Raw genomic sequence first — 57,671 nt, forward strand, 5'->3', positions numbered from 1 at the left:
CGCATTTACCGCGTTGCAGCAGATATTAAAACCAGCTCCGAAACGCTCCGCTACGCAATCAGCCCATGGGCGATGGCATCCAACATGCAAAATGAATTTCCCGAAGTAGAAAGTTTTGTGCGGGTACAAAAAGAGGAGACGCTGTTCCGGAAGGGCGATCTTAAATTCATTGAAGAAAACACCGTACTCGCCGACTCGACGCTGTTCAGTATTTTTGATTTAAAATTATTGAAAGGCAATCCCAAGACGGCCCTGACAGCGCCCCTGAGCCTGGTTTTGACCGAAACCGCGGCCAGGAAATACTTCGGTGCCGCCGATCCCGTCGGTCAGACGCTGCTGCTGGGCGACCATAGCGAGCCAGCCCAGATTACCGGCGTCATGCAGGACCCGCCGGCTAATTCGCAGATCAAAGGAGACATTTTCGTCTCTATGAGCACCTACACCGCACATCAGGACAAAAACATCGAACGGGAATGGGGCAGCTTCGGCGCTATCGCATTCGTGCTCGTCAAACCCGGTACCGATCCCGCTGCCTTGGAAAGGAAGTTCCCTGCATTTGTTCAAAACCATGCCGGGAGGATGATGGCCGAGCAACAAATGCAAATCAGCCTGAGCCTCGAACCGTTAAGGGACATTTACCTGCATTCAACTCGCCCGGCGGAAGAATCGGGCAGTGCCGATAACCTTTACATTTTCAGTGCCGTCGCGCTGTTCATTATGGTCATCGCCGGCATCAACTTCGTAAATCTGACTACCGCACGTTCGGTGGAGCGGGCACGGGAGGTGGGTATGCGCAAGGCGGTGGGTGCTGCCAAAGGTGCGTTGGCCCGGCAATTCATCACGGAATCGGTACTGATATGTATGATCGCTTTTGTATTGTCCATGGCTATTACGGCTGCCTTGTTGCCATTTTTCAACATACTCGCCGGCAAACAGGTCAGTAAGGGGATCGTCCATGAAATACCTTTTGCGGCAATCGGATTAGTCCTCGCGGGGTTGATCGGAACATTGGCAGGCGTTTACCCCGCCTTTGTCCTCTCTTCCTTTGAACCGGTGAAAGTACTGAAGGGTCGTTTCACAACGAGTTCGAAAGGAGTTATGCTCCGAAAAGGACTGGTGACCGTACAGTTTGCCATTTCCATCGTCATGATCATCGCTACGATTGTCGTGTACACACAGCTCGATTTCATGCGCAGCCACGACCTGGGCTTTAACAAAGACCAGACGTTGGTTATCCAGGCCGGCACCGGCCGTAACCGCGATGCCTTTAAGGAGTCCATTCTGGATTTCGCGGGGGTGCGATCGGCGGCGGCTTCGGCGGCCGTGCCCGGCAGCTGGACTCCGCAGGCATATTCAAAAGTGGAAAACAGCGCTGGTGAAATGCAGGCCGGCAATCTCGATGTTTACCGCGTGGATTTCGACTTTGTCCGGCAATATGGATTACAGGTTGTAGCCGGGCGCGCATTCTCCAAAGCATATGCGACCGACAGTACCCAATCGCTAATGATCAATGAGGCAACAGCGAAAGTACTGGGCTACCGTTCCGCCGGAGAGGCCGTTGGTAAAAAGTTCGAGCAATGGGGCCGGAAAGGGGTGATTATCGGAGTTGTCCGGGATTTTCATTTCAAATCATTGCAGGAAAACATCAAACCGCTGACCTTCCGCATTACCGACTTTTGGAATGGCAACCTGCTCTCCGTCAAAATAGACGGCCGCAATGTGAAACAAACTCTTTCAGCGATCGAAAATCAGTGGAAAAAGGCGAATCCCGACAAGCCATTCACCTATTATTTCCTGGACGAGTTCTACGACCGCCAGTACCGCGCCGACGAGCGTTTCGAAGCGCTCTTCCTGAATTTTGCCGGATTGGCGATCTTTATATCCTGTCTGGGGTTGTTGGGACTTGCCTCTTACTCCACCGTTCAGCGAACAAAAGAGATTGGTGTCAGGAAAGTCATGGGGGCTTCGGCAGCCAGCATTGTCGGACTGTTGTCCAGGGACTTCCTTCAACTGGTAGGCATTGCATTCGTAATCGCGGCACCGCTAGCGTGGTTCGCGATGCACCGCTGGCTGGAAGGTTTTGCCTACAAAACCGATATCCGTGCGTGGATTTTTGTTGCGGCGGCATTGCTTTCCACGTTTGTCGCCCTGGCTACCATTAGTTTCCAGAGCATTCGCGCCGCGTTGATGAACCCGATAAAAAGTTTGCGCAGTGAATAAAATCCCCAATAGCGAACCGCCCAAATGGGCCACCCGGCTGCTGCATTGGTTTTGCGCCGACCACCTGGTTAACGACCTCGAAGGTGATTTACTCGAACTCTTCGCGTACCGCGCACGCACGCACGGAATTCGCGAGGCGCGCAGACGGTACGTGCGCGACGTATTTAGCCTGATACGCCCTTTTGCATGGAGAAAAGAAGCCGAAAAATACCCCAAAAACGCATTCACCCAGTCAGCCATGATCCGTAACTATTTCAAAATCGCATTCCGCAACCTGGCCAAGCATAAGACGTTCTCGCTAATTAACCTCATGGGATTGTCGGCAGGTATGACCGCCTGTTTTCTGATTGCATTATACGTGCATTTCGAGCTGACCTATGATGCATTCAACAAAAAGTCCGACCGTATTTACCGGCTTTCAACCGACATTTCATACAGTGGCGGCATGCTGCATTACAGCATCAGCGCCTGGCCATTCGGGCCCAATTTGCAAAACGATTTCCCCGATATAGAAGCATTTACCCGCATCAGTAAGGAGAATTACCTTTTCCGTAGGGGCGATTTGAAATTCAATGAACCACAAACCATCCTGGCTGATTCTTCGCTTTTTCAGGTGCTTGATTTAAAACTCCTGCAAGGCAATCCCAAAACCGCATTGCAGGCGCCATTCAGCGTGGTACTCACCGAAAGTACTGCTAAAAAATACTTCGGCGACCGCGACCCGATGGGGCAGACGCTGCTCGTCGGCGACGCCGGGGATGCCGCACAAGTGACAGGTATTATGCAGGAGCCGCCCATGAACTCGCAGATCAGGGGCGACATTTTCATTTCCATGACCACCCATACCCGACACTATAACACCGCCGTAAACGAAGAATGGGGCAATTTCGGCACCACTACTTACCTGTTGTTGAAACCCGGCACTGATCCGGCGGTACTTACCAGCAAGTTTCCGGCATTTATCGAAAGGCATACCGGCGCTTTCCTCCGCCAGGAAAAAGTATCGTTCACTTTCGTCCTCGAACCGCTTCTTGACATTTACCTGCATTCCGACCGTGAGGCGGAGCAGTCGGGCAGCCTGGCCAATATCTACACATTCACCATTATCGCCGTTTTCATCCTGCTCATTGCCTGCATTAATTTCGTGAACCTCACCACCGCCCGCTCGCTCGAACGCGCCCGCGAGGTAGGTGTGCGCAAGGCGATCGGCGCGGCAAAAAGTGCGTTGGCGCGCCAGTTTATCTCAGAATCCCTGTTGATGTCATCGCTCAGTTTCGTTTTTGCCGTCATACTTTCGGCCGCATTAATCCCGCTTTTCAACCGACTTTCGGGCAAAACGATCAGCTACGGCATTGCGGAAGAATTGCCGTTTATAGCCATCTTGTTCGGTGCCTCCCTGCTGATAGGGCTGGCATCGGGCATTTACCCAGCGTTGGTACTATCGTCGTTCGAGCCGGTGAAAGTATTGAAAGGCAGGTTTGCAACGAGTAGTAGCGGCAATTTTCTGCGAAAAGGGCTGGTTACCGTGCAGTTTGCTATTTCCATTGCATTAATTATCGGCACAATGATCGTCTACACACAGCTCGATTTTATGCGCAGCCATGAGCTGGGCTTTTCTAAAGACCAAACGTTGATAATCCCGTCGGGTACGGGCAGTGGCCGCGAGGCATTAAAGACTGCATTGCAGCATGTGAACGGTGTGGAGTCCGTGGCGGCATCTTCATCGGTGCCGGGTGGCGAAAACTCGGATGCTCATTCGAAGATCGAGAACAGCCGGGGCGAAATGCAGGCGGCTACACTGGACGTATACCGGGTCGATTTTGATTTTATTCCTCAATATGGATTGAAACTGGTGGCCGGCAGGCCGTTTTCGAAGGAATTTACTACCGACAGCACCAAAGCCCTGGTGATCAACGAGGCAGCCGCGAAGCTGCTGGGGTACAATGCGCCGGCACAGGCGATAGGCAAAAAATTCAGTCAATGGGACCGCGAGGGAACCATTATCGGCGTGGTGAAGGACTTCAATTTCAAATCTTTACGCGAAAAAGTAAAACCCCTCACCTTTCGCCTGCTTGATCCGTGGAATGGCGACTGGCTATCCATCAAGCTGAATGGCAATCACATACATCAGACCCTGGAAGCCATTGAAACACAATGGAAAATTCAGCATCCCGACCGCCCATTCAGCTACTTTTTCCTCGACGAGTTCTACGACCGCCAATACCGCGCCGACGTTCGTTTTCAGGAACTTTTCATCAATTTCGCCGTGCTGGCCATCGTCATTTCCTGCCTTGGCCTGCTTGGTTTGGCATCCTTTTCTACTGTGCAGCGCACGAAGGAGATTGGTGTGCGTAAAGTAATGGGTGCTTCGGCGGTGAGTATCGTCGGGTTGTTGTCGAGAGATTTCATGCAGCTGGTGGGTATCGCATTTGTGGTTGCTGCACCCGTAGCCTGGTTCGCTATGCACCGCTGGCTGGAAGGTTTTGCATACAAAACCGAGATCAGCCTCTGGATTTTTATCGCGGCAGCTCTGCTTTCAGCCCTTGTCGCCCTGGCTACCATTAGTTTCCAGAGTATTCGCGCCGCATTGACGAACCCGGTGAAGTCCCTCAGGAGTGAGTAGGCTGATGTTACATCGGTCATGCGTGGTCAGAAATGGTTAAGAGTTGTTATGAGTTGTCAAGAGTGGTCATGAGTAGTCAGAAATGGTCATTTATTGTTTTATATTGGATGAAATCCGCATCGTACCTAATATTTGATCCATTTCTGATAATACCTGACAAGACTTGGCCATTTCTGACAATACCTGACTACACTTGACTACCTTTGACCACTCATGACCACACTTGACCATTTCTGACTACACTTGACAACATCTGACCACTCATGACCACACCCAACCCAAACCGTCGCCGTTTCCTCGGCCAGGCCGCATTATCCGCCGGCGCATTCACATTCCTGACGCCCGAAACGCTTTTCGGTGCAGCCCCCAAAGCCTATACCGTCCAGCAGATTATCGACCTGATACTCAAAGAAGGCAACCTGAAACCGATCCCGGATACGGTCGACACCATTAAATCCGGCAATGCCAACCAGACCGTAACAGGTATTGTGACCACGATGTTCGCCACCGCTACGGTCATCGAACAGGCCGCCAAACTGAAAGCCAACTTCATCATCGCCCACGAACCGACTTTCTACAACCACCGCGACGATCCGGAATGGGTAAAAGGCAATGAAGTTGTCAAAAAGAAGCAAGCCCTGCTCGAAAAGCACAAGATCACGGTATGGCGTTTCCACGACTATTGCCATTCCCTCAAACCGGATGCGATCCGCTACGGTGTCGTCAAAAAAGCTGGCTGGGCGCAGTACTACAAAAACGAAACGCCGGCATTGACTATCCCTGCTACCTCGCTTGGAGAACTCGTAAAGCACCTCAAAACGAAACTAGGCATTCAGAAACTCCGTGTAATCGGCGATCTGGGTCAATCCTGTTCCAAGCTCGCCATTATGCCCGGCGCAGCCGGCGGCCAGCGGCAAGTATCCGTGGCCGTTGCTGAAAAGCCGGACGTGCTCATCGTAGGCGAAACGCCGGAATGGGAAGGTGTCGAATACGCCCGCGACGGGCGGCTGCTAGGATCGACAATGGTGTTGATCGTGCTCGGTCACGCCGTGAGCGAGGAGCCTGGAATGGAATATTTTGTAGAATGGTTGCAACCGAAGATTTCAGGGATTAAAGTGACGCACGTGGCGTCCGGGGATCCGTTTCAGTGGGTTTAGTCTCGAATAATGGTTAGTAATGCAAGAGCCGGTGAGAAATAATCCATCAGCCAATAACTCTGGGCTGACGCCACGGGGGTTGAGAGTCCTTGAAGGAAGGTAGTGCGTAGCCCATTTAATAATTCGGCTCCTAATTTCTAAAAACCAGGAGCCGAAATACTTATATAAATGACTATGCTAAACAATCATCCCATGCGGGTCAATCACAAACTTCTTGGCCGCGCCCTTGTCAAAATCCGCATAACCTCTCGGCGCGTCCTGTAAAGTAATCACCTCCACATTCACTGCTTTGGCTATTTTGATTTTATCGTACAGAATCGCGTTCATCAGGTTGCGATGGTATTTCATCACCGGGCATTGGCCTGTGTAGAATGAGTGGGATTTGGCCCATCCGAGACCAATGCGGATGCTAAGGCTGCCTTCCTTGGCGGCTGAGTCGCGCGCTCCAGGGTCGCCGGTGACGTAGAGGCCCGGAATACCAATAGCGCCCCCCGCCCTGGTGACGGCCATCGCGGTGTTCAGGACCGTAGCCGGGCGCTCCTCGACCGCATGGGCGCCGTGGCCACGGGCTTCAAAGCCGACGCAATCGACGAAGCAATCCACTTCGGGTACACCTACAATTTCCGCAATGGCCTGTTCCAATGGCGTGTCCTTTGTGAGGTCGATTACCTCGCAGCCAAAGCTGGCGGCCTGCGCGAGGCGCTCGGGGATCATATCACCGACGATCACGACCGCAGCTCCGAGCAGGTGGCAAGAGGCCGCGCAGGCGAGCCCAACCGGACCAGCGCCCGCTACATACACGATCGACCCCGGCCCCACACCAGCCGTCACGGCTCCGTGGAAGCCGGTTGGAAAAATATCGGAAAGCAGGGTGAGGTCCTTGATATAGGCCATACCCTGGTCTTTGTCGGGGAATTTGAGCAGGTTGAAATCGGCATAGGGCACCATGACATACTCGGCTTGCCCGCCTACCCAGCCGCCCATGTCCACATACCCGTATGCAGCGCCCGGGCGCGAGGGGTTTACATTGAGGCAAATGCCGGTTTTACCTTCCTTACAGTTGCGGCACCGGCCGCAGGCAATGTTAAAGGGGACTGACACCAGGTCGCCGATTTTAATGAACTCGACGTCGCGGCCCGCTTCGATCACGATGCCGGTGATCTCGTGGCCGAGCACAAGCCCGGCCGGGGCGGTAGTGCGTCCACGGACCATGTGCTGGTCGCTGCCGCAAATGTTGGTGGAAACGATTTTCAGGATTACACCGTGCTCACACTTGCGGTTACCCAGCGCGAGTTTGGGATACTCGATTTCCTGCACTTCGACCTCGCCGGGCCGGATGTAAGCTACTCCATGGTTTTGGCACATAAGCTAAGATTTAAGGGTTAGTACTCAATCTTTGATCATTACAAGATCATCTTACAATTATCAAAGTCAAGCGCTCAAAAGCCTTAATTTACTCCTACGCAAACCATAAAAAGTTACAAATCACCCTCCGATTGTGCCAGAGGGCGATTTCAGGAAATGAATGGAGAATAATATCTCTCAATGCTTCACCGCCAGGATAATTCCCGTTGCCCACACTTGTTTGGTAACCGAAAGATCCCGCCGGCTATCGAGGTATTCGATGAGCTTCAATGCTTTCTGATCGTGCCCTTCGGGCCAGTTGGGCTGCGGGAGCATATCGTCGATAATATAGAATGCGCCGGGATTGAGCATGTTCAGCACTTCGTTCAGCAAAAGGTATTTCCCGTGCCAGGTATCGGCGAAAATGTAGTCGTATCGCTCGTCAAGGTGCGCATTCACCCAGTCTTCGCCGTCGGTATGCACGAGTGTAAGGCGCGGGTCGCCGCCGAGGTGGTTTTCGGCGATTTCGAGGAAGCGGTTGTCGTTATCGATCGACACCAGTGTCGAATGCGCGTCCATGCCATCCAATATCCAGGCGGTGGACAAGCCTGTGCCCGTACCAAGTTCGAGAAACTTGCCGCCAGGTTTGGAAGCAGCCAGGGTTTTGAGTAACGAACAAGTGTAAATGTCGGAAGCCATTGTGAAACCAGAGGCTTTGGTGGCCTCGTCAATAGAAAGGTAGGTCGCCGGTAACGGCTGTCGGATGTCCTGATTCATGAGCGGTTTGGTGGTGGATATTGGGATGGCAAGTTACAAACTTTACCGCTTACTAAATTCCATTGGTAATGACGCATTTATACAATAGTAAAGTAGCGCAAACCCCTACTTTTGTCCACAACTTCTGCCATTGCTTTTCTGCATAATCAACTAAAACTCAACCGCAATGAAAAAGCATTTCCTCTCTTTAATTGCATTTGCACTGATCGCAGGCCTGGTCGCCATCGACGCCTGTACCGACCACGGTGAGCCGGTTCCCGAGCCCACTCAGTTCAGCGTTTCTCCCTTTGTCAACGGGTTACGCGCACCTATCGGAATGGTAATCGACGAGCAGGGACGTTTCTGGGTCACCGAGGGCGGCACCGGCAACAACGACGGCGCATTGGTAATGATCACGCCTCAGGGTGTCAAGACCACCGTTGTGGCAGGCTTTCAATCCATTTTTAACCAGGGTAATGTCGAAGGTATCAGCCATTTGTACTATGAAAACGGCACAATATACCTGCTTCACGGCGTCGAGGGCTTTCTCTACATTATCGACGTGTCTGGCTTTACTTCGGGAAATCCGCCTATTGACAAGAACACGATTCCCAAAGAGAATATCAGGGCCTATGTGTCGACCCTCAATCTTACGTTTGACAACAACTCCAATGCATTCAGCCTGACCAAAGGGCCTGATGGACACCTTTACATTGCCGACGCCGGTGCCAACGCAGTGATCAGGCGCGATAAGGACACCCATACGCTCAGCCTGTTCACCACTTTCCCTCCCGTGGCGCCCAACAGGGATCCCGTTCCTACCGGTATCGTATTCGACGGCACTCAATTTGTGCTCAGCAGCCTTACCGGCTTTCCGTTCTCACCCGGCGCAGCTAATGTTTATCAAGTGAATACCAGCGGTGTGATGGTTCCCTACAAATCGGGCTTTACAACGCTTACGCATCTGGTGTTGACCGTTAACAACAAGCCGCTGCTGCTGCATTATGCCGACTTTACGATGCCTCCGGGCGGTCCGGGCAATCCTCCGGGCTTCAAAGCCAATACCGGTTCGGTACTGAACGAAGATGGCGCCGTGCTGTTCAGCGGGCTCGACAGGCCGACGGATATCAAACGCTGGGGCGACCGTACTTTTTACGTCCTTAGCCTTGGCGATGGCACAATCAAGAAACTGGATTACTGATTTACAATACATTTCATAACGAACAGGCAGGCATTCGCTCGAATGGCTGCCTGTTCGTTTTCAAAATAACGGCCGCTCCTTATCTTCGGCCTCCCTTGGATTCACCACCTTTGCAGGTGGATCGTCGGGCATGGTATCGCCCAGCAATTTACCCCAGGGTTTCAGCTCGTCGATGCGATCGAAAATGATTTTCAATACCGCTACGAACGGGATGGACAAAAACATCCCGCTTACCCCCCAGAGCGTGCCGCCAAGAAGCACTACTAAAATGGAAATCAAGGCATTAACCGACACCTTGGAGGATACCACGCGCGGTACAATGATGTTGTTATCCAGAAACTGGATCACCGTGTAAGCGCCGATGATCAGTAACGGTGTGGTATATCCGTCCTTGGTAATGAACGAGATCAGCACCGGCAATGCGATGGCGATAATGCCGCCGATGTAGGGAATCAGGTTCAGGATCGCGCCGATCACGCCCAGCAGCAACGCATACTGCACGCCCAGGATGAGCAGAGCTATGGAGTTCAGCGTTGCTATAATCGTCGTTTCGATCATCAACCCAACAATGTAACTTTGCACTGCGCCCTTGGTTTCCTGCAAAATTTCGGCTACCTGTTCGGAGTTATTCTCATCAAAAACCTCAAATATAAAATTGAGAATCAATGGCTTGTAAAACAACAGGAGAAAAATATAAAGCGGTATGAGTACAAAAAAGCTGATGATTCCAAAGAGCGTATTCACAGTCTTGCCCACGTATGTGCGGCTGTTGTTAATCGCCTCGTCGAGCATACTCATTTGTTTTTCAGTCGAAATACCGAATGTGGATGACAGCCATTGCTGCAAATTCCCGAGCAGCTTGACCGTCTTTTTTTCCAATTGAGGAATCATATCACCAAACTGGACGATCTGCGACGAGAGAAAAAACATAATCCCGCCTACCACAAGAACGGCGATGAAAATGGTGAGTACAATAGCGAAGATCTTATTGAAATTCCATTTCTGAAAACGGTTGTAAACCGGGTTGAGCAACACGGCGATCAGCCCTGCAAACGCAAATGGGACTATAATTTCCTGCAACTGATTGAGGATGTGAAAAAACAGGTAAAGTCCGATCAGTACCATCGGCGCTTTGATATAAAAGGGATAGCCATCCCGCACCGAAAGCCAATCGGGCAGTTCGGGAACAGGGGCATGTTTACGGCTTTTAAAAAATAATCCCATAGATACGGTTTAAGGATGATCTGCGTGAACTGCGGTCCGGCAATCTCCTACCTATCAATAAGCGTGCCGGAGAGCGGGACTCCGCCCTTCCCATCCCATAACCATCTCATTGACATATTTCAACCATAGGCGCTTTCCGTTCGCGTTCCAGTGGCCATCGCTTTTATGGTACCATTCGGGATGATGACGGAGTTGTGTACTTAGTCGTAACAGCGGGGTTTTCAGATGTGGATTTTGTTCCACCCGGGGGATCTGGCGGTTGTGCGGGTGGCGGCCGGGCTCACATACGGTTACTTTATTGGGAATGAGGCAAAAGTACACTTCTGCAAAACCGGCACGCAGGTAATGCGCACGAATGCGGTTCATGTTGACGACAACACTGTCGATGTCGGCATCGGTCAGCGGTGTGAATGGAGATAGCATGCTTTGCGGATCGGCTTCGATCTCATAGAACAAATGCCGCCTGTCCCGCGAAATGAGCGAACCGGGATGCGTGCGACCGAACCAGGAAAGCATCAGCCCGGCTTTCATTTCCTTACATCTCAATGCGACATTGGAATTGAACAGCAGGAATTCCAATCGCTCATTGATCTGATGGTTTAATGTATTTTTCCAAAAGGCGCTGCCGGTTTCAGGAGCTGCGTCGGCTACCGGCCGACTTTTGCCCCGGATTTGAAACCCACGATGAATATAAAGTTCGGCATAATGCTCGCGCAAGCGCTCCTGGATCGTTCTTTCGATCACCTCGATCACCAGAATGGAATGCACACCCGGATCAAGGGCCACAGTATCGACCCCGGTACCGAGCCAGATGTGGCGATTGCGGCGGCCGGCATAAAAACTGGTGTCCATGGTGGTGAAACTATCGCCGATCGTATACAGATCCACGTTCTTTGAACGAATCCGCGGCTTGTCGCTTTCATCGAGGCCGTCGGTTTCCGCCCAATGCGTTTCCTTGAATTGCTCCAGGTTGGAAATGTTATAGAGATCGCCGAAGCGGTACTGGTCGGGGATGAAGCCGCGGGAGTATAATTTACGTTGCAACCGGTCTGACAGTCCCGTCCAAAGTATGACGCCCGATACCAGCATAATACCTATGCGTAAACAGGGAAAAAGGGTTTTCATACCTCAAAACTGAAAGTAGATGAATTGGTTGCTCCCGAACACACCCCACAGATAACACAGCAATGTGGCTACGCCCAGCGACGGCCAGAAAGACCACCGTGCAGGTACATAATCGGGAAGCAAATGTTCTTTCAAAAACAGAAGCACAATCAGTAGCAAGCAGAATTCCGTTTCACCGCCGCTGATGGGCAGGTCGGGCAAGTTCCATAATGAAGGCGTCGCGAGCCTGTTCAGGATCACGAGCGCGTCGCCCACATTGTGCGCACGGAAGAAAATCCAGGCAAGTGTGACCACCAGGAATGTAAAAACCGTTCGTAACCATGAGGCCTGCAAAGAATAATCCGCATCGGAATTGGCTATTCGCGAGAAAATGAGCAGGCAACCGTGGATCGCACCCCAGATCACGAATTTCCAGTCGGCACCATGCCAGAGCCCACTCAGTAGGAAGACGACCAGCAAATTCAGATATGTTCGAAAGCGCCCGTGGCGGTTTCCACCCATTGGGATATAGACATAATCTCGAAACCAGGTCGACAGGGAGATGTGCCATCGCTGCCAGAACTCCGCTACTGACCGGGCCAAATACGGTGAACGAAAATTGACCATTAACCTGAATCCCATGGTTTTGGCGGCCCCCAGCGCAATATCTGAGTACCCCGAAAAATCGCAATAGATCTGTATACTGTAAAACGCGGCGGCAATAGCCAGGCTGCCGGCATTCTGTGTTTGGGGATTGGCGAATATCGGGTCGGTGACCAATGCGAGCCTATCGGCGATGACTACCTTTTTGAACATTCCCCACGCCATCCACCACAACCCGGTCCGGAGGTTGTCCCAATCGAAATCCATTTGCTGCCTGAACTGCCACAACACATTTTGCGGGCGCTCGATCGGGCCGGCCACCAACTGCGGATAAAACAGCACATATAATGCATAAATCCCGAAGTGACGCTCGGCGCGCTGGTTGCCGCGATACACCTCGATCGTATAGCTCATCGACTGAAATGTATGAAAGGATAAACCGATAGGCAGCGCCATACCGGGGTACAGCCCGGCCATGGTGTCAGCTGCGTAGTCGATGCCCGCAATGGACATCAAGGCGGAAATATTGGTGTTCAGAAAATCAAAGTATTTGAAAAAACAGAGGAACCCGACATTGAACAGGATACTCACAGCAAGCATAGCCCTGCGGAGATTCCCCGACAGCCTTTCTATGCCCATCCCGGCCAGGTAGTCAAAAACGATGATTACTCCCAGCAGCAAGAGGTAGGCCGGAATAAATGAGGCGTAAAAATAGGCGCTGGCCGTTAGGAGTGAAAACCAACGCCAGCGCCCGGGCAATGTGTAATAGGTAGTAGTAACGAATAAAAAGAAAACAATAAAATGAAGAGAATTGAAAAGCATGTGTATAGAGCCCTGAATAATTAACCTGGGCTAAAACAAAGCATGATCAGGGCTCTTCAAAGAAAAAAGATTGCAAAGGGGTTGGGAGAATTATCGAAAGGAAAACGAGGAAGGGCGGCCCGCGTAGGGAGAAAGAGTAATTGCTTTTTTTGCACCTAAAATAAGCTGATCTGCACCCCGCCCCCACTGTGCCCTTGCAACGGAATCGTATCGATCACTTCATACTGCCTGCGCTTCTCATTATACTTCCGGATCGCAAACGAATCACAAAGAAAGCCGGCCTCATACTCCGTAAAGATCGAGTAAGCCAATGCAATCCACTCGCGCGTGAGCCTACGCCCGATAGACATGTGCGGGTTCTTCGACTCATCGGCCCATTTTTGCATGTACTGCTTTTTAAACTTCTTATCAAAAGCCTTCATAATCGCCTGGGTGCGCTCGCGGATGGCGTTGGACGATTCCTCGGTGGGCTTGATGTAGAATGCAGAGAAATTGGCCCGGTCGAAATCGGCGAAACCGGAGAAATTGAGTTGGAAAGGCGTTAAAGGCGTAACTAACCTTGTGTACTCTGCCAGGATCAAGGGGTAATCTGCCTCGGCAGCATCGAAACCATCAAGGGAAATGTGGCCGTCGGCGTTAGCGCTGCCGTAGCTTTTGCCGATGGCATTGCGGTAGTCTAATTTGAAACCGCGGACGTCCTCAGCGATGGGCGACGGGGGCATGATAGCGAGGGAATATGAGCAAATGCGCGACGCGATTAGCCGTGCATCTGGTGAAGAAGCTGCGTCAATCACCTTTCTTTCCTTTTTGAAGTGATACAATATCAATAATATCCTGCGGTCTATTATTAATCCAGATATCCAAATCGCCCGTAAACCGTGGTCTCCCATGAAAAGCCATCGCATAGCCGCCCACAACGAGATACTCGACGGAATGTTTATTCAGTATCTTTATAAAATCTTCAAAATCAGGCGCTAGCTGCATTACTTCATATTTCGTTGACTAAACACTGTCTTATCCATGCGCTGAGACGGCTTCAACATTTGATTGACCAAAAAGGTAACGGCCGCGATCCGCTCCTGCGGTGTTTTACTTAACCAGTAATCCAAATCATCTTTGGCCTGATCGACCGCTTTCATGTCGACCTGCCGCTTTACCATAGCGATTTTTCGGGCCATAACTTCTTTTTGTTTGGACAAATATATCGCTTTCACCTCAAATGGGTTGGTATTAATATTCTCTTGCTCTCAGAATTTATCTCTCCGCGCCGCTTAACCTTTCGTCTCGACGCCACCACCTCATTATAACCTTTTGGACATCTCCCTGTGGTGTAATCATGCGGTATTCAGCGTTTCGTTCTGTATGGTACGCAACCCTGACCTGATACATAATTTGTATAACGGGTTCGAGGACACCGGCATTGACCACCACATCGAATTGATCCGCAAAACAGGGCTGATAATACCTCGAAACAGGTTTTGAAAGTTCGTTGACGCTTCCCGAATCCTGATTGTTGCCCCAACAGAGGTCCTGGAATCGGCCATTCGCTCATTAGGGGTTCGGACGCTGGCGCCGAGGGCGCCAACTACGGCAGCGACCTGGTGGAATACGTGAACAACTTCGACGCTTCGATCCGCTCCTACCCCGCTCGGGCTGGCTGTGAGCGCCGTGAATGGGCAGCGGTTTTACACGAACCGGACGTGGCCTAATGCGGTAGTTTTAAAAATTTCCAATGCGAAGTTTAAGGCTCCCGAGGAGAAGAAGACTTCGAAATCAGGGATTGACGGGGCGCAATAGTTTCTTACGCTGCTAATGCATTTGAATGGAGGCTGCTTAGGTGGTCTCCATTTATTGTTTGAAGTAATAGGGAACGTGAGTGATTACGAATGTGCAGAAAGGCTGCATTAATTATCCATTGGTCCTACGCTGCCTTTCGTTCTTCGAGCTTTTGGAAGAAAAAAACCAGCTCGCGGAATGTGCAGAACAGGTCGCTTGCTCTTGGGTTGTGGCCTAGCTCGCCTTGCGAGATCATGAAGCCGGTATAAATCGTCCAGAGGTCTTCGACCCATTCTGCGGGGGCATTCATGGTTAGAAGGTCATTCACGTGCTCGGCATAAGCGAGCGTGGTCGAATCCGGGGATTCGGGAATTAATTTTGTTTCCATAATACACGTATTTATTGGGATGAAATGTAAAAATGCCCTGTCTTAGGTGTCCCGCGCTCGCGTAAGCGCCTTGGGGCTTTCACCTGATCCACACCATAACAGGGCAATGCTTCTGAGATTTTTCATTTTACACGTATTTGTTGGGAGCGGGAATATTCGGAAGTTTTGTTGAATAAAGCAAATTTGGGGTGAAACCTGTATTTCTTGTGGTTTTAGTTATTTAAACCACATAAACTAGTTCGTAATTTGCGACGTTGGTTGGTTAAGTCCGCAGTACAGTGTTTGAGTTACTTCACCTTAGGTTGAAGATACCCTATCTAATGTGATAGGTGGTACTTATATCATTCGGGTTCCACGTTGGAGCGCCCATTATGAAATAAAGTGAAACGGTTATCATGGTGCTCAGGTTGATCTGGGTGTTCATATGTGTAACAAAGTTCATGTTCCAAAAGACGTGCCCTTCATGGGCGTTATGACACGAACTGGCTGCATTCAGATCATGAATAAAGGATAGCGTCGCTTTTAACCAACCAACACTTTTATTCTAATAAATGAATTATGAAAGATTGGCTACGCCTAAGACCCTATATTCATATTTCACCGAGACTGGGTTGTAAATCAAAAAAGAGAACCAAACACTATGTTGCAACCTATGTCAATGACAGTGAAAATCTTGCAACTCACCGCTTCTCTCCATTACTTCACTATAAAATAGTTGATCACCGTTATAAGCGTGATGACTCTAAAAAGCTAGAAAGCGGTAAAATTGGAAGGACTTATAAAGTCAAAATTAGGCCTATTTATTACGCAAACCATTTGGATGCACAGATTTTCGCCTTTTACGCGGACAAAATAAATAAACGGTTGCAAGAAATTTATGAATCGGACATAAATCTCAGCAACTCAGTGATCGGCTATCGTGCAATTCAGTCCAACGCTCGTCGCAATAAATGCACAATCGATTTCGCGAGAGAGGTTTTCGAGTTTATTTCGAATCACAAGGAACATCATATCTCTGTGGTGTGTCTTGATATAGCGAGTTTCTTTGATAATCTTAATCATTCTGTCCTAAAATCAGCTTGGGGTCGGTTGTTCGAACAGGTTCTACTTTCGAAAGAAGATTACCAGGTTTTTAAAGCGATTACTAGGCCATATTACATAGATTTAGAAGAACTCATCCCGTTATTACCTGATTTTGATAAGCGAAGCTTGAATTTAGTCAACAAGTCAAAAAGGGCGTCTCTATTTGACTCTTTCCAACAATTTAGATCAATAGTATACTCGAACAAATTACTACGAAAATATGGTGGATCAAACAATGGCGAGAAAGGTATTCCTCAGGGAACTCCAATAAGCGCAGTCTTATCCAATTTATATTTTCTGCAATCGGACATCGAAATCCTTAAAATTACCTCTCCCTTGGAAGGTCTATATCGTCGCTATTCTGACGATATTTTACTCATTTGTCCAACAGATCAAGTTGAGAACGTTATAAAAACAGTCAAAGATATTATTGAAAGGCAGTTAAGCTTAAAAATACAGGATAACAAGACTATCATAGCTAGTCTTACCCGTAGTTCACCGACCGACAGTTGGACTATAAACGCTACAAATTCGAAGGGGCAAACCGTAGGACAATCCGTTGGCTATCTTGGTTTTGAGTTTGATGGCAATCGCATTAGAATTAGAAATAGCAGTATCTCGAAATATTATCGGGGTCTCAAACGAGCGATTCGTCGCAGAGCATTCTATGCAAAAGTGCAGCTAGAAAAGAATAAGCTTTCAAACGTCAAAAAGGATGACTGGATATTTAGGGCAGGAATATTTAGAAAAAAGACTCATTTAGGTGCTAAGAGAAAGAAAATTGATGGAAGAGTATTTTGGGGAAATTACATATCGTACGTAAAAAATGCTGGTCACGTGATGGGAGAGACCCATATAAAATCCATTAATAGGCAGGTACGAAATCACTGGAAAATAGTAGCAAATGAGATTGAAAGGCATGAAAAACGATACGGATTGCCAAAAGCTCCGAAGTCGAAAAACAGCTAGTGGATTTGTGAAGTATCGTACTTAAGTTAGTGGATGGTCAAAGCAGGTGACTGTTTTCAACGTATGTATTTGTACCATTGGGCTGTCTTACTTGTACAAATTTGAATATATTTGAACTATGAAACTATTCGAACAATACGCCAAACTACGGCAGAAAACCTATGTTACCTCGCTGATCACCAAATCAGTAGTAGGCAGCATGGCGTTGGAAAACCAACAGGTTCCAGAGGCGCAGGTCAATGCGATCGTGACCGCGCTCTTGCAGGAAGCGGAATTGCGAAGGCGTCCATTCGAATAGTAATCCATGTTTATAGCTTCAATTAACAATTTAGTACCGCTTCCACAACTTTCTCTAAAACTTCACGATACCGATTTGGCACCCCACCCCTACCCGATCCCAACAACGTCCTGGGATGCTTAGTCTGAAAAGTAAGCCTCGGCAAAGACCCGTCGCCCGTGGAAAGCTGATACAAATACCCGTCAGGTAGTATAGTTTCCCGCATTGGATTGAACACTGCATTAATGCGCCCGTCATATTTCGAGCCGGTAAGGAACACGACGATATCGGGCTTTAAAATGGCGATCTCGCTTTTCAGCAATTCGAATCCTTCCTTGTTTCGCTCTTGCAAATCATATGAAGGCGTTGTGCTGTTGCAGTCAAACTTGGAAATGTTTGTCCAAAGGAAACCGTTTGTATTACGGGTCACTAAGGGGTTATCGCAATTGCAATTATAGAATACAGATCGGTTGAAATTCCAGAATGGGCTCCGCAAATAGCGTAAAGGCTTGCCATCACGGTAGTCGGCAGACTTGCCGAGGTTGAACTGCCGGTAGGTTGTCATCAACTCTTCCACCGTCGGCTTCAAATTCATCTGCCCCCAGCTATGCGTCTCCTGGCCAACGAAAAGAATCTTTCGGGCCATCGTCACGTATTCGTCATACACATGCATGAGCAGGGGCGCGGAAACATTGTCTTCCCATTCCCGGGCATAAATGGATTGCGTGTAAGTCTGATAACATTGCGCGAGCTGCGCATTGAGGAATTCGGCTGTCATGATTAAAGGAGGTTACGACGCTAATTAGAAATAATTCGGACGGAAGTAAAACCGTTGAATAAGTTTCGACTCGGACGAGGTCAGCCGTTTTGATAGAGTATATGATAGAGTAAATAAAGGTGCAAATGAGCGAACATACGAGAGTGCAACTAATGGAGCAAATGAGGAGTAACCGCAAAAGCCAGTATATTGGCTTCCATAACTTTGAAGCCTGGATAAAATGACCACCGAAATCACCAACAACTATCCCGCCTAGAAGCCCAACACAACATTCAAATCCTCTACGTCGTCGAGAGCGGGAGCCGGGCTTGGGGGTTTGCTTCGGCGAATAGCGATTGGGATGTGCGGTATATGTATGTGCACCGGCCGGAGTGGTATTTGCAAATCGACGATAAGAAGATGTACTGCGGCCCATCCTCGCATGCGACTGGATACGCACAACGGACACGATGGCACCGACCGAGTTTGCCAAACTACTCGACAGCCAGGTAAAAGACACTGCCGTGCGGCGCGAAATCGACGCCCTGCTCGTCCGCAAATCCGGCGGCGAAGAGCTCAGCGAGGAGCCGCGTATCCCGTTGCTGCACGATTTCCTGACCGAAAGACTCGCGTCTTACAAAGAATATGTAAAACAATTGCCAAGGATGATAATGCCCGACACCAATGCATTGAACGCACTTTTCAGGGGCACCCTGGCGGAGGTTTGGAATGCAAATGTAACCGTTTGATCATCGGTCGACCGTTCGGACATTCTTCTACTACATTTGCTTGCCTTTGCGATCAAATTACCTTCTATTGCAGCATACTTGACGAGCTAATAATTCTACCAGTCAGGACTCAACACTTCTTCTGAGACGTCAACCTCTAAAACAGGTGGTGCCGATCTGCTTTTGCAGCGGCCAGGCGTTACCGCACGCGGATCTCTGAACCTGTTTCAGCCCATTTGTTCGCATGTTTCATTTTAAACAAAACAAGCTATGAAGAAGATGTTATTCTTGCTCGCTCTTATCGGATGCAATCAGCCTGGCAATGGCTGGCCTGATCCCGTTCCAGGCAAACCATTTGAGGTCGCAACGGCCGAAGATTCGGCCAGAACGAATAGCCCTTTTATGCGTATTCACCCGATGGGACAGCACCCGGAAATGATCCATGACATCATCGAGCGGCAGCCGAAACTCAAGATAGAGGAATGGCTGTCTACCCCGACCCAGCTGGCCGATTTGGGGCGCATCCTGAAACCGGGGCAAGAGATGGAAATGGTCGCATTCGGAGGAGGGCTGACGGCCGGTGTAATGAATGGCGGAATTACCCGGGAAAGTCAGCAGACCAATTACACCAACTTGCTGGCCCATCAAATGGGTATCAAGAATTTCGAGATGCCGCTTTTTGACAAGGAAAATTATAATGGCACTGGCTATTACGTATATCGTAATACGGAAAGCGGGTATCCGCAATGGGACCGGGTGGTGAACAATACCATTTCGGCTTTGCCGGGAGATCCGCCGACCATGCCGGAATATCTCGGGAAGATTTCTAATTACGCAATGCCTGATGGGAGAGCAGAATGGCTGATACATGCCGACGCATGTGAGAACTGCGAATTGAATAAGACCATGATCCCATGGTTCAAAAGGTACCTACCCAGATATCCATCCCAGGCATTTCAGAAAATCAGGGAAGATGTGCCTTACAATTTTGTCATTCTAGATGAGTTTTTCGATCGTTGGATGACTGGAATTAGATTGACAGGGCAAATAGGGATGTATGATATAGCTTTTAATGGCTCCATTCAACTTTCGGGAAAAATCACCGACTATGCCCTCAACGGCGTATTAAACAAAGGTCAAAAAGGCGTGATATTTACAGTTCCCCGCTACCAGGATCTACCTTACATGAACTGGTATTCGAGCCAGGAGCTGGCAAACAGAGGATGGGGTATTTATATTAGTTTTAATCGCAATGGCAATGCAGATCAGCTTTTGGATGTCTCACGACCCAGCTCCATAATCCCGTCCGCCAAATTGCATCACCTTTTCGAAAATTTCAGTCGTGGCGGGGAATTTCGGGTCAATTTCCAAGATGTAGAAGTGATAGACGAAGGGGAAACTTTCAGTTCCGATCCCCGCCCATACAACGGCAAAATTAGGGAATACGCGGCGGAAAAAGACCTCGCCGTGGTAGATCTCTTCGACCTCTACCAGCGCATTCACCAGGGAGGATACAGAACAGATGACGGTATTGAAGTGGATGGAACCGCTTACGGTAACTTTTTTTCGTCGGACGGCATCTATCCGACGCCGTTCGGACAGGCTATTATTACCAATGAGGTTATCAAGGCGATTAACAAGCATTATGGTGCTAAGATTCCATTGATAGATATTGCCGAATTCGTCAGAAAGACAGAATTTGAAAAATAACATTCATCAACCAACATAGAAATGAAAACACTTTTCATGTGGATATGCGTATTCACCTGCTTCATCTCCCATATTTGCGATGCGCAAATAGTATCGTTATCTTATCCGGTCAATAACAGTGTAATCCAACGTAACACCCTTAACACCGCAACTGTAACTGTCGCAGGTCAACTTATTTACGGCGACCTTACTGTTACAGTCAGTTACAGGTTCCGTCCCGTAAGCGCGACCGGTGTTCCGGGGGTACCCGGCCCGGCAACCAATCTTAGCCTCGCACCCAACGGCATGTTTTATGCGCTGCCAGTATTAAGTAAGGGCTGGTACTTGTGTGAAATCCTCGTGAACGGCGTTGTCTATACCGCTAACAAATTTGGTGTGGGCGACGTATTTATCATCGCCGGACAATCCAACGCCCAAGGTGTTAAAGATGAGCAATATAAGCTACCTGCCGGCTCGGGTATACCTGAATGGGTCGTAGGAGCGTCCGAAGACAAAACTTGTACTAAAAAACTACCCGAATCGTTCACCAACATGTTTCCGCTGAACACTGCTGATGATGCGAAGCGGCATGGCCCTTTGGGGCCGACAGGAAATAGTATATGGGCTTACGGAGTTCTCGGCAAGCTAATTTCCGACGCTAATGGAGGAATGCCGGTGGCATTCTTCAACGCGGCTACGGGAGGATCAAGTGTAACCGAATGGAAGCAGGGCGCCGATGGCGTCGAAGCAAAACATCCCTACACAGGAGCACAAGTTTGTTTGGGTCACAATGGAGGCTCCGTGATTCCAAAAGACTATTACGGCCAGCCATACACGGCGCTGAAAACCGCTTTGAATTACTACGGATCGCTGTATGGTGTCCGCGCTGTACTCTGGCACCAAGGCGAAGCTGATGCAGACGCAAATGTAGACCCGGTTTACAAAGCAAGCAGTGCCGCCGACTATCAGGCAAAACTGCAAGCGGTGATTGCCAAATCCCGATCTGATTTTGCGGCGCCTAACCTCACGTGGTACATTTGCAAAGCAACTATCAGTAAGTTTGGACCCATTAACGCGACGATTAGAACAGGACAAGGCAATACGCCAACTGGCTCCACGGTTCTTCCAGGCGCAGAAACAGACTATGTGAGTGGAAGTGCGGGAGCTACAACTGTAAGCGATGGTGGCGACGAATATCGTAAAGACAGCACCCATTTTTATGAAGGCACGGGACAAATTAAAGGCCTTACTTGGCTCGCTGGCAAATGGGCTGCGACCATTGGTGCTCTCAGCAATCCCGTTGCCGCCAGTTACGTCCCGCTACTTATGTATTCCAAGAATAACGATTGGCGAACGCTTACCGCTCCTTCCGGAGGCGTTCAGTATCATTGGAATTCCACCCACATCAACAACCAGGGTGTCGCTGGCGGAACGTCCAGCGCGTATACCACCGATCAAAGTTGGTTTGGTATGAAATGTTACATGAAAGATGCAATCGGGAACTGGCACGTTTCTGCTTCGATAAATATTGGATAATACTTAAACCAACGAAAAGGAGCGGATCTTACCGAGGCATCAACCGAACAACCCGGCTTCGAATTGAACGCCTACCCCAACCCATTCACGCAAAGCTTCACCGTAGCATTTGATGTGCCGGACGATAATAGTTATGTCAAACTAGAAATAATTAACCACCAGGGAACTGTTGTAAAGACTGTGGCGGATAATCCGCACGCGAAAGGCAGATGGCAGTATGCTGTGAAAGAGCTGCCTGACAACCCGGATGGACTATTGTTTTGCAGGTTGAAGGTGAATGAAAGCTACACCATCAAAAAGTTGGCGCGTGTGCGCAACTAAACAAAGAGGCCCGTCACGATCGCTCGCGACGGGCCTCTATTTGAGAAGCGCCTTCCTCCCTCCTCCCTTTTCCCTCTCCCTCCTAAAATATTACTTATTCCGCTCTTCAATCCACTTCCGTGCATTCACGAATGCTTCCATCCATGGCGAAACTTCATCTTTGCGGCCTTCCGGATAATGTGCCCAGTGCCACTGGAACAGCGAGCGCTCGATATGCGGCATGGTTACCAAATGACGGCCGGTATTGTCGCACAAAATGGCTGTATTGTAATCCGAGCCGTTCGGGTTGGCAGGATAGGTCTCGTATCCATATTTAGAAACGATATTATACTCACTTTCAGCCAAGGGTAACTGGAAGCGGCCTTCCCCGTGCGATACCCACACGCCCAGCGTGCTACCCGCGAGCGACGAAAGCATTACCGAGTTATTGGGCTGAACGGTCATCGAAGTAAAAATACTCTCGTGCTTATGACTCGCATTGTGCAGCATTTTCGGCTTCTCTTGGTGATCCGGATTGATCAGACCAAGTTCAATAAAGAGCTGGCAACCGTTACAGATTCCGACTGAAAGCGTGTCCTCCCGTTTGAAGAAATTTTCAAGCGCGATTTTGGCTTTCTCATTATACAGGAATGCGCCTGCCCAACCTTTTGCCGATCCAAGAACGTCAGAGTTAGAGAAACCGCCCACGGCACCAATAAACTGGATATCTTCCAAAGTCTCACGGCCCGAAATGAGGTCAGTCATGTGAACATCTTTCACGTCGAAACCAGCCAGGTACATGGCATTGGCAAGCTCGCGTTCGGAATTGCTTCCTTTTTCACGTAGTACTGCCGCTTTCGGACGCGGCTTCGAAGGGTCGATTACAGGCTTTTTGCCGTCGAACTGAGCCGGGAATTTGTAGCGCAGCACGTGGTGCTTATAGTTGTCAAAACGCTCTTTCGCCAGGCCGTTACCGGTTTGTTTCTGATCTAACAGATAAGAAGTTTTGAACCAAACATCGCGTAGATGGTCGATATCGAAGTCCCATTTGCCTATGGCGTCTTTCACTGTCAGTGTAGAAGCCAGGTTCACGGTTCCGATTTTGTGAAATGCAATGCCGTTTTCCGCAAGTGCAGCTTCTGCCGATTCGTCAGCCTGGAATACGATACCGATATTTTCCGAGAACAGTTTCTCGATAATATCCTGATCGCCAAGCACCGACAAGTCAATGGAAGCACCCAGATCGCGGTCGGCGAAGCACATTTCGAGCAGAGTGGTGATCAGACCGCCGCTGCCTATATCGTGACCAGCCTGGATTTTACCGGCTTTGATCAACTGCTGGATTGCATTGAATGTCGCTTTGAATTGCGCCGCGTCCTGAATGTCCGGTGTTTCAGAACCGATCTTGTTCAGTATCTGGGCAAACGACGAGCCACCAAGTTTGAATTTGTCGCCCGAGAGGTTGATATAGTAAATAGAACCGCCCGATTTGCGCAGTACCGGCTCTACAACGGCTGTAATGTCGTCGCAATGCCCGCCTGCCGAGATGATGACAGTACCCGGCGCGATTACATCACCGTCTTTGTATTTCTGTTTCATCGACAGAGAGTCTTTTCCTGTCGGGATATTGATACCGAGGCTGATCGCGAAGTCGGAGCAAGCCTGTACTGCTTTGTACAAACGCGCATCCTCGCCTTCGTTTTTACAAGCCCACATCCAGTTGGCCGAGAGAGAAACCGTCGCCAGCCCGTCTTTCAATGGCGCCCAAACGATATTGGACAGCGCTTCCGCTACCGCATTGCGGCTGCCTGCTGCCGGATCGATCAATGCTGAAAGCGGCGCGTGACCGATCGAAGTTGCGATACCATCCTTACCCTGGAAGTCAAGGGCCATTACGCCGACATTGTTCAAAGGCAATTGCAGCGGTCCCGCAGTCTGCTGCTTCGCCACATGGCCGCCTACGCAACGGTCAACCTTGTTGGTCAACCAGTCTTTCGAGGCAACGGCTTCTAGTTGCAGCATTTGTTCAAGGTACTCGTGCAATTTAGCAGTGTCATACTGAACTGCTTCGTAAGTACGCTCCACGGTTTTGTCGCGCATGTAAGTTTTCGGTGAGCTACCGAACATCTCATCCATCGCCAGGTCCATCGGCTTGGCACCGGTGGTTGACGATTCGAATGTGAAACGGTGATCGCCCGTCACCTCTCCTACCGTGTACATCGGCGCGCGTTCGCGGTCAGCGATGCGCTGGAGGAAATCGATATCGTCCTGGCTGATCACGAGCCCCATTCTTTCCTGGGATTCGTTACCAATGATTTCTTTGGCAGAAAGTGTAGGGTCGCCTACCGGCAGCTTGTCGAGGTCGATCTTACCGCCTGTTTCTTCCACCAGCTCGGACAAGCAGTTCAAATGTCCGCCCGCACCGTGGTCGTGGATGGAAACAATGGTATTGTTGCCGCTTTCTACCATTCCGCGCACGGCATTGGCTACGCGTTTCTGCATTTCAGGATTGGAACGCTGGATTGCATTCAATTCAATACCTGAACCAAACGCGCCGGTATCCGCAGACGAGACAGCTGCGCCGCCCATCCCGATCCGGTAGTTTTCACCACCCATTACCACCACCTTGTCGCCGGTGGCAGGCGTATGTTTTTTGGCCTGATCGGCTTTTCCATAACCAATACCACCGGCCTGCATGATTACTTTGTCGTAACCCAGCTTGCGGCCGTCTTCTTCGTGTTCGAATGTCAACACAGAACCGACGATCAGCGGCTGACCGAATTTGTTGCCAAAATCAGTAGCGCCATTGGATGCCTTGATCAAAATATCCATCGGCGTCTGATACAGCCATTGACGCTCTTCAACGCCTTTTTCCCACGGCCTGTTTTCTTCCAATCGTGAAAGCGCGGTCATGTACACAGCCGTACCCGCGAGCGGGATCGCGCCCTGGCCGCCTGCGAGGCGGTCGCGGATTTCGCCACCTGAGCCTGTTGCAGCACCATTGAATGGCTCCACCGTGGTCGGGAAGTTGTGTGTTTCCGCTTTCAATGAGAGTACGGACTCAAAGTCCTTGATTTCGTAGTACTCGGGCACATCCGGACGTTTCGGTGCAAACTGCTGCACCACAGGACCTTTCAGGAACGCTACGTTGTCTTTATAGGCCGAAACGATCGAGTTCGGGTTCGTTTCGGAAGTCTTGCGAATCAGTTTGAAGAGCGATACCGGCTGTTCCTGACCGTCGATCACGAATACGCCATTGAATATCTTGTGGCGGCAGTGCTCGGAGTTCACTTGCGAGAAACCAAACACCTCGGAGTCAGTCAATTTGCGACCCAGCTTCTCGGCGAGACCGTTGAGGTAATCAACCTCCTCATCGCTCAATGCCAACCCCTCTTGTTTGTTATAGGCATCAATATCGTCGATTTCCTGAATGGGCTCAGGTTTGATATTGATCGTGTAAATATCCTGGTTCAATTCGCTGTATTTCTGCGAAAGCATCGGATCGAAATCCGTGAAATCGGCGCTTACTTTCTTGAATTCCTCGATGCGTACAATGCCTTCCAGGCCCATATTCTGGGTGATTTCGACGGCATTGGTACTCCACGGCGTGATCATAGCAGCGCGCGGCCCGACGAAAAAATCTGTGAGAACGGTCTCCTTGCGGAGTTCTGCGCCGCCGAACAGCCAGCTTAATTTAGAGGAATCGGAGGCAGTGAGCGTTCGCTCGGTTTGTAGTGCAAAGACGGTTTCGTCCCCGCCAGTGAAGAAGTAAATCATGATGTCCAATTAAGGCGCAAAGGTACGATAAAAATCGCCGAAGGCCATAGGAAGAATGAAAATTGGTGTTGCATTATGGTAACAGCAGCGGCAAGGTGTGTCGTTCCCGGTGAGACACAATTTTCAGTCACCAAATGATAGACACGAAGTCACGGTAGCTTTTGAATTTGGGGTCTTTGCTGATTAGCTCGGCACCTTCACTAATGCTGGTGGCAAGGATTAAACGGTCGAAGGGGTCGCGATGATCCGGAAGGTCCGGAAGTAATTGATATGCGGCCAAATGAGAATTTAAAATAGGGACAATTTCAATCTGGGCGTTTTCGACATCTTCCAGAAAGCCTGACAAGGATTTTCGCAACGCGAGTTTGCCAATTTTTAGTTTAATAGCAATCTCAAATAAACTCGCGGAGCTCACCACAACTTTGTTTCTGGGGTTTTCAATGATTTCCCTGGCCTTGAACGACATCTGGGTATGCCCCTCAATGAACCAGAGTAAAGTGTGTGTGTCCAGCAAAAATTTCATCTACATATATTCTTTCAAATCATCTAACGGTTCGTCAAAATCCGGCGCCAGTTCAATTGTTCCTTTTCCTATACCGAATGGACGCTTAACCGGCGCCGCCACAGCAGCGTCAGCTTCTTCGAAAATAACCTTCACTTTCGGTTTTACGGCTACGTCCGGTTTGTGATCTAAAGTCACTTTTCCGTTTTCGTAAATACCTTCGATTATCGTATGCATAACTGGGTCAATTTGCCTAACCAAATATATAAAATTGAACGGATTTACTCAATATGCCAGCAACCTCCCGCAAGCCACCACCGCCACCCATACGATAATCGAAACACCTCCGCAAACCCGTGCCGCATACGGAAGCTCTCCATGTGCACCATGGCGCTTGAACGGCTTGTAGATAACCCGGTGAAATACAAACACATTCAGCGCGGCAACTGCGATCAAACCGACTTTTGTCCAGAAAACCGGATCGACTCCCAGCGCTTGTGCATTGGTCAGGAACAACAAAATTCCCGAGGGAATAATTAAAACCAATCCGCGCTGCGACCAGGGAAGCAAGTGCTTTGAAAGTGCAGTAACAGGCATATTACGCGAAAAACCCAGCAGGCGCAGATCAAAAAGGAACGCTGCGCCTACCAGGAGTACAATACCCAAAATATGAACTATTTCAAGGGCCGGATACAGCCATAGCGATTGGCGAATGCCTACGGCCCACGCCGATTTTTCCAGCCATTCGAGCCATTGATGATACGACGGCACGCCTAACGAAGCTCGTACTTGTCCTTACCCACAAAAATGCGTTCAGCGCGCATTTCGTTTTTTTCGGTTTTATGCGGATAGGCCACAAACCGAATTGTCGTACCCTTTTTAATCATATCCGCATTCAACCCGCGCGACTCCATTCGGGTCACCGGCGCGAGATACACGGTGGTAAGCTCTTTATTATACATGACTTTGGCGAGCACGTGCGGGTTTTCGTAGGTAAGGTCCTCGATTTTGGCTTTAAAATCTGTCGGCTTGGTCTGGTCATAATCGGCCCAACCGTGGTGCAACACAGTGAACGAAGCGCAAATAAGCAGCGCAATTGCAAACGAAACGTTTTTAAAACTAGCCATAACCTATTGAGTTTAGTGTAGTTAAAAGTAACCAAATCATTGCATTTTAAAAAACCGGTCCAAATAGGAAGTCGCTGAACGGACCGCGAAAATGTTTTCCGTTATATTTGCCCATTCACCAATCCAACATTTTGTCTTGAAACACCTGCTTCTTTTCGCGATGCTCCTTGCAGCCACCCACACTTTCGCACAGGACGGCCGGTTGCCGCTCGATTCCAAAAACAACATCAGCTACACCGATTCGGGACTGCCTCAATACAGCAAGGCCCAACTTCATCAAAAAATCAGGGACTGGGTGGAAAGGCGATTCGGCAATGCGGAGAATGCCATTACCAGCGACGACACTCAGGCAGGCATCATACTCATTACCAGCTACATACCAGTAATCCACTCCGATTATCAGTACATACGGTTTGACCTCGGCGTTCAATACAAAGACAGCCAGTACGACGCACGCATTACTACGCTGGATGGAGTATCTGCCGAACACAGCCCGGTCAGATTGACCGCCAAAGAGAACGACAATATCATCGCCAAAGAGCAGATCGTCAAAACGGAAAGCAACCGCAAAAAACGTAAAGAGGCCGAAACAGCGCTTCAAATAGCAAAAGCGGATAATGACGGCATCAACACCTCGCTGTATAACTTATTGGCTGACCTCAAATCCCATATTACCCAGCCAAAATCAGAATAACCCAAGGGCATTATTTCAACCCTTTCCACTTCTTGATCAGCATTTCAGCAATCACCTCATACCCTTTATCGGACGGGTGCAGGCCGTCGTAGGTCATATCGATGGATTGCTCAGGATAGGGATACTCGTCCGTTTCCGGATTGAATGGCACATCGATATAATCAGGGTACTTGAAATCTTTATAGGCGCCGCTTTGCGGGTCTTTCAGGCGCTTGAAACGGACCATGTTGTCCAGATTGATGCCGCTGTTATGATACAGATCCACAACGGGTACCTTTTCCTTCTTCCCTATTTCCACAACCGCATTCGCAAACTGCTCCAAAGTCTGACCATTCTTAGGTTTGTACGATCCGAACGCATTGTTTTTATAGCTGTTAATATACACGAAATCTCCCCGTTGCATGGGCGTGATCAGGATAATCTTTGCCTTCTTATTAAGGTGCTTCAATTTATCGGTAATGACCCTGAACGCACCATAAACCGTTCCGCTCCCCTTCCCCTGCTCGTAATCTGCGATCGTGCCGAGCGGCTTCCCCTGCCACCAATCGTTCGTTCCCAGAAAAACCGTGTAAACGTCTGCCTCGACAAGTCCCAGTGACTCGATTTTGTCCGCAATGTTCACAGATGTCCACCCGTTGTGACCCTGGTTGACATAAGTAACCTGTGGAAATTTCTCTGAAATCAACGTCAAGTAGCCCTTTGTGACGCGATTCCCGGTTTCGTTCTGGTGGTCATTCAGATAAGTAATCGAATCGCCAATAGCCACCCAGGTGATTTTGCGCGGTTTGGAAGCCGCAAAGATGATTGTAAGCGCAAGCAGAAGCAGAAATCTTTTCATCAGTTTCAAGCGATTGGAATTTTCCTGAAAGTTAAGTCAAGCATTCAGACGTTGCAAATTTGCCGACCATCCCTCAAAAAAGCCCTGCTCTATTTCTCAGTCATTGTGGCATAATTCCCGAAAGGCGGTCAAATTTAATTCAGGATAACTAAATTTATTCTACACAAATGCGACACCAATTTCGAATCAGGTTATTTCCAATAAAAAGTATCCGTCAAAGTTCATTTAATTTAATTAGCTATAAATCACTCAATTAAAAAATACTATTCTTGTAGAACTCTATTTATAATTGCGTCACCAACCGACACATGCAAATCACAAGATTCAAATCTGGCCCTAGTAAAACATCGAGTTATCGAATTTGCTTTTAATAATGTGTAGCATTAATATTACAACATCTTGCAAGGTGTGGGACAGCCGAAAACCACTAGAAACGAGTAGGCAACAAAAACACTAACCTCATCAATATCATGGTAGGAATTGGACTTTCTCTTACTCAGCTTCTTTTGTGGCTTGATTCTATTCTTCCTAATGTTTCTGTTATCCTTACCTGGTAATAGACTACGACATTAAAAAGCAACTAGGCCGTACTCCTCAGGAGACGGCCTAGTTGCTTTTGATACGATAACAAAAATACTTCCGCGCTCAGGCAAAAAAGCTTGGACGCTGCAGATATTCCGGATGCCAGCTCGCGTCACGGCGGCGCAATGCACGCGCAATGGTCAGGATAGCCTCTTCGCGTTCACGTTGATGCTTATCTGAACCCCGGGCTGCGAGGTACTCCCCTACGATCTCCCATTCAAACGAATCGGTGCGTGAGTCGTAAATCCCCACAGGAACACGGTTTTCATCCGTCAGCATCAGGCTTTGCACCAACTGTGCTTCTTCTTGTGTCGGGCAGCCAATGTGCTGGTACTGCTCATTTAAAGTATATATGACCGAGTACCGGTTTTCCGAATAACCTTCTTCTTTTAGTGGTGCGCGGTCTGTGAAAAACTGACCCAGGAATGCCCGGAAACCTACCGGCGCATTTTTGCTTTTACTCTTTTTTGCTTGTTTCATGGTATTGAATTTTACTGGATGCCTTCAAGGCAATATTTCAGGAGGCTCTTAGTCATTTATTAATACGACCCTAAATAATGGTAAAGTACTAAACAATATCAATCAGTCACATTACATCATCAGAATAATATTTTATATTACCGATACTAACTATTATTGTCTATCAATAGTTTACAAATTTAAAAATTCCCTCTCTATTTGCGCAAAATTCTTCATATTGGCATTTTAACTTATTGAAATAATCCTATTAAATACCCTTCCCAATTGATCTGTCGCTGCGATTGGCGCAAAAAAAATCGCCGACGGGCTATGCTTTCCCGCCAGCGATCGATCACTGTTTGGTACAGGTTGATGCTGCATACAGTGACGCAGCTTTCCGGCTTATGCCTCCTGCATATATGCTTCTTCGATGAGCCTTTTAATATCCTCTTCGCATTCCTTCACACGAAGGGAAATACTGGTAGCCAGCCAGATCGTGGATCCATGGCTATATCCCATATAGTACAGGATCTTCTCCACACTTACGTTCAGGCTTTCGTCGAATTCGCCGGTAACTTTAATGAATGGCATCATGGTCTGAGGATTTTTGATTTACTTAAATATAATCAATTTACTTTGATTATACCTATTTTTTACCAAATAATTCCTATAAAATTTTCATCTGAACGCAGCGTGGTATAGGGTAATATCGGGACGTTGAGTTGAATGAATCAGGCTTTTTCCAACAGTTCTTTCAAGACCAGCGCCTGATTGCGGTCTTCTGTTTTCGCGGCAAAAAGCAGGGTAACTACTTTATGATCTGCAACGGTCTCGCGCAATGCAGTTAGCGCATCGGAATCTTTCAGTTCTGCCCTGTAACGGGCACTGAACTCGTCCCATTCGTCCATATGCGCGTGAAACCACGTTCGCAGCTCGTTGGACGGCGCTACTTCCTTCATCCAGCGGTCAATACCGGCCGCTTCCTTTGTGAGGCCGCGCGGCCACAGGCGATCTACCAGTATACGGTAGCCATCGGTGTCCGCAGCGGGTTCGTGAATGCGTTTTGTTTTGATTGTCATCGGCTTTCGATTAAAGGTATCACAACCCTCTAAAGTTAGCCATGTCTGCCGGTTCCCGGCCATTGTCGAAGCTCTATTTTTTATCCGGACTTCATTTTCCGCCGGATTTGCAGCATTTCAAGCCATTGGTCAGTTCAGGTTCCTGAATGCGCTGGGCGATTTGCCCGTTTTGGTTTTAAAGATTTTGGTAAAATGGGAAGGATGCTCAAAACCGAGGTCATAGGCTATTTCGCTGATCGACTGTTCGGTCCCCCACAAAAGCGATTTTGCTTTGTCGATCATCCGCAAATGAATATGCTCCTGGGTAGTTTTGCCCGTAAAGCGGTTGAGCAGATCGGACAGATAGTTGGGCGAAAGGTTCAATTCGGAGGCAAAGTACTTAACACTGGGCAGGCCCGTCTCGATCAAGGTGTCCCTGGCAAAATAGTCGTTCAACAGTCGTTCAAAATGCTGCACGAGGTCGTTGCTCACCTTTGCACGGGTGTAAAACTGGCGGTCGTAGAACCGGTCGCAGTAATTGAGAAGCAGCTCAATATTGCCGGTAATGAGCCGCAGCGTGTGCTTGTCGATATTCTGGGAATATTCCCGCTCGATCTTGTCCACGCAGTCGCGGATCAGCTGCTTTTCGTCCTCGGAAATGTGCAATGCTTCATTAACATCGTAGTTAAAAAACGAGTATTGGTGTATCTTTTTTCCAAGTTCGGTGGCATTGAGCAAATCGGGGTGGATAAAAAGCGCCCAACCCTCCTCGACGCCCGTTTCCTCAATGCTGCCCGTTATGACCTGCCAGGGCGCGGTGAACATCAGAGAGCCCTCGCTGAAATCGTAATGCCCTTTCCCATACTTCAGAACACCATGGATGCGCTTGCAGGAGATGGTATAGAATCCAAACCGGAAGGCCGTCAGCGCGCGCGGGCATTGCGCGTAAAACCGGGTGTTATCGATCAGGCTGATCAACGGGTGCCTGGGCCTGGGAGCGCCAACGTAATCGTGCAAGCCGCTGATGGTTTCGATATCAAGATACGGGGTGGTCATAACTGAAAACAGCTGAGTATTTAATGCTAAATATGGCTGGCAATCAGGTTTTTGATCGCAAGGTCGTCCATTTCTTTCCGGGCCTGGAGCAGCTGCACCGCGTCGGCGCCAACCGGGTAACGCAACTGCTGCGAACCGTCGCTGGCCGCTTCGAAAATAGCCTCGGCCACTTCCCATACGCGTTCGGACATCGGCCAGTTATCCACCTGTCCGGCAAAAGCGTCGTAGGCAGGCATATAGTCCAACAAATCGCCCGCACCAAAAGTTGCCAGCGACCGACCTGCAAAATCGGTTTTATAACCGCCCGGCTCCACGATTTTCACCTGAATGCCCAGCGGTTCGAGTTCGTATTGCAGCGACTCAGACAGTCCCTCCACCGCATATTTGGTAGCATGATATAATGTAGAGAACGGAAAAGCGATGCGGCCGCCCATCGAGGCCACATTGATGATCACCCCGCTCCTGTTGCTACGCATATACGGCAACACCGCTTTGATCACCTCGATCACACCAAACACATTCACATCGAATTGCTGCCGTACCACCTCCGCCGGAGCCGCTTCCAGCACGCCCAGCGAGCCAAATCCTGCATTATTCACCAGGGCATCGATGCTGCCGAAGCGCGAAATACCTTCTTCGACTGCCTTTTGTATACTTTCGACGTCTGTCACGTCGAGGCGCACCAGCGCCACACGGTCAAGCGCGCGCAGTTCCGTTTCTTTTTCCGGCGAACGCATCGAAGCGATTACATTCCATCCGTTTTTATGAAATAACCGTACGGCATCCTTTCCAAATCCCGAAGAAGCGCCTGTAATCAAAACTGTCTTTGTCATCATTTTGGTTTGTTTAATTGATGGATGCAAAGTTGGCAGGTACAGGGCCGGCCGGCTTATAGATTTCTATGCAAGTCTTATACTTTTCAGCGGATTTCCCATTTAACTTTCCCTTCGAACGGATCGCTGTTGATCATATACTTGCTACCCTTTTTGGTGAGAACAAGCTCCTTTACCCGCTCCTGCCCGGGCAAAAAAAGCTGCACTCTGGCCGTAGTGCCTCCCCCGTAAGGCACCAACGTAATGCGAGACCAGTCAATATCCCCCGTCGACTGTGCCACCCCGACATGCGGAAGCACAGCTCCCTCTCGCACCATAATCACCACATCCAAATCCCCGGCTACGATTTCGTGCCAGCCGCTTGCGTAAGTCTTACCGGTCTGGTAGTCGGTCCAATTCCCTTGCGGCAGATATACGCTGCGCGTTTTGCCGTTTTCAAAAAGCGGTGCAACGAGTAGGTCCGAGCCCAGCATGTACGCATTATCCACCAGCCACGCTCCGGCGTCATCCGGGAACTCGACGAGCAATGCCCGCACCATCGGCAAGCCTTTCTCCGACGCGAGTTTCGATTGGGTATAAATGTAGGGCATGAGCTTGTACTTCATCTCTACGGCTTTTCTGAAATAGTTTTGAAAATCCTCGCCATATTCCCACGGCTCCTTGGGCGCTTGCCCGTGCGTACGGCTGTGCGATGCGAGCAGTCCCATCGGCAACCAGCGACGATAAAGATCTTCCGGCGTTTTCATGGTAAATCCGCCGATATCGTGGCTCCAGAACGTAAAACCGGAGAGTCCGAGTGACAAACCACCGCGCAGTTGCGCTTCCATGCCTTTGTTGGTCGTTTCAGCGTCGCCTCCCCAATGGATCGGGTAGCGCTGGCTACCTGCCCACGTGCTGCGTGCCCATATGATATTGTCACCGGTCATTTTACGGGTCAATTCGGAAACGATCTTGTTATATCTCAGCGGATAGAGATTATGCTCATAAAAACCGGTTCGTCCCGATGCGTAAATGCCTGATAGCGGCGCTGCCTCTCCAAAATCGACCTTAATGGCCGAAACACCGAGTTTGAGTAACCCGGCTATTTTACCCTCATACCATTGAACTGTATTCGGGTTCGAAAAATCAAGTACTGCGTCCTCATAAGGCAACGTTCCGTTGGCATTTTTTACGGCTAAACCGTTCGCTACGATCTCGGGGTAAAGGTCGTTCTTAGGCACAAAATAAGGTAGCTGCCATAGCGAGGTACGAAACCCCTGTTTTTTCAGGTCAGCGATCATCCCTTCCGGATCCTTGAATCGGCTCGGTGCGAACCGGTAATCGCAACGCCAGTCGATTTCAAACCAGCCGGTATCGAAATGGATCACGTCGGATGGAATGCGGTTTTGGCGAAGTTTGGCGGCTACATTCCGGCCATCCTGCTCGGAGAAATACGTAATGCGGCTCATCCACAGCCCGAACGACCACAAAGGCGGCATCGAAGCTTTGCCGGTAAGGTCGGTGTAGGCATCCAGAATGTCTTTGGGCTGCCCAAGGAATACAAACAAATCGAGGTTTTCGTCCCCGATCTGCATCGCATTCGACTCCCCGTAAGTAGCCCCGAAATCGCAGGTGATGGGCGATGTGGTGTGCATGAACATACCGTAACCGCGTGAGCTCATATAAAATGGGATGGGTTTGTACATGGTCTGTGTTTCGACGCCGTTCGGATCGTGCGTCCAGAGCACCAGTTTCTGCCCGTTTTTGTCCAGACGGGTGAATGACTCACCGCAGCCGAATATCTTCTCGTCAGGCGAAATGGAAAACACCGCTGCCACACTGCGCGAATAGTCGGACGCCCTGCGGACAAACGAAAAAGGCAACGTAGGTGTGTAGGAAGCCTTGCCATCGGCCTGGCTGCGGGTTTGGGTCAAAATCTTGCCATGGGTATCGCGGATAAGGATCTTCCAGGGGTTTTCATAAATCGTCACCGACCCATAGGCACCCGTGTACTGATGCCCGCCGCTAACCTTACTGTACTTCCATGAAGCGTCCTTCGCGGGCTCGCCTGTGAGCATGAGCGATGGGCCCGACGCAGGCCCCTGCGCGCCCGTGTTGGCACGTATCCGTACTGTACGCGGGGAGGTGAATTCGATAAAAAATGGCAGAACAGGATCCTGGGCGTATTCAATAGACGGGAACTCGTTGCTGAATGAGCGCTTGTAGCTCAGCATCGAGTTATTGAAGTTGTGGGCCGAAAACGGTTCATTCCTTTTCCATTTGATCTTCCCCGCACCCGTGGTAGGGTCAAATGCCGCGAGGCTGTCAGCGAAGAAAATGGTATTGGAAAAATCCCGGAAATCGCCGCTGATATCGACCGGCTCGTTGACCAGTTTGCTATGCTGGGCATTGGTATAGAAACTGGTGAGCAGCGATAGCAGAAGGCTGTAAGCTATAAGCTGTAAGCCGTAGGCTATGTGCTTTAAGCTATAAGCCTGAGGCGTTGAGCTGTTAGCAATGTATTGTAAGCGGTAAGGGGACCTGCGAACTGGATTCTTTAAGTGGTACATGGAGTGCTTTTCAAAGATGATACCCGGCATCAGCGGGTGATAAATTTCCTGGCAGCCGACTGCCCGGCAGGGCCGCCAGGAGCCTGATCAGGGAAAAAGTGGCGGCATTGGAAAGATTTGTCCGGCCACCGGCGGGCAACCCGGCAATAGCATTGCGAGCACCCAACCGATGGCGGATAATGCGTTTTTCAGCGCAGTACCTATTTTTTCACGATCCTGAAATTGTCTACGCTGCCGTTAAAGGAGGCAATAGCCACGTCAGGCGTGTTGAACAGCACTTTCAGGTCAGTGATTTTGGAGACGTCGGCAATCGTAGAACCCGAAGCATTCTTGAATTCGGAAAGTTCGATGACCGCCGTTTTCCATCCGTTGGTCTGGTAACCTGCCGAAGCATATTCAGTAGAGTTCCAGGGCTGGAATGCGTACACATACTCGCTGCCGCCGGCGGTAATGGTAATGTCGTATTTACCTGCCTTCCAGGGCTCCGCAATATTATGTTCAAACTTGAATTGTCTGCTTGCAGCGTCACCCGCCGCTAGCTTGAAATCGAAAGTACAAGTCGAAAATACCCAGCCGTCGTTGTAGCCGGCAGCGGGCAATTTGGTTTGCTTGATCCTGGAAAACTTGCCCGAAATGGCCTGCGCATCAGTTGCGGCAATGATCGGCGCACCGCCCCAGCATACTTCCGCATTCCAGGTAGTAGCAGGCACATCAAAATTCACCATATTTCCGGTAACGGCGTCGTTCATTTTGAAACTCGTTTTAGCAGTACCAAACTCCCCTTCGACAGTAATGATGTCCACTGCCGCCGTAGCGGGCATTTTGGCCGTGATCTGCTTCACAGTCGAGCTCACCACCTGCAAGCTGGTACTGCCCAGTTTCACCGATTTGATATTATAGAAGTAATCCCCGTTGATCACCACCGTCCCATTGGCCTTCACAAACTCGGAATACAAGCCCGAAATGACCGGTACCGGCGCGGTCAGCACAAAATCGTAGGTAGCTTCGCCCCCTTTGGTCACGACTTTAATTTTGTTGGGCACCCCGGCGTCCACGGCTTTGGTAGGCGCATTAGCAGGAATGGTAATAATGATATTTGAGTTGCTGCCCAGTGCCGAGTTGAAGCTCGCTTCAAAATCATTGAAATATACTTTCAGCACGCTGCCCAGGTTCTGCCCCTGGATCACGATCAGGCTACCCGGCTCAGCGGCGGTCAGCGAGCTGTCGGCTTTCGTAGGGTCAAGCAGCCGCACATTGCTGATAGCCGGCGCGCCGTCGATATCATCGTCATTACAGCTCTGGAACGATAGCAGCATTCCTACCGACAGCAGCAGTCCCAGCCCTGTTTTGCATATATTTTTGAAATTCATTGTGATCACGGATTTGGATTAGTCAACTAATTTGCTGAAATCAAAAGCAACCGGCTCGTTCTTCAGCGAAGGCGCATTCACGATCTCGCTTTCAGGGAATGGCAGGTACAGCGTGGCGTCGGTCAGCGGATAATACTCGGCCGGCGAGTAAGTCACATTGTATTTTTTGGGATTGATAGAGCCCGCTATGTAGGTCATCGTGTAGCTTTCCTTATGCTGTGCGGCCGTATAGGCTATGGCTTTGGCAGGATTGAAATAGTACCAGCGTACAATCTCGTTCCACGAATTCCCCTCGAACACCGTTTCGATCCTTCTTTCCCGGAAAATATCCTCGAAAGTCACCGAGGTTTTAGCGGGCATACCGGCACGTTTACGCACGGCATTGAAGTATTCCAATGCTTTCGGATCGGAAGTGGTGGCGCTGTTGCCGAGTACGGCGTCGGCGTAGATCAGGTATACTTCCGCAAGGCGCAGCATGTAGGAATTGATATTTGCAGCCATGAAGCCCCCAAGTCCGCCATTGTCCGCCGGCGAACCGATAATGTACTTTTTAATAGCCGACAATGCGCCGGGACGGTTGTATTTCAGCCCGCCGGTCGCCTTTTTAATATTAGGATAAACATCGGTATCGAACATCGCGATCGCCTTTCTGCGCAACGAATCCGCCGGGTTTTCAGTAAAATACTTCACCAGGTCGGCCGATAGCCCCTGTGCTGCTCCCCAGCCGTCGCCTTGGTCGGTAATGCTTGCGTCATAGGCAAAATACGCCTGGAATGAGTTGTTCACACCCCAAGGGCTGCTCACAGGCATCCATTGCAGGGAGAAAAGGCTCTCGGGATTGTTCTTCGACGCATTGTGGTTGGCGCTCTCGAACAGCTCCGCATACGTAGGTGCGAGCGCGAGACCGCTTTTCGTGATCACGCTTTCGGCATAGTATTTGGCGCTATCCAGGTCCGACTGTTTGCGGGTACCGTTCTGGTTCAGGCCAGAGCGCATGAGGTACATGCGTGCGAGCATTCCCTCAGCCGAATATTTGGTGAGCCGGCCCTGCACGGTCGTTACCGGCAGGTTTTCGGCAGCAAAGCGGTAATCATTGATAATAAGTTTCCACACATCCTCGATCCGGTTGCGAACGGGCGGCGTGTTGAGCTGCGCCACATTGTCGTACACAATGGGAACCGCTCCCCAAGAGCTCACCAGGTAATAATAGGCCGTAGCGCGCATGAAACGGCATTCGCCCAGGCCTTGCGCTTTCACGGCCGCTGATGCGGTGCTGCCCTGGGCTTCTTTGATCGCCTTATAGGCGTTGTTGGCCTGCGCGATGATTTTGTAAAACGACTTGTAGCCCGGCAAAAGCGTATTCAAGTCAGTCGACGGAATGGCGTGCTTGATATAAGCCGTGCGGTCGTTGGAATTCAGGTTACCGGCGCGGGCTTCCTGGAATGCCATACTGGCCTTGTCGTTGAAATCGAACCAGACGATATTGTAGAGCGGCCCTGTTCCTGCCAGGATCTCATCATCGGTTTTGTAAAAGTTACCCGAGGTCATCGCGTCCAGCGGCGGATGGTTGAGGAATTCCTCGCCGCATCCCTGCAAGAGCATCATCGCTCCGATTGCCGCTATGAATCTGTATTTGAATTGCATATGAATATCTTTTTTAAATAAATGTTGGAGCTGACGGCTTAGAAATCAGCCAGCAAACCGAATGAATACATGCGTACCGACGGGTAACGGCCCGTATCGATGCCGGCCATCACAGTACCGCCGTAGTTCACCATCCCGATTTCCGGGTCATAACCCTTGTACTTGGTGATCGTGAAAAGGTTCTGCGCCCCTACCGATGCCCGCAAGCCTCGGATGAAGAAGTCTTTCAGCATTGATTTCGGGAAGTTGTAGCTGATCGTAATGTTTTTCAGGCGTACATAGGTGCCGTCTTCGATGAAGTTGGTATTCATGCGGTTGTTGGCGTTGGGGTCACCTGGCGCGATGCGCGGGATCGTATAGCCCGGGTTGGTGAGTGTCACCGTTTCTGCATCGGCTGCATTGTAGCTGCTTGGTTTGGCGTAGTTAGCCACCGATTTCCACTGGTTGCCGAACACGCCGCCGTTGCCGGGTATTTCGGCCCGGTAGCGCGGGTAGTTGAGAATGTCGTTTTTGAAGCTTCCGGTCAAAAATGCATTCAGCTCGAAATTCTTATAGGTCACATTGTTGTTGAAACCGAGGGTAAATTTCGGCCACGGGTTACCAATCACCGTGCGGTCTTCGGCATCGATCACACCATCGCCGTTCAGGTCGCGGAACTTGGTGTCCCCTGCCCAGCTGCCCGTCGCCGGGTTGATCGTCAACTGGCCGTTCGAAGTCTGGATCGCGTGATTTTTAATATCGTTGGCGTCCTGGAAAAGGCCGTCGGCGATGTAGCCGGTGATCATGCTGGCAGGCTGTCCTACCTCCGTTTTGAAACCTACTGAAGTGGCATTCCAGCTTGGTGTGATCGGGTTCAGCAGTGAAGTCACCTTGTTACGGTCGAACGAAAGGTTAACCCCCATTTTCCAGTAAAAACCACCTTTATCGATATTGACAGTATTCAGCGTAAAGCCGATACCGCGGTTTTTCATCGAACCTGCATTCACCGCAGGCCAGCTCAGGTAACCCGGCGAGTAAGCGATGTCACCGCCGTAGGTGAAAGGATAAGAGTTAACCGTAATAAGGCTGGTAATGTTCTTGATGTACGCATCCACGATCAGCTCCACGCGGTTGCCGAACATGTGCAAATCGAGCCCGCCGTTGATCACGTCGTCCTTTTCCCAGGTCAGGAACTGGTTGGCGAAATTGGAGGCCAGGAAGCCGGTTCCCCATCCGGTAGGCACAGTTTGCAAGGTCGAATAGATCGCATTGCCTCCGCTGCCCTGGTTACCCGAGCGTCCTACCTCGAAACGCAGTTTCAAATCGTTGATTTCCTTCACATTTTTCAGAAAAGGCTCCTCCGACACACGCCATGCCACCGATACGGCCGGGAAATTTCCCCAGCGGCGGCCTTCGCGGAAGGAAGAAGAACCGTCCCTCCGGTAAGTTCCCTGCAAGAAATAGCGTTCGTTGAAGCTGCAATTCACCCGGGCAAAATACGACTCACGCGAGCCGCCGCCCTTGCCGCTGCCATTGCTCACGTTGGAGATCACGGATGCGTCACCGCCCGAAAGCTCTTCAATGGTATTGGAAATAAACTTCTTACGCGTACCGGTAAGCGACTCGTACGCGTTCTCCTGCGCCTCGTGACCTGCCATCAGATTAATGCCGTGGCGGCCGAGTTTTAAATCATAGGTTAATCGGCTATGCAAACTCCACCAGGTATTGGTATTCACCGAGCGGGTCGATGTGGCTGCATCCTGCGAGACCACATAACCACCGATGGTATACGACGGGTGGAATGAATAGTATTTCAAAAATTCGGCGCTGCCGTTCGCTTCGGTGTGCCAGGTAAGGTTTTTGGCCAGTTTCACATCCGCAAAAAGGCTTCCCAAAATCGACGTCCGGCGGTTGTAATCGTTGTAGATCTTCGAGATCATGACCGGGTTGGTAAACTGGAACTGCGTGGAAGTTGGCCCGCCCCAGCTGCCATCGGGATTGGTAACCGGCACGCTCGGGTTCTGGTCCAGGGCCAGCTGGATAATGCCCCCGTTGTTGGTGTTCACTTTCTCTTCGGTGATACCCACACTCATATTCGCACCGATTTTCAGCCAGCTGCGCGTCTGGTTTTCAAGGTTCAAACGGCTATTGTAGCGTTTGAAACCCGAACCTTCTACAATCCCTTTCTGGTTGAAATATTCTCCGGACAAATAGTAGGTCGATTTTTCGGTACCACCGCTAAGGCCCAGCGAGTATTTTTGAAGGGTTGTCGGGCGGAAAAGCGCGCTTTGCCAGTCGGTACCATTGCCCAGCACCGACGGATCGGCAAACTGCGGCTCGCTCGCCGTGCTGCCTACCGCCGCAGCTTCGTTTCTGAACTGCGCATATTCCCGCAGATTCATCACATCGATATGCTTAGGTTCCGCCTGAACGGTCACCAGTGAATTGAACGTGATCTTCGCCTCTCCCGCCTTGCCGCGCTTGGTGGTGATCATGACCACCCCGTTGGCACCTACAGCACCGTAAATTGCGGTAGCCGAAGGACCCTGCAACACGTTGATCGTCTCGATATCGTCGGGGTTAATGCTCGAAAGGATGTTCGAAAATCCGGTAGGACGATTGTTGGGGTCGTCCTTCATGTTATCAGGCTTGATCTGCACACCATCAATCACATATAGTGGCTGCGTGGTACCTGTGAGCGAGCTCAGACCGCGGATCAATACCGACGGCGCCGCACCCGGCTGGCCGGAGTTTTGCTGCACCAGTACGTTCGCCGCACGGCCCTGCAAGCCCTGTTCGAGCGAAGTATTGATCGTTTTGCTCAAATCCTTACCCGAAACGGTCACCTGTGAGCTGGAAACGTCTGTCTTTTTCATTTCCCCATATCCTACTACCACGACTTCGTCCAGGGCGGAAATGCTTTCTTTCAGTTTAACGTCGATTTTGGTTTTGTTTCCGATGGCCACCTCCTGCGTCTCATACCCGATGAAGGAGAATACGAGCGTGCCGCCCGATGCCGCTTCAATCGAAAACACCCCATTGGTATTCGTGGTCGTACCGTTGGACGTGCCCTTCACCACGACGCTCACGCCGGGGATCGCATCACCTTGTTCCAGGGCAACGACTGTCCCGGTAATGACTCTTTTAGCCTCCGACTGCGCCAATGCGCCGACGGCCGTACCCATGATCCCGAGTGATAGAAGGAGAGGTCGCAGCAACCCGGCCAGAAAGCGCAAACGCCGCTTTGCCAGCCTTGTTTCGTACAAATTTTGTTGCATGTTGTTTTGTTTTAAAAGTGACTATTGCTTCATCCGATTTAGACATTTCCGATATCCCGGGGTTGCGCACCGGACAATGGGACAAATCGAATGAATAGTTGGACAAATGTGTCTCTTAAAACCATGCAGCAAGGGATCCAAATGTTTACAAATAGGGCATCATTTGTAAACCAGCGCGAAAAATCGGGCTATTTTTTCGCCTTTTATTCCAGTTTGATAATGTGCAAGTGGTATAAACGGATGAGCAGGTAATGAGCAAGCGTTAGCAAACGGATATAAGAGTATCGGAGTGACGCATTGTACTATTCCAGTATTAACAACCCGGAAGATCGCAACAAACGCTACCCCTGAATTGGATTTTCCGACCGTTCCCGAGCCGCCCTACGCCTCCGCGGCTTGCTTTTTACGGTACTCGGTAGGCAGCATCTGATACTCCTCTTTGAAGAGCTTGGTAAAGTATTTTGGATTGTTGAAGCCTACCTGATAGGCGATCTCGGCGACGGTCAGCTGGCTCTTTTCGAGCAAGCCTGCTGCCCTGCGAATACGGATAATGCGGATGAATTCGACCGGTGTTTTACCCGTTAGTGAAAGTATTTTTTTATACAAATAAACCCGGCTCATCGACATTGCCTCGCTGAGCTGCTCGACGGTGTATTCGGCGTTGGCCAGGTTCTGCTCGACTACTTTTACGGCGCTGTTCACAAACTGCTCGTCCATCGACCGCACCGCCACCTCGCTCGGGCGGATCTCGATGTGCTGCTGGAACTGCTTCTGCAACTGCTCCCGCTGCAAGATCAAGTTAGAAATCCTGACCTGCAAAATATCCAGCCTGAACGGCTTGGTCACATACGCGTCGGCACCGGTCTGGTACCCTTGCAGTTGCTGCTCGTCCTCAGCCCGCGCAGTGAGCAATACCACCGGAATGTGTGACACGCGCCGGTCGGTCTTGACGCGGCGGCAAAGCTCGATCCCGTCCATTTCCGGCATCATCACATCGCTCACGATCAGGTCCGGGATATGGTCGAGGGTCATATCCAGGCCGGTCCGGCCATTTGCGGCTTCGAGTATCCGGTATTTTTTCTGAAATACTTCTTTGAGATACTCCCTGAACTCGTCGTTATCCTCCACAAGCAGGATCAGAGGCTTTTCCTTGCCCTCTTTTTCCTCGGCAAGGTCAATATCGATGGTCGCCAAGTCCGCGGAGGCCGGCTCTGCTACGTACGTGGGTACCTCACGCGTAGCGCTCTCGCGCAAGGGCAAAGTGACAGCGAATGTACTGCCCTTGCCCACTTCGCTTTCCAGGTCGATCCTGCCACCGTGCATTTTGACAAACTCGCTGGCAATAGAAAGCCCGATGCCGCTGCCCTGGTTCATGATGTGGCCGGGCATAGGATGCTGGTAAAAACGGTCGAATACCTTCTGCTGCGCTTCCGGCGGAATGCCGATGCCGGAGTCTTCGACGCTTATTTCCAAAGCCTCCCCGCCTTCGTGCTCCACCGTCCGCAGCCGCACGGTCACCTGCCCGTTTTCGGGTGTGAATTTGAATGCATTCGATAGCAGGTTATACATCACTTTGGACAATTTATCCTGGTCAAAATCGGCATAGCGCGATTCTACCGAACTTTCAAACCGGTAGCGGATGTGCTTGTGCTCGGAAAGATCGGAGAACGTCTGGGTGATTTGCCTTACAAACTGCACAATATCGCCGCGCTCGGGCATGAAACGGGTTTCCTCAACTTCCAGCTTCTTAAAATCCAGCATCTGCGTTACCAGGTTGAGCAGCCGCTGAGCATTGCGGTACACGAGCGAGAGCTGCCGGTGTACGGTGTGATCGGAGCGGATGCCGCGCAGCAGGCTTTCGAGCGGCGTGAGCATGAGCGTAAGCGGCGTGCGGAACTCGTGGCTCACATTGGTAAAAAACTTGATCTTCATCAAATCGAGCTCGTGCATTTGCTGGGCATACCGTCGCTCCTGTTCCAGCTTGAAATTCATCCGCTCCCGTTCGATCAAAATCCAGCGGGCAATCATCAATGCACATGCTATCAATAAAAAATACAGCAGGTAAGCCCAGGGGGTCTGCCAGAAAGGCGGCAGAACCCTGATTTCCAATCGCCGTTCGGTCACAGCACCACCTTCTTTTGTTTTAACCTTAAACACGTAACTGCCCGGGTCAAGGTTGGTGTAAGTAACGCGGCGGGTGTTATCGGCCTCAAACCACTGGTCGTTAAACCCCTGTAAAGTGTACAGGTAATGGTTTTTCTCAGAATGCAGGAAGTTCAGGGCTGCGAATTCAATGGTGAATACATTCTGGCTGTGTTCCAGCACAATGCGATCGGTGGTTGAAATGGATTTTTCCAGAATCTGGCTGCCATCCGCGAGCGTTCCGGGACGAATGCTTTTATTAAATATTTGAAAATCCGTAAGCACTACCTTCGCAGCCGTACGCTCGTCCGTCACCTGCGCGGGATCGAAAATCGAGAAACCGTTGGCCCCACCGAAAACCAGGTCTCCTGAATGCAACCGCAGCGCCGCGTTCTCGTTGAAGCCGCGGCCTTGCAAACCATCGACCTCATTGAAGGTATGTACCTGAAAGCCCGTAGGAACACCGCCGGCGCCCCGTTTGGTAACCTGCAGATTGACGACTCCTTTCGGGGTACCGAGCCATATTTGCTGGCGGGCGTCGACTACTACGGTCAATATCGAATTGTCAGGCAACCCGTGACGTGTATCGTAAGTTTCAAATGCATTTCGCCCGGCATCGTAGCGGTTAAGGCCTTCGGAAGTCCCGATCCAGATGGCGCCGGTACTGTCCAGCGCGAGCGACATGACTGCGTCGCTGCTAAGGCCGGCAGTGTCACCCTTGGTATGCTTATAATGCACAAAACGACCGGTTTGGCGCATCAGTACATCGATTCCGTTCGCGGTCCCTATCCACAGATTGCCCTGCTTGTCTTCCAGCATGGCCGAAATGTAATCGGAACGGACCGAATTGGGCGCAAGGTTGCGGTAGTGCCGGAATGTCTTCGATGACCTGTCGAACAAATCCAGGCCATCGGCCATGGTACCGACCCACAACCGCCGGCGCGAATCTTCGAATATCTCCCATACACGGTCGTCTACCAGACTCGTCGAGTCGGCCGGATCGTGCAAATAGCGGGTAAATCGCTGACCATCAAAGCTATTAAGCCCCCCGAAATAGGTCCCAATCCACAATACATCCTGCCGGTCGAGAAAGAGACTGACAATCACATCGTTACTCAAACTATTAGGATCACCCGGCTTGTTCCGGTACTGCCGGAAGCTATTGTTCCTTCGGTCATAGTAAATCAGGCCTCCGCCATTGGTACCAACCCAAAGATTGCCCTTGCGGTCTTCGGCAAACACGTTCACATCGTCAAACGGCAGGCTACCTGCATCACCAGGCAAATGCCGGACAAGCGAAAACCGGAAAATATGCTCGTGGTAATTACAAAAACCCTGCTTGTAGGTACCTGCCCAAATCATGCCCGTGGCATCTTTATACAATGCCTGGATACTATTCTGGCTGATCGTTCGCGGGTCGCCCGGGTTAGAATGCAGCGTGGATACCCTGCCTGTGGCTTTGTCGAGAATGTTGATGCCGCCATGGTCTGTGCCGATCCAGATGCGTCCGTCGGGCCCGGAGATCATTGCGCTCACCGCATTATTGCTGAGCCTGAAATCGGGCCCGGCCGTGCCTGCCATACGGAGGATATTCTTCTTAAAATCGAAATTGAATGCGCCGACAGCCGCCTTGACAATGTATACCCAGGGCTCGCCTTGCCCGTCTACAAATACCTTGTGGTTGGAGAGCTTGCCCAGGTTACGGCGCTGCAACAATGTGCTTTGAATATCGATCGCGTGCGTGGCCGCATTCACGCGTGCAAGAAAGCCGTCGTCGCATACGACCCACAGGTTTCCCTGCGCATCTTCGTCGAAATCTGATATCGCCCGTGTGCCCGGCACATTCTGCGTAGGCCCAAATTTGACTTTAACAAGCTGTTTGGAAGCCGTACGGTATTTCAGCAACCCAAGCTTGTTATGACTGATCCAATAGTCGCCCGAGCGGGTTTTGATAATGCGGTTGAAATCTGCGTCTTTCAATCCGAAATGCTTTGCAGCGCGGTTCGCATTGCGATCGATCGCTTCGGTAACCGGGTCGTAAATATCGAAGCCGAGCAGGGTACGAATCCAGATGTAGCCTTGGGGGTCTTCAAACAACGCAGTCACCTGATGGTCGGAAATGCTGGCCGAATCGGCCGGATCGTGTTTGAACACACGGAATGAATAGCCGTCGAAACGGTTTAGCCCATTGGCCGTGCCGATCCACACGAATCCGCGGCTGTCTTTTAAAAAACAGTTAACCTGATTATGGGACAGCCCCTTTTCGGTGTTATAGCGAACAAATTGGTAATCTGCTGGCCGTGCCGCGTCAGGCTGAGCAATACTACCTCTCACCCAACCGATAATCCCTGCCAGGATCAGCCACCAATTGATTGTCCACCGATTCATCCCCGTGAAGGTAGCATCGTTTTTCTTCAAATGGAACTCAAAATTGTTATCTCAAACCGGCAGAACGGGTAGAGTGACGGCTGTGGATAGACTAGGCCATCCTGCCGGTTCAGGTACGATCCGGCAGGAACCTGTATGTTCAATCTGCTGACTCATTACTCCGTCCGCAGGCTTTTTACCGGGTTCATCAAGGCGGCTTTGACACTCTGAAAGCTGACCGTCAGCAACGTCACCGCCAGCGCTCCCATACCCGCAAATGCAAAAATCCACCATGACAGCTCGGTTCTGTAAGTATATTGACGCAGCCAGTTATTGAGGAAGTAATAGGCAACCGGCGAAGAGATCACGAAGGCGATCAGGGCCAGAACGATGAAATCCTTCGAAAGCAATCCCCAAACATGCAGCACCGATGCCCCGAGGACTTTCCTGATGCCGATCTCTTTCGTACGCTGTTCGGCGGTAAAGGCAGCCAGCCCAAACAGGCCCAGACAGGAAATAAAAATGGCCATCATGGTGAACACAAAGCCCAGATAACCCATCCTTTCTTCGCTGGCGAATTTCAGCGCATATTCCTGGTCGGCAAATTTATAATCGAAAAGCGCGGAGGGTACCAGCTTTTTAAAAACGGCTTCCAGTTTGGGTAATGCTTCCGATACGCTCACATTTGGATTAAGACGGATATTGATCCAGTCCTGCGTATTTTCCAGGAAGAATACAGTTGGAACGGCGGACTCAAAAGGCGACGTAGCAACCATGTCCTTGACTACCCCCAGGACGAGGTATGGCTTTGGTTTACGCCAACGCGGCCCCCATACCACAGTCTCCCCAACCGGATTTTTAAGCCCCATCTGTTTTGCAAAGGACTCATTGACGATAAAGCCTGACGAATCGCTCGCGTATCGTCTGTCGAAGTCCCTGCCGGCAATAAATTCCCAGCCCACTGTTTTTCCGTACTCCGCACTGACCGGCAGCGTCCCGCACCCTCTGGGGCAAGTTATTTCTTCTCCCTTTCGGGAAAAGCCGGCATTCCACATCGTAATTTCCGTCACGGAACTCCTGGATTCTGCTACTTCCTCGACCACACCGGTATTTTTCAATTCCTGCCGGAGCAGGTCTGTCTTTCCTGCAAAATCGGGCGTCTTTTTCCTGATCTGTAATAATCCGTTCCGGTTATAACCGACCGGCCTGTCTTTGACATGCTGAATTTGCCTGTATATCAGCAGCGTACTGATAACCAATATGAGGGATACGGTAAACTGAATAACGACCAACACATTACGCGGCATGGCGGCCCGGTTTCCTGCGCCCACCGCGCGCTGCACGACCATCCCTTTCAAAACCTTTACCGGCTGAAAACCAGACAAATAAAAAGCCGGATAGCTACCGGCGGCAAGGCTGGTCAATCCGATAAAACCAAGGCTCGCCAACCAGAAGCGGGTGTTTACCCAGGGAAAGTCCAGCCGCTTGGAGGTTATGTTGTTAAACCAGGGTAATGAGAGATTAACGATCAGAATCGCAATGGCAAATGCTAGCAAAACGACCAGAAATGATTCACTTAAAAACTGCCCGACGAGTTGTCCGCGCAGGGAGCCGACAGCCTTGCGAATGCCCACCTCCTTAGCCCGGTTCATGGAACGGGCCGTTGCCAGGTTCATGAAATTAATACATGCCAATAGTAAAACAAATGCGCCGATAAGGCCGATCAGCCATACCAGCTGTACCGGCCCGGTATCGTCCAGATCGTAATGACCATACAAATGCCACCGGCTCATCGGAAGCAGGCATATCTGCGGATGTCGGGCCAAAACATCTGATGTCCCTTCCAGTTTTTTGAGGTTGTTGAGCTCGATATCCCTGATGGCGACAGAGACCTGATTGATGTCCGCCTCAGGCCGAAGTTGTACGACAACCGACAGGAACCAGTTGTCCCACTGTTGCTGGCGGACCCAGGGGTTGACGGAAGTCCATAAATCGAAGGGGGCAAAAAAGCGGATGTCATTGAATTCGGTATTACCTGGCAAATCCTCATAAACGCCTGTTACTTTTGCGTCCATGCTCGCGTCAATCCTGATCAACTTGTTCATCGGATCTTTGTCGCCGAACATAGCTCTTGCCGCCGAAGCCGATAGTAAAATAGAATGCGGATCGGTGAGCCCTGCCCAACTGCCCCGGAGCATCTTTAAAGAAAGCATTTCGGCAATGCCTCCTTCGATGAAAAGTCCCTTCTGGCTCAGCTTCTTATCACCACTTGACAAAATGTAATCTTGCGACTCCCGGGTAATCAGAATATGCTTAAAGTAGCCCGCATAATTCGATTTGAGCTCGGTTGCCACCGGGTAAGGCAGCATCACATTGGAATAGCGGGTCCCGTCGTCGGTTCTCGTCCCCCGCTCGGTCACCTTGGCAATGCGGTCGTAGTTTTTGTGATAGGTATTGAAAGTCAGCTCATCCCATAGCCACAAACCATTGAGTATCACGACGGCCATACCGACAGCCAGCCCGCTGATATTGACAGCGGAATAGGCTTTGTTCTTGACCAAATTACGAAAGGCGATTTTGAAATAATTTCGGATCATAGCGAGGTTACCGGGACAGTAATCTCACATCAAAATGTAATGCCAGTACAAAAAAGGCTTCTACGACGTATAGATCGGCAGAAAAGCAGGGCTCCACCGTTCAGAATCGGACGGAACCACGTCCGTGATTGGACACCGGGTTCGCATGGTTCGGCCCCGAACCTGCCCCATCTTCACCTGAACGTTGAAACCACCGACTCATAAGCTGGTTTCAACGACACTTTCCGGCTTTCTGCCGCCTCTGCATTGCTCGTTGCAGCCGCACCCTCTACTTTCGTTTCACTCGGTTCCGGCCGAAAATCATTCAACAGTGATATTTAACCAAAACTTGAAATCATGAAAACGAAACTCATTTTTTCCACTGCCATAGCGGCCCTGAGCGTCGGCATCCTGCAAACAGGATGCGAGAGCAGAAAAAAAGCCGAAGCCAAATACGAGGCCGACTCGCTGAAAGACGACAAAGTCGCTTACGATACCGCTTACAAAACCGAGCAGATCGCCGAACCCGTGTTGGCTCCATCTGAAAGGCATTTCGATACGGCTGTGAAATACCTGGATGGAAAAGAGTACAAAAAAGCGACCACAGAGATCGGCGAGGGTATTGCCGCCATCCGAAACGAAGGAGCGACGGATAAAGGCGAGCTGAAAGCCGAATTTTCGAAATCCGTCAAACACTTGGAGCAACTGCAAAAACTTGCCAGGGAAGGCAAGCTGACATCGGCCGAGCTCAAAAAGGGCTTTTGGCCAGCGGAAATGATGGTAACCCATTACGCGATCGAAAAATGGGAAAGTATTCCGGAATTCGAAGTCAAATCCAATGACCATCTGCGGACCGCGCTCGACGGGCTGGAAAGAAAAACAGCCGACAGCGAAGCGTCCATAAAACAAGAAGGTAAAAAGCTGGTCACTGAAACACGCAGCCTTTTAAAAACAGCCGAACGTGGCGCGGGGGCCGATGTGCAAAAAGCCCGGGATGATCTGAAACACCAGACCGCAAAGCTGAAAGCCTATATCAGGAAAAACATCTGACGGCTCAAAGTACTTCCATATCAAACTTTAAACCTGCACTATTATGAAAACCAGCATTCATGCATTGGTAGTTACTGCCCTTTTTGCCATGGCCGGCTGCGCCTCGGTAAAGGTAGACCAGGTCGATTCGGCCCACCTTGCCAACTATAAGAAATACACGTGGGTAAAACCCGAAGAAAAGACCTCGCAGCTTCCCCAGCTATCCAATACGATCACCGAAGAGAATATCCATTCGGCGGTAAAAACCGAGTTCGCCAAAAAAGGCATCGTCGAGGATGACCAGCATCCGGACCTGCTTTTGATGTACCACATTTTCACCAGCCAAAAAACCGAGAATGTCCCTAATCCTCCTGTCTATCCCTATTATGGCTATGGCTTCGGCCCACGCGCTTACTACTTTCATGGCCAGTTGATACCGATAGCCTACGCGGGTTACTACAATCCGTGGAACACAGGCTACCACCAGGAACATTATACCGACGGCACGCTGATTATCGACGTGATAGATGCCAAAAACAACGAGCTGCTCTGGCGGGGGTCTATGGAAAATCCTGTGAACGACGCAGGCAGCCTCAGCAAGCAATTTGCGAAAGAGGCGATGCAGATCCTGGGAAAATACCCGGATGCGAAATAAGGCATATCCTTAGCCGAAATAATCCGGCAGGAAGCGGAGCTTAGGCTTAATCAGGCTTGCCGCACCCTTCACCCAAAAACCGGTTTAAATGTTTTGGTTGATTGCCTTATCCGGTTAGTTCCAGCTACGGGTGTCTTTGCCATCAGGTTGCCCTCCTCCGGCAATCTGGTGGCAACTTGCCATTCGCACCGAAAATTAAATCTATTTGATAAATAATTCTATGAAGCAGAATGGGGCAAAGAGCTCCCAAAAGGCACTGGACTTGGCTTTACTGCCCACAAAAGCTTTCAGGCTTACTAATTTATACACCTATCCTACTTTGTTTGCACCCAGGTCAATATTTTATCAATATAACCAGGTCCTTCCGGCTTGCTACCTTCTGGACTACCCAAGTAATGGTTACAGCCTACACAGGTGTCATATACTAAATTGGTCTTTCCAAGGCGCAGAAATTCAAGCCGGACATAATCCAGCCCGTAAATGGGAGAACTATCGTCCCGGCTGGCAGCGATCATATAGATAGGAATCGATAATTTACGCAGCTGCTCAAAGGGTATCAGGGTACCAAAACTGGCCCAACGCAGGTAAGAATGGCCTCCCACTTCTCTATCGGTCGCAGTCGGATTTTTATAGATGTCGGCAATACGCTTAAAGGCAGCTTCAACACTATCCTGAGCCTGCTGATGGGTTAGCTCGCCTTTGGCGGCTTTGATGCGCCAGCTCATGATTCCATCGTACAGTTGATTAAGGCCGCTTCCAACGACAGATGCAATGTGCGTAACGCGCTTGTCTTCAACGGCCAGCGATGCAACTACCTGCCCGCCTTCGGAGTAACCGTATGTGATGATCTTTGTCCGATCCCAAAAACCATGGTTAATCAGATAGCTCATAACGGCCTGAGTGGCTTGCACGCGCCATTGCAAACTAAGGCGTTTTGTATATTCCTTGGAAGGCCTGTGGGCGAACAAAACCTGCGATGGGTTCTTTTGATATTCTGCAACGGTTAGATCGAGAGCCAGCGTGTCACAAAACGAGGTGCCGGGTTTGCCCAGGATAATATAATGATACTTCTCTTTCGTCTTTCCGTGTAATTCTTCATTGAAAGTAGTGGGTGTGGTTACAAATTTTTTCCCTTGAACATACAGGCATAAAGGAAGTCCCCCGCTGCCGTTGACTTCGATAAACAGTGGAGCTTTTCGACGAATATTTACAGTATCAACATAGAATTGAATCAGGCCTAGTTTCTTGTCTTTTATCGAAAACTCCTTCAAACCGTATCCGTCGGGAGTTACCGACTGAGCCATTAATATATTTTTGAATAGCAGCAGCGCAACTAACAATGGTGTAACTCTCATAAAACTGATAAGTCGAATGAATGTGGCCTGCCCATAGATAGGCATAATAACTGAAACAGCCGTTTGCAGGATTTTACTCGCCATCCTACTCTTTCTGTTGGTATACACGCGCTCGGCAAACTCTTCCGGGACCAAGCTGCAATCAACCTTCCACGATTTGGCCGTCGGCCATATAGATCCTACGGTCGGCCCGGCGTGAGAAGTCTTCATCATGCGTAACGACCAGAACCGTTTGCTGCCTTTCCTTAGCCAGCTCTTTGAACAGGCCAAATACGGTCGCACTGTTGGCACTGTCCAGGTTACCGGTAGGCTCGTCGCCCATCACAATCGATGGATCGTTGATCAGCGCCCTGGCAATGGCGACGCGCTGCTGCTGCCCACCGGAAAGCAGTGCGGCCCGCTTGGCGGCCTGGCTGTCCACGTCCAGCAGTTTTAATAAATCCATAGCCCGCTGCTCGATCTGGTCCTTGGGGTACAAGCCCAGCTTACGGGCCGGCAGCATGACATTTTCCAGGGAAGTAAATTCGGGAAGCAGGTAATGGAATTGAAACACAAAGCCGATATGCTGGTTACGGAATGCGGCGAGCCACCTGTTGGTCTTGCCTTTCATCTGTTCTCCATTTATGATGATGCTGCCTTCAAAGTCGGTGTCCATCGTGGAGAGCAGGTATAATAAGGTTGATTTCCCGCTGCCCGACTTACCCGTAATAGCAACGAATTCGCCTGCCTTCACCTGGAAGCCGACATCTTTGAGTACCTGGTTGCGGACAGGTTCTATAAAGTACTTATTCAGGTTTGCAACTTCAAGTACATTCATAAGGCTATCCTCTTAAAATGGAAATAGGGTCCATCTTTGCGGCTTTCCTGGACGGCAAATATCCCGACAAGGCCGTCGTCAGTATACCGAATGTGAAGCCGGTGATATAATAAACAGGCTTGAAACTGACCGGCAAATGATCGAGCGTGATCATTACGTCGCTGTTAAACGGGACTTTGGATACCGCATAGGAGATCAAAAAACCAAACACCAGGCCCATCACCGCGCCGGCAGCCCCGATCACCAGCGCCTGCGTTAAAAAGATGCCCCGGACATCCGAATCGGAAAAGCCGGTTGCTTTCAGGATGGCAATCTCCTTCATTTTTTCATAGATCATCATCGTCAGGATATTGAATATACCAAAGCCGGCGACCAGCAGAATCGTACCCGCCACCCCATAAACGATCATTCTTCTGAGCACATCCCCTTCCAAAAGAGAGGCATTGTCCTTTTTCCAGTCCGAGCCTTGATAATGGTACCTTGCCTGCCACTGCCCGGACATTTCCGGGGCCAGTTCCTTGTCGAAAAGCTTCACTTTAATCTCTGTCAGATAGGAAGCGGGTACACCCAGCAGTTTCTGGACCGTTTTGATGCTGGCGTAGCATTGCTGCTTGTCGATGTCGGTGAGGCCTGTTTTGAAAATCCCGGCTATTATCACGGCGAAATTCCCCCCTTTTTCAGTGGTAACAATAATCTGGTCGCCCGTTGTCACGTTCAGCCGTTTGGCCAGGCCGACGCCCATCAGGATGCTGTTGGTTTTAACATTGACTTCCTCGTAGCTGCCTTCGATGACTTTACCGGACAGATTAAATAGCTGATCTTCCCTTTCCAGGTCGACGCCGTTGATTTTGCCGTTTAGCGAAGAAGAGCCAAGCCTGAAAAATACCTGCGTGGTGATCGCCCCCGAGGCGGCCTGAACACGCGGATCGGCCCGCAGCTCGTCCAGCACCTGATTAACGTCTTTTAAATTAAGCAAGATGTCTTTGGGTTTCTGATGGTGCACCTGGTTGATGCCGTTCGGAAAGCGCCTGTCCAACAACGATTGGTCCGCTATCTGCACTTCATTGTACATCCGAAGGTGGGGAGACTGTTGAAAAACCACATCCTGGGTATACTCGTTGGTCCCCTGGATAAAGCTCACCATAAAAATGAACACGGTGATACCGAATGCAACCCCTGCGGTGGCAACCAGGGTCTGCCGCAGCTTGGCCTTCATATAAGTGGCGGCGATAGATGCCGACAAAGCGATATTAGTGAGCCGCTTCTTCATATCCGTTATGGGGCTTTTTCATAAACAAGGTCACCGGCTTTCAGCCCGCTTTTAACCTCGGTCCATTGACCGCTTCTCACGCCGGCATTCAATTTCTGTTTGACGACCTTACCGTCAGCCCCTGCCGTCCATACCGAGTCGCCCGGCAGCAGCAATGTGTTGGGTATGGCCAGCGCATTGCCCTGGCGTATGAGGATATTGGCCTCGACGGAAGATTGAGGGAAGAAATCCGTGGCGCCTGCTACACTCGCTTCCACTTTAAAACTGCGGTTTTCTTTTTGGATTACAGGCACAATCTTGCTTACTGTTGCGGTGAACTGTTTGCCAGCGAAGGCATCGGTCTCAAAAAAGACCTTTTGCCCCAGCTTCACCTGGGCAATGTCCCTTTCATCGACCAGCAGTTCCAGTTTGAACCGGCCGGTGCTGCCCGTGAGCATGATCGGCTCGCCGGCCGCCGCAGTGCCGCCTTCCGTGTGATAAATACTGAACACTTTGCCGTCAATGCTGCTGGTAAGCATATGGGTTTCCCTGAGCTCGCGCAGCTGCGCGAGCTGGCGGCTCACCGAAAGAACATTTTCCTTTTGGTCGTCGAGCAGCGCCTGATATTGGTATTGCAGGTTGTTGTATTCGGTCAGGCTTGCCCGGGCCTTGATGGCCCGATGCTCCGCTTCCTGGGCCGGAACAGCTTTCTCAGCAGCAAGTTCCCGGTAATTTTGGGCTTCTGCCGAATCCTGTTCGTATTGCTTCCTGGCCAGAGCCGCTTTCTGCCGCAGCTCCCGCGCCCTTGCCGAGCTGTCGGATGCATTTTGGCGCGCGAGCCGGAGCTGTTTGCCGAGTATGTCCAGCTGGGCATTTTGACTGGGCTGGCCCAGCACCGCCAATACCTGGCCTTTTTGGACCTGATCTCCCTGCGCAACCAGGATTCTCAGGATGTGCTCACTGGATGTGGCCTTCATCACCTCGTATTCTGCGGGCATGATCTCTCCGGAAGCATAAACAGCTTCATTGATGGCTTGGGTGGTCACCTTAAAACTTGCAGGTTCCTTTTTGCATGAAGACAGGGCTATCAAGCCTGCCAGCGTCAGTATACAAAACTTTTTCATACACCTAATTGCCTTGTAAGTATTCGAGTTCAACGATTTGGGTCAGGCATTGCAGTTTGGCTGCCAGGCGCTTACGTCTCACGACAGTCAATTCGTCCTGTAACTGCTTCATTTGTATCATATCCATAATGCCCTTTTGTAATTTCTTGGTCGAGAGGCCTATATTTTCCCGGGCAAGCGCTTCCTTTGTTTGCAGGGTTGCAAGCTCCTGCAAGGCACGGTCGTAGCCGATTTTTGCGGTCAGGAAGGCCTTGTTCCCACTATTGATACCAGCCTGTCGTTCGGCCTGAGCCAGCAGCACACTTTCCTTGTCCTTTTTGAGCTGATAGCGCATCCGCGGCACATCAAAGATGGGCATTGAAAGCCGGAGCCCCACATACCCGGAGGAAAACCATTTCGAGCGTGTGATAAAACTGGCTTCACTGCCAAAACCAAGCCGGCTATAACCGCTGACGAAAGATAGTTTCGGATATAATGCGGCCGTGGAATGCCTGACCACGGCCCTGGCGATGTCAACCGTCAGGCTGTCTTGCCTAAAATCGGGTAAGCGTTGAGCACTAAAATCAGTTTGTGGAGCGGCTTCCGGAAGCGAAACACCGCCCGTATCGATCGAAATTGAATCGGCGAGCGGAAAGCCCATCCAGAATTTAAGGTCCAGCAACGATTGCAGGTAAGAAGCCCGGATGCCGGCCGCTTCGTCGCCCAGGTCTTCAAGCAACGCGAGCGACTGATTTACCGCGATCTGATCCGTAATGCCCTTCTCAAAGTTCAGCGCGATTAACCGGTGGCTTTCCTGAAAATCCCGGACCCTGCCTTCCGCTGTATGGTAATCCTGCTGGTGCAAGACGGCAGCATAGTAGGCCATGCGGACATTTTTGGCCACCAGTTTTTGCTCTGAATGGTTCTGACTGGCCTTTAACTGCTGTTCGAGCATGGAAGTTTTGATCTGCTTCCATCCTTCTGCATCGATTAGGCTGAGATTCGCCTGCAACCCGGCATTTCCCATCCAGGGCGTTCCCAGACGGACAGGAACAAATGTGCCCTGGGGCTGGCCCAGCAGCTCACCCGGGAATACCTGCACGGGGATTTGCCAGTAATGATCCAGCGAGACCGAACCGGTGACAGTCGGCAGCAATCTGGCTTTCGACTGACCGGCAGCTGTTGCGGCAACCGCCAACCGTTGGCGCCCTACCGATAAATCCTGGTTATGGGCAGCAGCATATTCCAGACATTTGTTCAAAGTCCAGACGGATTGAGCCGCGCAGATCTGCATCGACATCGTCGAAAGCAGCAACCCCAACCCTACCACCAATAGCTTGTTCTTTAAGTTCATCATAAAAAGAACCAAAAAGTTAAAATTTTAACCATCAAGCTCAATCGTCCGCTTCCAGCGCTCGAGAATGATAGGAAATTCGACCAGCAGCATCTTGTAAAGAATGGCAACCTCACCCAGTTCCTTGTCGAACTGGTCCTGAATACCGCGCGCCTTCCGGACATCGTCCAGGATACCAAAAAACTGCTGGTAACGGGAGGTCATCTCCTTCTCATTGAAAAGGCTCCGCATATTCACAAAGAAAAAGCGCCTGCGCTTTCCGCCGACTGTCCGGAAGCTGGCCATACCCGACGCTGTCAGCATTTTAAGTGCGTTCGACACGGCACTTTTGCTCACCTTAAAATACTCGACTAAATCCTCGAAAACAGCGCCTTCCTTACCCGTAAGTAGTAGGTACGTAAAAACTCTCGCTGCTACCGGTGTGAGGCCCATATGCTCAAGATGGCCACTATGCTGCTCGATCCGCTCTCTATGTTGTTCCAAAATAATCGATTAGGTGACTAACGGTCAAAGTAATAGCATTTGGTTCTCAAAAACAAGAACCAATGATTAAATATCTCTTACTGCCAGCACCGTAACACGAAATAAGTCCTAAAAGCCCCGCAATCCTGATGGAAACCGAACATTAGTTCTAAAAATTTGACGATTTCTGCCCTAGAACTCATTCCCACCTCCCGTTCTTTGCCCAATAATATCATATTATTTATTCATTAAATCATAA

At 50.3% G+C, this 57,671-nt stretch carries 46 protein-coding genes (1 of these 46 running past the window's edge); 14 read left to right on the top strand and 32 right to left on the bottom strand.

The features are described from left to right. The 3 genes from AC2YIT_RS14225 to AC2YIT_RS14235 form a co-directional block, all read left to right on the top strand. Window positions 1-2,220, top strand: partial view of an ABC transporter permease gene (locus AC2YIT_RS14225; RefSeq protein ID WP_487279592.1) — the 3' portion only. It extends 405 nt beyond the left edge of the window; 2,220 of the gene's 2,625 nt are visible here — the last part of the coding sequence; the start codon falls outside the window, past its left edge; it ends in the stop codon at window positions 2,218-2,220. Then, window positions 2,213-4,843, top strand: coding sequence for an ABC transporter permease (locus AC2YIT_RS14230; RefSeq protein WP_487279593.1), 2,631 nt, complete (start codon window positions 2,213-2,215; stop codon window positions 4,841-4,843). The genes AC2YIT_RS14225 and AC2YIT_RS14230 overlap by 8 nt, the downstream gene beginning before the upstream one ends. Before the next feature lie 263 nt (window positions 4,844-5,106). Continuing rightward, a complete protein-coding gene (locus AC2YIT_RS14235) occupies window positions 5,107-6,000 on the top strand; it encodes a Nif3-like dinuclear metal center hexameric protein (protein ID WP_487279594.1) in 894 nt (297 codons plus the stop codon). 177 nt (window positions 6,001-6,177) lie between these two features. Here the strand turns inward: AC2YIT_RS14235 and fdhA are convergent, their stop codons facing one another. Then, a complete protein-coding gene (fdhA, locus tag AC2YIT_RS14240; RefSeq protein WP_487279595.1) occupies window positions 6,178-7,365 on the bottom strand; it encodes a formaldehyde dehydrogenase, glutathione-independent in 1,188 nt (395 codons plus the stop codon). 177 nt (window positions 7,366-7,542) lie between these two features. Beyond that, window positions 7,543-8,121: an O-methyltransferase gene (locus AC2YIT_RS14245; RefSeq protein ID WP_487279596.1), complete on the bottom strand. Its 579-nt coding sequence runs from the start codon at window positions 8,119-8,121 to the stop codon at window positions 7,543-7,545. A 166-nt stretch (window positions 8,122-8,287) separates the two neighbouring features. Here AC2YIT_RS14245 and AC2YIT_RS14250 point away from each other — a divergent pair, with 166 nt between their 5' ends. After that, window positions 8,288-9,301: a ScyD/ScyE family protein gene (locus tag AC2YIT_RS14250; protein ID WP_430845727.1), complete on the top strand. Its 1,014-nt coding sequence runs from the start codon at window positions 8,288-8,290 to the stop codon at window positions 9,299-9,301. Between the two features lie 60 nt (window positions 9,302-9,361). On the opposite strand, the gene AC2YIT_RS14255 is transcribed toward AC2YIT_RS14250, so the two are convergent. From AC2YIT_RS14255 to AC2YIT_RS14280, 6 genes are all read right to left on the bottom strand, one after another. After that, entirely contained in the window at window positions 9,362-10,525 is a 1,164-nt protein-coding gene (locus tag AC2YIT_RS14255) for an AI-2E family transporter (RefSeq protein WP_487279597.1), read from the bottom strand. Window positions 10,526-10,579: 54 nt separating this feature from the next. After that, complete coding sequence (locus AC2YIT_RS14260) at window positions 10,580-11,650, bottom strand: hypothetical protein (RefSeq protein ID WP_487279598.1); 1,071 nt, start codon at window positions 11,648-11,650, stop codon at window positions 10,580-10,582. A gap of 3 nt (window positions 11,651-11,653) precedes the next feature. After that, window positions 11,654-13,054, bottom strand: a complete 1,401-nt coding sequence (locus AC2YIT_RS14265; RefSeq protein ID WP_487279599.1) for an MBOAT family O-acyltransferase — start codon at window positions 13,052-13,054, stop codon at window positions 11,654-11,656. 155 nt (window positions 13,055-13,209) lie between these two features. Then, on the bottom strand, window positions 13,210-13,776 hold the full coding sequence (locus AC2YIT_RS14270; RefSeq protein ID WP_487279600.1) for a 2'-5' RNA ligase family protein: 567 nt from the start codon (window positions 13,774-13,776) through the stop codon (window positions 13,210-13,212). Between the two features lie 261 nt (window positions 13,777-14,037). Beyond that, window positions 14,038-14,232 (bottom strand): hypothetical protein, encoded by a 195-nt coding sequence (locus AC2YIT_RS14275; RefSeq protein WP_487279601.1) that lies wholly within the window; start codon window positions 14,230-14,232, stop codon window positions 14,038-14,040. Window positions 14,233-14,975: 743 nt separating this feature from the next. Next, window positions 14,976-15,218: a hypothetical protein gene (locus AC2YIT_RS14280; protein WP_487279602.1), complete on the bottom strand. Its 243-nt coding sequence runs from the start codon at window positions 15,216-15,218 to the stop codon at window positions 14,976-14,978. A 558-nt stretch (window positions 15,219-15,776) separates the two neighbouring features. Between AC2YIT_RS14280 and AC2YIT_RS14285 the strand changes: the two genes are divergently transcribed. Both AC2YIT_RS14285 and AC2YIT_RS14290 read left to right on the top strand, forming a co-directional pair. Continuing rightward, on the top strand, window positions 15,777-17,270 hold the full coding sequence (locus tag AC2YIT_RS14285) for a reverse transcriptase domain-containing protein (protein WP_487279603.1): 1,494 nt from the start codon (window positions 15,777-15,779) through the stop codon (window positions 17,268-17,270). A gap of 118 nt (window positions 17,271-17,388) precedes the next feature. Next, on the top strand, window positions 17,389-17,568 hold the full coding sequence (locus AC2YIT_RS14290) for a hypothetical protein (RefSeq protein WP_487279604.1): 180 nt from the start codon (window positions 17,389-17,391) through the stop codon (window positions 17,566-17,568). Between the two features lie 22 nt (window positions 17,569-17,590). On the opposite strand, the gene AC2YIT_RS14295 is transcribed toward AC2YIT_RS14290, so the two are convergent. Continuing rightward, complete coding sequence (locus tag AC2YIT_RS14295) at window positions 17,591-18,325, bottom strand: hypothetical protein (RefSeq protein ID WP_487279605.1); 735 nt, start codon at window positions 18,323-18,325, stop codon at window positions 17,591-17,593. Window positions 18,326-18,601: 276 nt separating this feature from the next. Here AC2YIT_RS14295 and AC2YIT_RS14300 point away from each other — a divergent pair, with 276 nt between their 5' ends. The 5 genes from AC2YIT_RS14300 to AC2YIT_RS14320 all read left to right on the top strand — a co-directional run bounded on the left by AC2YIT_RS14300 (window position 18,602) and on the right by AC2YIT_RS14320 (window position 22,578). Continuing rightward, a complete protein-coding gene (locus AC2YIT_RS14300) occupies window positions 18,602-18,817 on the top strand; it encodes a DNA polymerase beta superfamily protein (protein ID WP_487279818.1) in 216 nt (71 codons plus the stop codon). After that, window positions 18,775-19,053 carry a DNA polymerase beta superfamily protein gene (locus AC2YIT_RS14305; RefSeq protein ID WP_487279606.1) on the top strand — a complete coding sequence of 93 codons (279 nt, stop codon included), beginning with the start codon at window positions 18,775-18,777 and terminating at the stop codon, window positions 19,051-19,053. The genes AC2YIT_RS14300 and AC2YIT_RS14305 overlap by 43 nt, the downstream gene beginning before the upstream one ends. A gap of 249 nt (window positions 19,054-19,302) precedes the next feature. Continuing rightward, window positions 19,303-20,742 (top strand): hypothetical protein, encoded by a 1,440-nt coding sequence (locus AC2YIT_RS14310; RefSeq protein WP_487279607.1) that lies wholly within the window; start codon window positions 19,303-19,305, stop codon window positions 20,740-20,742. Between the two features lie 36 nt (window positions 20,743-20,778). Further along, window positions 20,779-22,257, top strand: a complete 1,479-nt coding sequence (locus AC2YIT_RS14315) for a sialate O-acetylesterase (protein WP_487279608.1) — start codon at window positions 20,779-20,781, stop codon at window positions 22,255-22,257. Between the two features lie 63 nt (window positions 22,258-22,320). Further along, window positions 22,321-22,578: a T9SS type A sorting domain-containing protein gene (locus AC2YIT_RS14320; protein ID WP_487279609.1), complete on the top strand. Its 258-nt coding sequence runs from the start codon at window positions 22,321-22,323 to the stop codon at window positions 22,576-22,578. Window positions 22,579-22,668: 90 nt separating this feature from the next. On the opposite strand, the gene purL is transcribed toward AC2YIT_RS14320, so the two are convergent. From purL to AC2YIT_RS14345, 5 genes are all read right to left on the bottom strand, one after another. Continuing rightward, window positions 22,669-26,334: a phosphoribosylformylglycinamidine synthase gene (gene purL / locus AC2YIT_RS14325; RefSeq protein ID WP_487279610.1), complete on the bottom strand. Its 3,666-nt coding sequence runs from the start codon at window positions 26,332-26,334 to the stop codon at window positions 22,669-22,671. 127 nt (window positions 26,335-26,461) lie between these two features. Beyond that, window positions 26,462-26,857, bottom strand: coding sequence for a type II toxin-antitoxin system VapC family toxin (locus AC2YIT_RS14330; RefSeq protein WP_487279611.1), 396 nt, complete (start codon window positions 26,855-26,857; stop codon window positions 26,462-26,464). Further along, the gene (locus AC2YIT_RS14335; RefSeq protein ID WP_430845709.1) at window positions 26,858-27,073 is read right to left on the bottom strand and encodes a hypothetical protein; all 216 of its coding nucleotides are present in this window, start codon (window positions 27,071-27,073) and stop codon (window positions 26,858-26,860) included. Between the two features lie 48 nt (window positions 27,074-27,121). Next, window positions 27,122-27,607 carry a DUF6644 family protein gene (locus AC2YIT_RS14340; protein WP_430845708.1) on the bottom strand — a complete coding sequence of 162 codons (486 nt, stop codon included), beginning with the start codon at window positions 27,605-27,607 and terminating at the stop codon, window positions 27,122-27,124. A 2-nt stretch (window positions 27,608-27,609) separates the two neighbouring features. Next, a complete protein-coding gene (locus AC2YIT_RS14345; protein ID WP_430845707.1) occupies window positions 27,610-27,963 on the bottom strand; it encodes a DUF6152 family protein in 354 nt (117 codons plus the stop codon). A 136-nt stretch (window positions 27,964-28,099) separates the two neighbouring features. On the opposite strand from AC2YIT_RS14345, the gene AC2YIT_RS14350 reads away from it, so the two are divergent. Next, complete coding sequence (locus AC2YIT_RS14350; protein WP_430845706.1) at window positions 28,100-28,657, top strand: DUF4468 domain-containing protein; 558 nt, start codon at window positions 28,100-28,102, stop codon at window positions 28,655-28,657. Between the two features lie 10 nt (window positions 28,658-28,667). On the opposite strand, the gene AC2YIT_RS14355 is transcribed toward AC2YIT_RS14350, so the two are convergent. The 12 genes from AC2YIT_RS14355 to AC2YIT_RS14410 all read right to left on the bottom strand — a co-directional run bounded on the left by AC2YIT_RS14355 (window position 28,668) and on the right by AC2YIT_RS14410 (window position 49,409). After that, window positions 28,668-29,495: an SGNH/GDSL hydrolase family protein gene (locus AC2YIT_RS14355; protein ID WP_430845705.1), complete on the bottom strand. Its 828-nt coding sequence runs from the start codon at window positions 29,493-29,495 to the stop codon at window positions 28,668-28,670. A gap of 645 nt (window positions 29,496-30,140) precedes the next feature. Next, on the bottom strand, window positions 30,141-30,557 hold the full coding sequence (locus tag AC2YIT_RS14360; protein ID WP_487279612.1) for a hypothetical protein: 417 nt from the start codon (window positions 30,555-30,557) through the stop codon (window positions 30,141-30,143). 381 nt (window positions 30,558-30,938) lie between these two features. Beyond that, on the bottom strand, window positions 30,939-31,130 hold the full coding sequence (locus tag AC2YIT_RS14365) for a hypothetical protein (RefSeq protein ID WP_106595025.1): 192 nt from the start codon (window positions 31,128-31,130) through the stop codon (window positions 30,939-30,941). A 137-nt stretch (window positions 31,131-31,267) separates the two neighbouring features. After that, window positions 31,268-31,615, bottom strand: a complete 348-nt coding sequence (locus AC2YIT_RS14370; RefSeq protein ID WP_487279613.1) for a DUF488 domain-containing protein — start codon at window positions 31,613-31,615, stop codon at window positions 31,268-31,270. Window positions 31,616-31,744: 129 nt separating this feature from the next. Beyond that, window positions 31,745-32,650, bottom strand: coding sequence for a helix-turn-helix domain-containing protein (locus AC2YIT_RS14375; protein WP_487279614.1), 906 nt, complete (start codon window positions 32,648-32,650; stop codon window positions 31,745-31,747). A gap of 26 nt (window positions 32,651-32,676) precedes the next feature. Then, window positions 32,677-33,486: an SDR family oxidoreductase gene (locus tag AC2YIT_RS14380; RefSeq protein WP_430845701.1), complete on the bottom strand. Its 810-nt coding sequence runs from the start codon at window positions 33,484-33,486 to the stop codon at window positions 32,677-32,679. Between the two features lie 83 nt (window positions 33,487-33,569). Next, window positions 33,570-36,032 carry a glycoside hydrolase family 31 protein gene (locus AC2YIT_RS14385; RefSeq protein WP_487279615.1) on the bottom strand — a complete coding sequence of 821 codons (2,463 nt, stop codon included), beginning with the start codon at window positions 36,030-36,032 and terminating at the stop codon, window positions 33,570-33,572. Window positions 36,033-36,232: 200 nt separating this feature from the next. Continuing rightward, the gene (locus AC2YIT_RS14390; protein ID WP_430845699.1) at window positions 36,233-37,402 is read right to left on the bottom strand and encodes a glycan-binding surface protein; all 1,170 of its coding nucleotides are present in this window, start codon (window positions 37,400-37,402) and stop codon (window positions 36,233-36,235) included. An 18-nt stretch (window positions 37,403-37,420) separates the two neighbouring features. Next, the gene (locus AC2YIT_RS14395; protein ID WP_487279616.1) at window positions 37,421-39,046 is read right to left on the bottom strand and encodes a RagB/SusD family nutrient uptake outer membrane protein; all 1,626 of its coding nucleotides are present in this window, start codon (window positions 39,044-39,046) and stop codon (window positions 37,421-37,423) included. Between the two features lie 38 nt (window positions 39,047-39,084). Beyond that, the gene (locus AC2YIT_RS14400; protein ID WP_487279617.1) at window positions 39,085-42,303 is read right to left on the bottom strand and encodes a SusC/RagA family TonB-linked outer membrane protein; all 3,219 of its coding nucleotides are present in this window, start codon (window positions 42,301-42,303) and stop codon (window positions 39,085-39,087) included. A gap of 381 nt (window positions 42,304-42,684) precedes the next feature. After that, entirely contained in the window at window positions 42,685-46,863 is a 4,179-nt protein-coding gene (locus AC2YIT_RS14405) for a hybrid sensor histidine kinase/response regulator transcription factor (RefSeq protein ID WP_487279618.1), read from the bottom strand. 125 nt (window positions 46,864-46,988) lie between these two features. Beyond that, window positions 46,989-49,409 carry an ABC transporter permease gene (locus AC2YIT_RS14410; RefSeq protein ID WP_487279619.1) on the bottom strand — a complete coding sequence of 807 codons (2,421 nt, stop codon included), beginning with the start codon at window positions 49,407-49,409 and terminating at the stop codon, window positions 46,989-46,991. Between the two features lie 336 nt (window positions 49,410-49,745). Here AC2YIT_RS14410 and AC2YIT_RS14415 point away from each other — a divergent pair, with 336 nt between their 5' ends. After that, window positions 49,746-50,438, top strand: a complete 693-nt coding sequence (locus AC2YIT_RS14415) for a hypothetical protein (RefSeq protein WP_487279620.1) — start codon at window positions 49,746-49,748, stop codon at window positions 50,436-50,438. 43 nt (window positions 50,439-50,481) lie between these two features. Next, window positions 50,482-51,072 (top strand): DUF4136 domain-containing protein, encoded by a 591-nt coding sequence (locus tag AC2YIT_RS14420; RefSeq protein ID WP_430845692.1) that lies wholly within the window; start codon window positions 50,482-50,484, stop codon window positions 51,070-51,072. Between the two features lie 314 nt (window positions 51,073-51,386). Here the strand turns inward: AC2YIT_RS14420 and AC2YIT_RS14425 are convergent, their stop codons facing one another. From AC2YIT_RS14425 to AC2YIT_RS14450, 6 genes are read right to left on the bottom strand one after another with little or no spacing between them, the layout of a single operon-like run. Continuing rightward, a complete protein-coding gene (locus tag AC2YIT_RS14425) occupies window positions 51,387-52,511 on the bottom strand; it encodes an alpha/beta hydrolase family protein (RefSeq protein ID WP_487279621.1) in 1,125 nt (374 codons plus the stop codon). Window positions 52,512-52,569: 58 nt separating this feature from the next. Further along, window positions 52,570-53,244, bottom strand: a complete 675-nt coding sequence (locus AC2YIT_RS14430; RefSeq protein ID WP_487279622.1) for an ABC transporter ATP-binding protein — start codon at window positions 53,242-53,244, stop codon at window positions 52,570-52,572. Between the two features lie 4 nt (window positions 53,245-53,248). After that, the gene (locus AC2YIT_RS14435; RefSeq protein ID WP_487279623.1) at window positions 53,249-54,514 is read right to left on the bottom strand and encodes an ABC transporter permease; all 1,266 of its coding nucleotides are present in this window, start codon (window positions 54,512-54,514) and stop codon (window positions 53,249-53,251) included. A gap of 5 nt (window positions 54,515-54,519) precedes the next feature. Further along, window positions 54,520-55,617, bottom strand: a complete 1,098-nt coding sequence (locus AC2YIT_RS14440) for an efflux RND transporter periplasmic adaptor subunit (protein ID WP_487279624.1) — start codon at window positions 55,615-55,617, stop codon at window positions 54,520-54,522. Window positions 55,618-55,621: 4 nt separating this feature from the next. Continuing rightward, window positions 55,622-56,953 carry a TolC family protein gene (locus tag AC2YIT_RS14445; protein WP_487279625.1) on the bottom strand — a complete coding sequence of 444 codons (1,332 nt, stop codon included), beginning with the start codon at window positions 56,951-56,953 and terminating at the stop codon, window positions 55,622-55,624. A 24-nt stretch (window positions 56,954-56,977) separates the two neighbouring features. Then, the gene (locus AC2YIT_RS14450) at window positions 56,978-57,433 is read right to left on the bottom strand and encodes a GbsR/MarR family transcriptional regulator (protein WP_430845686.1); all 456 of its coding nucleotides are present in this window, start codon (window positions 57,431-57,433) and stop codon (window positions 56,978-56,980) included. Window positions 57,434-57,671: the final 238 nt, after the last annotated feature.

Source organism: Dyadobacter sp. SRI_021 (assembly GCF_057586235.1).

Excerpts from the sequence above, each read along its gene's own strand:
- AC2YIT_RS14235 (WP_487279594.1), top strand. The coding sequence starts at position 5,107 with ATGACCACACCCAACCCAAACCGTCGCCGTTTCCTCGGCCAGGCCGCA.
- fdhA (WP_487279595.1), bottom strand. The coding sequence starts at position 7,365 with ATGTGCCAAAACCATGGAGTAGCTTACATCCGGCCCGGCGAGGTCGAA.
- AC2YIT_RS14245 (WP_487279596.1), bottom strand. The coding sequence starts at position 8,121 with ATGAATCAGGACATCCGACAGCCGTTACCGGCGACCTACCTTTCTATT.
- AC2YIT_RS14250 (WP_430845727.1), top strand. The coding sequence starts at position 8,288 with ATGAAAAAGCATTTCCTCTCTTTAATTGCATTTGCACTGATCGCAGGC.
- AC2YIT_RS14255 (WP_487279597.1), bottom strand. The coding sequence starts at position 10,525 with ATGGGATTATTTTTTAAAAGCCGTAAACATGCCCCTGTTCCCGAACTG.
- AC2YIT_RS14260 (WP_487279598.1), bottom strand. The coding sequence starts at position 11,650 with ATGAAAACCCTTTTTCCCTGTTTACGCATAGGTATTATGCTGGTATCG.
- AC2YIT_RS14265 (WP_487279599.1), bottom strand. The coding sequence starts at position 13,054 with ATGCTTTTCAATTCTCTTCATTTTATTGTTTTCTTTTTATTCGTTACT.
- AC2YIT_RS14270 (WP_487279600.1), bottom strand. The coding sequence starts at position 13,776 with ATGCCCCCGTCGCCCATCGCTGAGGACGTCCGCGGTTTCAAATTAGAC.
- AC2YIT_RS14275 (WP_487279601.1), bottom strand. The coding sequence starts at position 14,232 with ATGGCCCGAAAAATCGCTATGGTAAAGCGGCAGGTCGACATGAAAGCG.
- AC2YIT_RS14280 (WP_487279602.1), bottom strand. The coding sequence starts at position 15,218 with ATGGAAACAAAATTAATTCCCGAATCCCCGGATTCGACCACGCTCGCT.
- AC2YIT_RS14285 (WP_487279603.1), top strand. The coding sequence starts at position 15,777 with ATGAAAGATTGGCTACGCCTAAGACCCTATATTCATATTTCACCGAGA.
- AC2YIT_RS14290 (WP_487279604.1), top strand. The coding sequence starts at position 17,389 with ATGAAACTATTCGAACAATACGCCAAACTACGGCAGAAAACCTATGTT.
- AC2YIT_RS14295 (WP_487279605.1), bottom strand. The coding sequence starts at position 18,325 with ATGACAGCCGAATTCCTCAATGCGCAGCTCGCGCAATGTTATCAGACT.
- AC2YIT_RS14305 (WP_487279606.1), top strand. The coding sequence starts at position 18,775 with ATGGCACCGACCGAGTTTGCCAAACTACTCGACAGCCAGGTAAAAGAC.
- AC2YIT_RS14310 (WP_487279607.1), top strand. The coding sequence starts at position 19,303 with ATGAAGAAGATGTTATTCTTGCTCGCTCTTATCGGATGCAATCAGCCT.
- AC2YIT_RS14315 (WP_487279608.1), top strand. The coding sequence starts at position 20,779 with ATGTGGATATGCGTATTCACCTGCTTCATCTCCCATATTTGCGATGCG.
- purL (WP_487279610.1), bottom strand. The coding sequence starts at position 26,334 with ATGATTTACTTCTTCACTGGCGGGGACGAAACCGTCTTTGCACTACAA.
- AC2YIT_RS14330 (WP_487279611.1), bottom strand. The coding sequence starts at position 26,857 with ATGAAATTTTTGCTGGACACACACACTTTACTCTGGTTCATTGAGGGG.
- AC2YIT_RS14335 (WP_430845709.1), bottom strand. The coding sequence starts at position 27,073 with ATGCATACGATAATCGAAGGTATTTACGAAAACGGAAAAGTGACTTTA.
- AC2YIT_RS14345 (WP_430845707.1), bottom strand. The coding sequence starts at position 27,963 with ATGGCTAGTTTTAAAAACGTTTCGTTTGCAATTGCGCTGCTTATTTGC.
- AC2YIT_RS14355 (WP_430845705.1), bottom strand. The coding sequence starts at position 29,495 with ATGAAAAGATTTCTGCTTCTGCTTGCGCTTACAATCATCTTTGCGGCT.
- AC2YIT_RS14360 (WP_487279612.1), bottom strand. The coding sequence starts at position 30,557 with ATGAAACAAGCAAAAAAGAGTAAAAGCAAAAATGCGCCGGTAGGTTTC.
- AC2YIT_RS14365 (WP_106595025.1), bottom strand. The coding sequence starts at position 31,130 with ATGATGCCATTCATTAAAGTTACCGGCGAATTCGACGAAAGCCTGAAC.
- AC2YIT_RS14370 (WP_487279613.1), bottom strand. The coding sequence starts at position 31,615 with ATGACAATCAAAACAAAACGCATTCACGAACCCGCTGCGGACACCGAT.
- AC2YIT_RS14375 (WP_487279614.1), bottom strand. The coding sequence starts at position 32,650 with ATGACCACCCCGTATCTTGATATCGAAACCATCAGCGGCTTGCACGAT.
- AC2YIT_RS14380 (WP_430845701.1), bottom strand. The coding sequence starts at position 33,486 with ATGATGACAAAGACAGTTTTGATTACAGGCGCTTCTTCGGGATTTGGA.
- AC2YIT_RS14385 (WP_487279615.1), bottom strand. The coding sequence starts at position 36,032 with ATGTACCACTTAAAGAATCCAGTTCGCAGGTCCCCTTACCGCTTACAA.
- AC2YIT_RS14390 (WP_430845699.1), bottom strand. The coding sequence starts at position 37,402 with ATGAATTTCAAAAATATATGCAAAACAGGGCTGGGACTGCTGCTGTCG.
- AC2YIT_RS14395 (WP_487279616.1), bottom strand. The coding sequence starts at position 39,046 with ATGCAATTCAAATACAGATTCATAGCGGCAATCGGAGCGATGATGCTC.
- AC2YIT_RS14400 (WP_487279617.1), bottom strand. The coding sequence starts at position 42,303 with ATGCAACAAAATTTGTACGAAACAAGGCTGGCAAAGCGGCGTTTGCGC.
- AC2YIT_RS14410 (WP_487279619.1), bottom strand. The coding sequence starts at position 49,409 with ATGATCCGAAATTATTTCAAAATCGCCTTTCGTAATTTGGTCAAGAAC.
- AC2YIT_RS14415 (WP_487279620.1), top strand. The coding sequence starts at position 49,746 with ATGAAAACGAAACTCATTTTTTCCACTGCCATAGCGGCCCTGAGCGTC.
- AC2YIT_RS14420 (WP_430845692.1), top strand. The coding sequence starts at position 50,482 with ATGAAAACCAGCATTCATGCATTGGTAGTTACTGCCCTTTTTGCCATG.
- AC2YIT_RS14425 (WP_487279621.1), bottom strand. The coding sequence starts at position 52,511 with ATGGCGAGTAAAATCCTGCAAACGGCTGTTTCAGTTATTATGCCTATC.
- AC2YIT_RS14430 (WP_487279622.1), bottom strand. The coding sequence starts at position 53,244 with ATGAATGTACTTGAAGTTGCAAACCTGAATAAGTACTTTATAGAACCT.
- AC2YIT_RS14435 (WP_487279623.1), bottom strand. The coding sequence starts at position 54,514 with ATGAAGAAGCGGCTCACTAATATCGCTTTGTCGGCATCTATCGCCGCC.
- AC2YIT_RS14440 (WP_487279624.1), bottom strand. The coding sequence starts at position 55,617 with ATGAAAAAGTTTTGTATACTGACGCTGGCAGGCTTGATAGCCCTGTCT.
- AC2YIT_RS14445 (WP_487279625.1), bottom strand. The coding sequence starts at position 56,953 with ATGATGAACTTAAAGAACAAGCTATTGGTGGTAGGGTTGGGGTTGCTG.